The 57,671-nt window shown below is 61.6% G+C and carries 51 protein-coding genes (2 of these 51 cut by a window edge); 38 read left to right on the top strand and 13 right to left on the bottom strand.

Annotation, left to right across the window (positions count from 1 at the left end; translation table 11 throughout):
* Positions 1-271, top strand: partial view of a glycine--tRNA ligase subunit beta gene (glyS, locus tag LVD11_RS13375; RefSeq protein WP_237059835.1) — the final stretch only. The gene continues 1,811 nt to the left of window position 1, outside the view; only the last 271 of its 2,082 coding nucleotides appear in the window; its start codon lies off the left edge, out of view; its stop codon occupies positions 269-271.
* Positions 272-340: 69 nt separating this feature from the next.
* Entirely contained in the window at positions 341-889 is a 549-nt protein-coding gene (gmhB, locus tag LVD11_RS13370) for a D-glycero-beta-D-manno-heptose 1,7-bisphosphate 7-phosphatase (RefSeq protein ID WP_237059834.1), read from the top strand.
* Positions 890-2,066: 1,177 nt separating this feature from the next.
* Here gmhB and LVD11_RS13365 read toward each other — a convergent pair.
* Positions 2,067-2,411 (bottom strand): DUF8738 domain-containing protein, encoded by a 345-nt coding sequence (locus tag LVD11_RS13365; protein WP_237059833.1) that lies wholly within the window; start codon positions 2,409-2,411, stop codon positions 2,067-2,069.
* A 174-nt stretch (positions 2,412-2,585) separates the two neighbouring features.
* Positions 2,586-4,754: a TonB-dependent receptor family protein gene (locus tag LVD11_RS13360; protein WP_237059832.1), complete on the bottom strand. Its 2,169-nt coding sequence runs from the start codon at positions 4,752-4,754 to the stop codon at positions 2,586-2,588.
* A 209-nt stretch (positions 4,755-4,963) separates the two neighbouring features.
* On the opposite strand from LVD11_RS13360, the gene LVD11_RS13355 reads away from it, so the two are divergent.
* Entirely contained in the window at positions 4,964-5,425 is a 462-nt protein-coding gene (locus LVD11_RS13355) for a GNAT family N-acetyltransferase (protein ID WP_237059831.1), read from the top strand.
* A 134-nt stretch (positions 5,426-5,559) separates the two neighbouring features.
* On the top strand, positions 5,560-6,243 hold the full coding sequence (locus LVD11_RS13350) for a phosphoadenosine phosphosulfate reductase domain-containing protein (RefSeq protein ID WP_237059830.1): 684 nt from the start codon (positions 5,560-5,562) through the stop codon (positions 6,241-6,243).
* A 119-nt stretch (positions 6,244-6,362) separates the two neighbouring features.
* Here LVD11_RS13350 and gyrB read toward each other — a convergent pair whose 3' ends face one another.
* From gyrB to dnaA, 4 genes are all read right to left on the bottom strand, one after another.
* Positions 6,363-8,783 carry a DNA topoisomerase (ATP-hydrolyzing) subunit B gene (gyrB, locus tag LVD11_RS13345; RefSeq protein WP_237059829.1) on the bottom strand — a complete coding sequence of 807 codons (2,421 nt, stop codon included), beginning with the start codon at positions 8,781-8,783 and terminating at the stop codon, positions 6,363-6,365.
* A 13-nt stretch (positions 8,784-8,796) separates the two neighbouring features.
* Complete coding sequence (gene recF, locus LVD11_RS13340) at positions 8,797-9,909, bottom strand: DNA replication/repair protein RecF (RefSeq protein ID WP_237059827.1); 1,113 nt, start codon at positions 9,907-9,909, stop codon at positions 8,797-8,799.
* A 138-nt stretch (positions 9,910-10,047) separates the two neighbouring features.
* A complete protein-coding gene (gene dnaN, locus LVD11_RS13335) occupies positions 10,048-11,154 on the bottom strand; it encodes a DNA polymerase III subunit beta (protein ID WP_237059825.1) in 1,107 nt (368 codons plus the stop codon).
* Between the two features lie 33 nt (positions 11,155-11,187).
* On the bottom strand, positions 11,188-12,759 hold the full coding sequence (dnaA, locus tag LVD11_RS13330) for a chromosomal replication initiator protein DnaA (protein WP_237059823.1): 1,572 nt from the start codon (positions 12,757-12,759) through the stop codon (positions 11,188-11,190).
* A gap of 512 nt (positions 12,760-13,271) precedes the next feature.
* Here dnaA and rpmH point away from each other — a divergent pair.
* The 20 genes from rpmH to LVD11_RS13230 all read left to right on the top strand — a co-directional run bounded on the left by rpmH (position 13,272) and on the right by LVD11_RS13230 (position 33,343).
* Entirely contained in the window at positions 13,272-13,406 is a 135-nt protein-coding gene (rpmH, locus tag LVD11_RS13325; protein WP_091514029.1) for a 50S ribosomal protein L34, read from the top strand.
* A 35-nt stretch (positions 13,407-13,441) separates the two neighbouring features.
* Positions 13,442-13,837 (top strand): ribonuclease P protein component, encoded by a 396-nt coding sequence (gene rnpA / locus LVD11_RS13320; protein WP_237059821.1) that lies wholly within the window; start codon positions 13,442-13,444, stop codon positions 13,835-13,837.
* A complete protein-coding gene (gene yidD, locus LVD11_RS13315; RefSeq protein WP_237059819.1) occupies positions 13,834-14,067 on the top strand; it encodes a membrane protein insertion efficiency factor YidD in 234 nt (77 codons plus the stop codon). Before rnpA ends, yidD begins: the two co-directional genes overlap by 4 nt.
* 32 nt (positions 14,068-14,099) lie before the next feature.
* Entirely contained in the window at positions 14,100-15,746 is a 1,647-nt protein-coding gene (gene yidC / locus LVD11_RS13310; RefSeq protein WP_237059817.1) for a membrane protein insertase YidC, read from the top strand.
* Positions 15,747-15,843: 97 nt separating this feature from the next.
* The gene (gene mnmE / locus LVD11_RS13305; protein ID WP_237059815.1) at positions 15,844-17,220 is read left to right on the top strand and encodes a tRNA uridine-5-carboxymethylaminomethyl(34) synthesis GTPase MnmE; all 1,377 of its coding nucleotides are present in this window, start codon (positions 15,844-15,846) and stop codon (positions 17,218-17,220) included.
* A gap of 691 nt (positions 17,221-17,911) precedes the next feature.
* Positions 17,912-19,801 (top strand): tRNA uridine-5-carboxymethylaminomethyl(34) synthesis enzyme MnmG, encoded by a 1,890-nt coding sequence (gene mnmG / locus LVD11_RS13300; RefSeq protein ID WP_237059813.1) that lies wholly within the window; start codon positions 17,912-17,914, stop codon positions 19,799-19,801.
* A 92-nt stretch (positions 19,802-19,893) separates the two neighbouring features.
* Entirely contained in the window at positions 19,894-20,526 is a 633-nt protein-coding gene (gene rsmG / locus LVD11_RS13295) for a 16S rRNA (guanine(527)-N(7))-methyltransferase RsmG (RefSeq protein ID WP_237059811.1), read from the top strand.
* A gap of 169 nt (positions 20,527-20,695) precedes the next feature.
* Positions 20,696-21,490 carry a ParA family protein gene (locus LVD11_RS13290; protein ID WP_237059809.1) on the top strand — a complete coding sequence of 265 codons (795 nt, stop codon included), beginning with the start codon at positions 20,696-20,698 and terminating at the stop codon, positions 21,488-21,490.
* A gap of 17 nt (positions 21,491-21,507) precedes the next feature.
* On the top strand, positions 21,508-22,407 hold the full coding sequence (locus LVD11_RS13285) for a ParB/RepB/Spo0J family partition protein (RefSeq protein WP_237059807.1): 900 nt from the start codon (positions 21,508-21,510) through the stop codon (positions 22,405-22,407).
* 214 nt (positions 22,408-22,621) lie between these two features.
* The gene (locus LVD11_RS13280) at positions 22,622-22,984 is read left to right on the top strand and encodes an ATP synthase subunit I (RefSeq protein WP_237059806.1); all 363 of its coding nucleotides are present in this window, start codon (positions 22,622-22,624) and stop codon (positions 22,982-22,984) included.
* Positions 22,985-23,027: 43 nt separating this feature from the next.
* Positions 23,028-23,954: a F0F1 ATP synthase subunit A gene (atpB, locus tag LVD11_RS13275; protein ID WP_237059805.1), complete on the top strand. Its 927-nt coding sequence runs from the start codon at positions 23,028-23,030 to the stop codon at positions 23,952-23,954.
* Positions 23,955-24,025: 71 nt separating this feature from the next.
* Entirely contained in the window at positions 24,026-24,274 is a 249-nt protein-coding gene (atpE, locus tag LVD11_RS13270; RefSeq protein ID WP_067084854.1) for a F0F1 ATP synthase subunit C, read from the top strand.
* A gap of 69 nt (positions 24,275-24,343) precedes the next feature.
* The gene (locus LVD11_RS13265; protein ID WP_237059804.1) at positions 24,344-24,814 is read left to right on the top strand and encodes a F0F1 ATP synthase subunit B; all 471 of its coding nucleotides are present in this window, start codon (positions 24,344-24,346) and stop codon (positions 24,812-24,814) included.
* 12 nt (positions 24,815-24,826) lie between these two features.
* Complete coding sequence (locus LVD11_RS13260; RefSeq protein WP_237059803.1) at positions 24,827-25,363, top strand: F0F1 ATP synthase subunit delta; 537 nt, start codon at positions 24,827-24,829, stop codon at positions 25,361-25,363.
* A gap of 51 nt (positions 25,364-25,414) precedes the next feature.
* Complete coding sequence (gene atpA / locus LVD11_RS13255; RefSeq protein ID WP_237059802.1) at positions 25,415-26,959, top strand: F0F1 ATP synthase subunit alpha; 1,545 nt, start codon at positions 25,415-25,417, stop codon at positions 26,957-26,959.
* 83 nt (positions 26,960-27,042) lie between these two features.
* Complete coding sequence (atpG, locus tag LVD11_RS13250; RefSeq protein ID WP_237059801.1) at positions 27,043-27,903, top strand: F0F1 ATP synthase subunit gamma; 861 nt, start codon at positions 27,043-27,045, stop codon at positions 27,901-27,903.
* A gap of 34 nt (positions 27,904-27,937) precedes the next feature.
* Positions 27,938-29,350 carry a F0F1 ATP synthase subunit beta gene (gene atpD / locus LVD11_RS13245; RefSeq protein ID WP_237059800.1) on the top strand — a complete coding sequence of 471 codons (1,413 nt, stop codon included), beginning with the start codon at positions 27,938-27,940 and terminating at the stop codon, positions 29,348-29,350.
* A gap of 82 nt (positions 29,351-29,432) precedes the next feature.
* Positions 29,433-29,852, top strand: a complete 420-nt coding sequence (locus LVD11_RS13240) for a F0F1 ATP synthase subunit epsilon (protein WP_237059799.1) — start codon at positions 29,433-29,435, stop codon at positions 29,850-29,852.
* 159 nt (positions 29,853-30,011) lie between these two features.
* Positions 30,012-32,135, top strand: coding sequence for a hypothetical protein (locus LVD11_RS13235; protein ID WP_237059798.1), 2,124 nt, complete (start codon positions 30,012-30,014; stop codon positions 32,133-32,135).
* A gap of 221 nt (positions 32,136-32,356) precedes the next feature.
* Positions 32,357-33,343 carry a patatin-like phospholipase family protein gene (locus LVD11_RS13230; protein WP_237059797.1) on the top strand — a complete coding sequence of 329 codons (987 nt, stop codon included), beginning with the start codon at positions 32,357-32,359 and terminating at the stop codon, positions 33,341-33,343.
* A 110-nt stretch (positions 33,344-33,453) separates the two neighbouring features.
* Here LVD11_RS13230 and LVD11_RS13225 read toward each other — a convergent pair whose 3' ends face one another.
* The gene (locus tag LVD11_RS13225) at positions 33,454-35,013 is read right to left on the bottom strand and encodes a tetratricopeptide repeat protein (RefSeq protein WP_237059796.1); all 1,560 of its coding nucleotides are present in this window, start codon (positions 35,011-35,013) and stop codon (positions 33,454-33,456) included.
* A 268-nt stretch (positions 35,014-35,281) separates the two neighbouring features.
* Here LVD11_RS13225 and LVD11_RS13220 point away from each other — a divergent pair, with 268 nt between their 5' ends.
* The 8 genes from LVD11_RS13220 (at position 35,282) to glmS (ending at position 44,667) form a co-directional block, all read left to right on the top strand.
* Positions 35,282-35,911, top strand: a complete 630-nt coding sequence (locus LVD11_RS13220; protein WP_237059794.1) for a glutathione S-transferase family protein — start codon at positions 35,282-35,284, stop codon at positions 35,909-35,911.
* Between the two features lie 138 nt (positions 35,912-36,049).
* A complete protein-coding gene (locus tag LVD11_RS13215) occupies positions 36,050-36,898 on the top strand; it encodes a formate/nitrite transporter family protein (RefSeq protein ID WP_237059793.1) in 849 nt (282 codons plus the stop codon).
* 208 nt (positions 36,899-37,106) lie between these two features.
* Complete coding sequence (glmU, locus tag LVD11_RS13210) at positions 37,107-38,468, top strand: bifunctional UDP-N-acetylglucosamine diphosphorylase/glucosamine-1-phosphate N-acetyltransferase GlmU (protein ID WP_237059791.1); 1,362 nt, start codon at positions 37,107-37,109, stop codon at positions 38,466-38,468.
* Between the two features lie 126 nt (positions 38,469-38,594).
* Complete coding sequence (gene pdhA / locus LVD11_RS13205) at positions 38,595-39,704, top strand: pyruvate dehydrogenase (acetyl-transferring) E1 component subunit alpha (protein ID WP_237059789.1); 1,110 nt, start codon at positions 38,595-38,597, stop codon at positions 39,702-39,704.
* Entirely contained in the window at positions 39,704-40,687 is a 984-nt protein-coding gene (locus tag LVD11_RS13200) for an alpha-ketoacid dehydrogenase subunit beta (RefSeq protein WP_237059787.1), read from the top strand. Before pdhA ends, LVD11_RS13200 begins: the two co-directional genes overlap by 1 nt.
* A complete protein-coding gene (locus LVD11_RS13195) occupies positions 40,684-41,862 on the top strand; it encodes a dihydrolipoamide acetyltransferase family protein (protein ID WP_237059785.1) in 1,179 nt (392 codons plus the stop codon). The genes LVD11_RS13200 and LVD11_RS13195 overlap by 4 nt, the downstream gene beginning before the upstream one ends.
* 123 nt (positions 41,863-41,985) lie before the next feature.
* Positions 41,986-42,756 (top strand): DeoR/GlpR family DNA-binding transcription regulator, encoded by a 771-nt coding sequence (locus tag LVD11_RS13190; RefSeq protein WP_237059783.1) that lies wholly within the window; start codon positions 41,986-41,988, stop codon positions 42,754-42,756.
* 81 nt (positions 42,757-42,837) lie between these two features.
* The gene (gene glmS / locus LVD11_RS13185; protein WP_237059782.1) at positions 42,838-44,667 is read left to right on the top strand and encodes a glutamine--fructose-6-phosphate transaminase (isomerizing); all 1,830 of its coding nucleotides are present in this window, start codon (positions 42,838-42,840) and stop codon (positions 44,665-44,667) included.
* An 86-nt stretch (positions 44,668-44,753) separates the two neighbouring features.
* Here the strand turns inward: glmS and LVD11_RS13180 are convergent, their stop codons facing one another.
* The 3 genes from LVD11_RS13180 to LVD11_RS13170 all read right to left on the bottom strand — a co-directional run bounded on the left by LVD11_RS13180 (position 44,754) and on the right by LVD11_RS13170 (position 48,921).
* The gene (locus LVD11_RS13180; protein ID WP_237059780.1) at positions 44,754-46,613 is read right to left on the bottom strand and encodes a monovalent cation:proton antiporter-2 (CPA2) family protein; all 1,860 of its coding nucleotides are present in this window, start codon (positions 46,611-46,613) and stop codon (positions 44,754-44,756) included.
* A gap of 36 nt (positions 46,614-46,649) precedes the next feature.
* The gene (locus LVD11_RS13175; RefSeq protein ID WP_237059778.1) at positions 46,650-47,942 is read right to left on the bottom strand and encodes a cation:proton antiporter; all 1,293 of its coding nucleotides are present in this window, start codon (positions 47,940-47,942) and stop codon (positions 46,650-46,652) included.
* Positions 47,943-48,042: 100 nt separating this feature from the next.
* Entirely contained in the window at positions 48,043-48,921 is an 879-nt protein-coding gene (locus tag LVD11_RS13170; RefSeq protein WP_237059776.1) for a pirin family protein, read from the bottom strand.
* Positions 48,922-49,131: 210 nt separating this feature from the next.
* Between LVD11_RS13170 and LVD11_RS13165 the strand changes: the two genes are divergently transcribed.
* The 3 genes from LVD11_RS13165 (at position 49,132) to LVD11_RS13155 (ending at position 51,631) form a co-directional block, all read left to right on the top strand.
* A complete protein-coding gene (locus tag LVD11_RS13165) occupies positions 49,132-50,019 on the top strand; it encodes a LysR family transcriptional regulator (RefSeq protein ID WP_237059773.1) in 888 nt (295 codons plus the stop codon).
* A gap of 120 nt (positions 50,020-50,139) precedes the next feature.
* Entirely contained in the window at positions 50,140-50,541 is a 402-nt protein-coding gene (locus LVD11_RS13160) for a DoxX family protein (RefSeq protein ID WP_237059771.1), read from the top strand.
* A gap of 118 nt (positions 50,542-50,659) precedes the next feature.
* Positions 50,660-51,631, top strand: coding sequence for a glutathione S-transferase family protein (locus LVD11_RS13155; RefSeq protein ID WP_237059769.1), 972 nt, complete (start codon positions 50,660-50,662; stop codon positions 51,629-51,631).
* Between the two features lie 5 nt (positions 51,632-51,636).
* On the opposite strand, the gene LVD11_RS13150 is transcribed toward LVD11_RS13155, so the two are convergent.
* Positions 51,637-52,164 carry a hypothetical protein gene (locus LVD11_RS13150; RefSeq protein WP_237059767.1) on the bottom strand — a complete coding sequence of 176 codons (528 nt, stop codon included), beginning with the start codon at positions 52,162-52,164 and terminating at the stop codon, positions 51,637-51,639.
* Between the two features lie 87 nt (positions 52,165-52,251).
* Between LVD11_RS13150 and LVD11_RS13145 the strand changes: the two genes are divergently transcribed.
* Together LVD11_RS13145 and gstA are read left to right on the top strand one after the other, a co-directional pair.
* The gene (locus LVD11_RS13145; RefSeq protein ID WP_237059765.1) at positions 52,252-52,671 is read left to right on the top strand and encodes a secondary thiamine-phosphate synthase enzyme YjbQ; all 420 of its coding nucleotides are present in this window, start codon (positions 52,252-52,254) and stop codon (positions 52,669-52,671) included.
* 47 nt (positions 52,672-52,718) lie between these two features.
* Entirely contained in the window at positions 52,719-53,324 is a 606-nt protein-coding gene (gene gstA / locus LVD11_RS13140; protein ID WP_237059763.1) for a glutathione transferase GstA, read from the top strand.
* A 16-nt stretch (positions 53,325-53,340) separates the two neighbouring features.
* Here gstA and LVD11_RS13135 read toward each other — a convergent pair whose 3' ends face one another.
* Positions 53,341-54,600 (bottom strand): multidrug effflux MFS transporter, encoded by a 1,260-nt coding sequence (locus LVD11_RS13135; RefSeq protein WP_237059761.1) that lies wholly within the window; start codon positions 54,598-54,600, stop codon positions 53,341-53,343.
* Positions 54,601-54,732: 132 nt separating this feature from the next.
* A complete protein-coding gene (gene hexR, locus LVD11_RS13130) occupies positions 54,733-55,587 on the bottom strand; it encodes a transcriptional regulator HexR (RefSeq protein ID WP_237059759.1) in 855 nt (284 codons plus the stop codon).
* Between the two features lie 181 nt (positions 55,588-55,768).
* Between hexR and uvrD the strand changes: the two genes are divergently transcribed.
* On the top strand, positions 55,769-57,671 hold the 5' portion of the coding sequence (uvrD, locus tag LVD11_RS13125) for a DNA helicase II (protein WP_237059757.1). 311 nt of this gene lie beyond the right edge of the window; the window shows 1,903 of its 2,214 coding nt (coding positions 1-1,903); the start codon lies at positions 55,769-55,771; the stop codon falls past the right edge of the window.

Genomic DNA, 57,671 nt, shown 5'->3' with positions numbered 1-57,671 from the left:
AGAACTGCTGCAGGAAGACGCCGAAAAGGCGCTTCATGCCGCAATCACGGATGCGCAGCAACAGGTACAACCGCTGTACGCGGCGGCCATGTTTACTGACGGCCTGGCCGGCCTGTCTGGCCTGCGGGAAACCGTCGACAGCTTCTTCGATAACGTTATGGTGATGGCGGACGACGAGCAGCTGCGCAACAACCGCCTGGCGCTGCTGGCACAGTTGCGCGCACTGTTCCTGGAGGTTGCCGATATCTCCCTGCTGGCCCCGGCAAAATAACCCCACCCCATCCAGAGCGCAGGGGCCTGCTGGTACGGGCTCCTGCCATGGTGCAACCAGGCTCGGACTATGACCATTATCGTACTCGACCGGGACGGGGTGATTAACCGCGAAGTGGAAGGTGGCTGCCGCAGCGCCGACGACTGGGTGCCCCTGCCCGGCAGTATCGAGGCCATGGCCGGGCTGTCGCAGGCCGGCTACCAGCTCGCCATCGCCACCAACCAGCCTGGCTTGGCCCGCGGTTGGTTTGACCTCGACGACCTTGAGGCCATGCACGCCAAGATGCGTGCACTGGTGGAGGATGCCGGCGGTGAGGTGGCGGCCATCTTTTACTGCCCACACGACGATGCGGACAACTGCCGCTGCCGTAAGCCCGCCACCGGCCTGCTGGATGTGATCGAGGCGGAGTTCGATACCAGCCTTCACGATTGTTATTTCGTTGGCGATCGCCCGCGTGACCTGCAGGCCGCGGTGGCCAAGGGCTGTAAACCGGTACTGGTGCGCACTGGCCGGGGCGAGGAAACCCTACAGCAGCTGGTCAGCAATCCCGACGAGGCGCTGGTGCAGACCGCCCTGTTTGACGACCTGCTGCAATTCTCCCGGTTTGTATTGCAGTAGTGTTGCGCCGCCGGCAAGGCGTCCGATCTAGCCGCCATCCCTCCCCCGGTTGTCATCTCTTCTTCCAGTATTTTCTTACCAAGCAGAGCGGACCAGCAATCTTTGCCCCGGAGAGGCAGCGGGCCTCGAAAGGAAGATGTCACCGTGAAGTGATCTTTCGGGTTTTGCTTTCCGGTTCAATGAACTGTTTTGCGCATCGTCGCCAGTTTTTTGCATCGATACATTTTTGCATCGACACCAGAGCTTTCGCTAATTCTTTTGATCCTTTTTTGTTTGCATGACTAGCATTGTTGATATTCCCCGGGGAAGCAGCTTTGCCCAGGGCCAGCTTCCAGTGAGACCCAGGCACAGTTTCATCCCGGCGAGAATTTCGTTGTCAGGTTATGCAAGAAAGCCCCGACCAATTCCGGCAGGCAGGCGAATTTTTCCTTGTACAGGTAAGCAGGTCGGCCGTTCCTGTGGCGTTAGAATGGAGACAATGCCTGTGGCAGCTTCACTGTAAAACGACAGGGAATATTTGAGCGGATATTTTTTTCCGAAGCGTAGGACGCCCCTCGCCAGTGTTCATTGCTATAGGCTTTCTCTGGCATTACCCGGGCTTCACTAAATTGTGCGGCAACTGGTGCTTAGTCGAAATGGATTCTTTCCCGAAACCAGTTCGTTTACTCAATGAATCCGCGCGCTCACTGTGTCCTTTACCAGAACAGCCTGGTGGAGGATCCGGTTCCTTGAGGACACAGAGCATCGGGAGGTGCATGGTACTGCCAGGCCCGGCACTTAATAGACCGGTGCCATTGGGAATTACTTTGGCTTTGGTGCCCAGAAGCCCTACCGTCCCCGGCAGCGCGCGGTAAATAGTGCCCGGAGGCCTATGTCATTTTGTCATTTGGGTGCGATGTTCATAGCTGCTATGCAGGGATGCGCTAACGGAATTCAAGTAAGCTTGCACAAAGCGAGCAGCAAGGCCGCTTTCTCCGCTTCAGGTATACGTCCAGCATCGATTGACGCGTCCGGTGCCATGCACGCAGGCGGGCACTGTTATTCGCTACAGGAGAGACTGACGACGACCGGATTCCCGCCGTGCCATTCTCCGGCCTCGTATTGTTACATCGCCCTCCCGTCGTCGTAGCGCGCTATATTTTTACGTCTAGTCTCGGGCCATGTCCTTTGCCTGGCATCAGGCTCCCTCTCGCAAGACACCCTCGCAGACCAGCCCGCGGTTATCGCCCAGGTGCACGCGGTAATGTTCACTGCCGTGCGCGACGGTAGCGATATAGCCCTCGATAGTGGCAGGCAGGTAACGGCGGCCGGGTTTCGGGCAGCCGAGGCTGGAATCGGACCAGGTGCGGGGTTCAATGGCAATCACCGCCAGGCGGTCGGCACGCACGTCCAGGTAATCGGCTGCTACAGTGATCGCCTGTTGTTTCGCCTCTTCCGCGCCGACTTGCGGCTGCTCAGCCAGGACAAGTGCGCTTTGCAGGATCAGCGCGGCAACGCAGGCGGACACCAGCTTCTGTTTCATGCTCATTTGCTCCCGGGTCTCTGTTTTTCATCAATTCCCAGCCATTGGATATGGTAGTGCCTGGCCGTTGTTCAACCCAGCCGACCGACTTGCATGAAGTACCACCACCCGTGAACCAGGCAAAAAAAAGCCGCGACAATGTCGCGGCTTTTTTTCCGGGGCTTTGGTCCTGGATCAGAAGGCGTACTTCACACCCAGGATTGCAGTGCGCGGCTTGTTGGCGCGGGCACCGTCGGGGCTACGGCTGATGATCTCCTGCTCGTCCAGCAGGTTGTCGACTTTCAGGTAGCCGCTCAGGTCCTGGCTGAAGTCGTAATGAGCCGCTGCATCCAATACCCACAGGGAACCGGTGTAGTCGTACTGATCGGTACCACCGCGGTTGCAGTCGGTGTTTACGCACATCTCATCCTGGAACGCCGCACTCAGGTTGATCCGCCAGTTGGCGCCACTGTCGATTCCGGTGCTGAGGGCAAAGACGTTTTCCGGCACGTATGCCAGGTTGTCCCCGGCAAGGATGGCGCCATCGTCACTGTTCTCGGTGGTCTCGGCATCGGTGAAGGTATAGGTCGCGCGCAGGGGGATGATCCAGCCGTTTGCGAGTGCCCACTCACTGCCCAGCGCAGCTTCAAAGCCCTGGATCTCAGCCTCGCCCAGGCCAAAGGTGCCGCTGTCGGCGCCATCCGGGCAGGGTACGGCCACGGAGCAGTTCTGCACGGTATTTTCGTAATCGCTGTAGAAGGCGATCAGCTCACCATTCAGGTTACCGTTGTCGAAGCGTGCACCCCACTCGTAGTTGGTGGACAGCTCAGCACCTACGCCGTCCTTGGAACCGGCACCGGGAGGCGCAAAGCCGCGATGGACACCAGCCAGCAGGCTCCACTGGCCATTGATGTCGTAGACCAGCCCGACGCCCGGCAGCCACTCGTCTACCTGGTTGGAGCGGGAGCTTCCCGCCACATTGCGCTCCACATCGTCGTAGCGCTGCTGTTCCGTTTCAACGTCCTCGTAGCGCAGTGCCGCAGTGAGGGTCAGGTTGTCCGCCAGCGCGATATCGTCGTAAATAAAGAAGGATGTGGCATCCGCCTCTTCCACACGGTTGTTACCCCCGGTGGGAAGCTCCTTTTCAACGAAGGATAGCGATCCATCCACCTGGTCATAGATTTCCACTGGCTGGAAGCGGTCCACCTCATCCCAGTGGCGGCGCAGACCGAAATCAAGGTCATGGCCGATGGTGCCTGTAGTCAGCTGCCAGTTAGCACTTACTTGCAGTCCGCGGGCGTCGTATTTGCGGTTGTTGTGCTTCACTTCGAGGCCCTGGAAATCGGCATCGCCATCCAGGATCGCCTGCGCCAGGGTGTCGCCTTCATTGGCGGCATCGAGCAAGTCGCCGGCATTGTTGGCCTTGAACCAGTCACGCTTGAACTTGTTGTAGTAGGCCTGGGTGTGGATGGAGAAGCTGTCGCTCAGGGCAATGCTGTGGTTGAGCTGCACTGTGCTGTGGCGGTTCTGCATCTCGTCCAGCGCCGTAAGGCCGTAGCGGCGGTTCGGGTCGCTGTCGAAATCGCTATCGGTCAGGCCCACATAGCTCATGCCGGACAGCTCTTCAGAATACTGCAGCTTCACATCCAGCTGCTGCTGGTAGGTGGCACTCGCAGCGGACTTGAGGCGGCCCTTGATCAGGTAGTCTTCCTTCTGGATATCGGCACTGCCGGCGCGATCGATATCGCGGAAACCATCCGCATACTGCTTGTGGGTTTCCAGCAGGAAGCCGGTGGTATCCGTGCTGCTGCCGTAGTAGGTGTGCAGGCGATTCTCACCGTTTTGCCCGGCCTCAACCTTCACGGCGCCAGCGGTCGTCTCGGGAATCGGGGTGCTGAGCATGTTTACCGCGCCACCGACCGTAAAGGGCCCGTACTTCAGTGTTGCCGGCCCCTTGAGTACCTCGATACCGCTCAGGCGGCCGGCAGTGGGGAAGTAGTATGCGGAGGGGGCAGCATAGGGTGCCGGCGCAGCCAGGACACCGTCCTCCATCAGCGAGATCTTGCTGGAGCGGCCGCTGCCGGAGCCCCGGATACCCAGGTTCGGGCGCAGCCCATATCCGTCTTCCTCACGCAGGTAGACGCCGGGAACGCTGCGGACAATACGGTTGATGTCCACAAACTCGAATTTTGCGAGCTCTTCAGCATCCACCAGGTGGGCGGATCCGGGCAGCGTCTTTACCGACTCGCTATCACCGATCACCGACAGGGTTTCCAGTGCCGGAGTCTCCTCCTGGGCGATGGCGGGAACAGAAACGGCGCTAGCCAGGGCAATCGCCAGCGGCGAGAGAACAAAGCGGGTCATGCATCCTCCATGGACGGTACAGTGTTATTCAATTGAGCTTGTTAATGAGAATGATTCAATTTTACTATCAGGTTTACGGGGACGCTACTGTTAATTGCCCTTTACCACGCCTGCTTTGTGGAGGTGCCTCCCGCGCTTCGCTCTTCAGGTTCGGAAGCGTGCAGACGGCGGATTAAGATAGCTGGCGAGTGCTTACTTACGGGGTAGCAATGATTCGTCCTCTGGTACCAGCCGACAGGGAGCGCCTGGAGCGTCTCTGGATCGATACCTTTAGCGAGGCCCACCCCTCCCTGCCGCGCCGTTTCTGGGAGGCCCGACGACCGGTGTTTTATCGCGCACTTGCTGCGGAGACCGTCAGGGTTTTCTCCCGGTGCGGGCTTGTGCGGCCCGATGGACTGGTCTCCGTGTCCAGTGACGGTGAACTACAGTGCCTGTTCGTAGCGCGCGCGCTACAGGGAACGGGCGCCGGCAGCCTGCTGCTTGACCATGTAGTGGAAGAAAACCGCGTGCGGTCGGTGCGGGTGCTGGAGGAAAACCTCGGCGGGCGCTTCTTTCTGCAGCGCTATGGATTTATCGAAACCGGGCGCGAGGCCAATCCCGTTGCCGGGCAGCAGGAACTGGTGATGTACCGTGAGGAGCTGCGCACTGAATCTATGCGCCGGCGCGCCTGATGCTACAGACCGGGTCACCTCCTGCCCCATATAACTGATTGGTCTAGCCTGACTCTGTTTTATTATTTTTCAGCCTTGCCTCGACCAAGTAGCATGCAGTCTCGAATCCAGTAGTCCAACCGGGAAATCCTGACGTGGAAAGCAAATCGACCAGCGCGCTCGCCCAGCCCCTGCCCCAACAGCGTACCTTTCATCACGGTGCCGACCTGCAGGGGTTGAACGATCGCTTCCGAGCCGCGAAGCCCAGCGAGATCATGCGCTTTACCATGGAGCATGCGGAGAACCCGGTAGTTTTCACCAATTTCAGGCCGCTGGCGGTGGCATTCCTGCACCTGGTGACCCGCGCCAAGCCGGATATCCCTGTGATCTGGGTAGACCACGGCTACAATACGCCGGAGACCTACCGGCATATCGAGCGGCTGATCAAGCAGTTAGACCTCAACCTGCATACGTACTCGCCAAAGATGTCCGCGGCCCACTACAACGCGGTCTACGGGGGTATCCCGCAACTGGATACCCCGGAGCACGACTTCTTTTCCCGTACGGTAAAGCTTGAACCCTTCAACCGGGCCATGCAGGAATTGAAACCGGATGTGTGGCTGAACGGTATCCGTCACGACCAGAATGCCCACCGCCGGAACCTGGATATCTTTACCGAGGGCAATCATGGCACCATCCGGGTGGCACCCATGTTCCACCTCACCGAACTGGATGTTGAGGAGTACGTTTACGAGAACGAGCTGCCCGACAACGATATCTATTTCGACCCCACCAAGGGTGAGGAGCACCGCGAGTGTGGGCTGCTGCTGGAGAGGTAGCTAGGTAGAAAGGTAGCGGGGCTGGGCTTCGCCCAGTCAATGCAAAAACGGCCGCAGGAGCGGCCGTTTTTGTTTGTTCACCTTGTCGTGGTCAGGTTCGGGACACAACCCGGTAACCATCAGACATCCAGGTTCTCCACCGCCAGAGCATTGCTCTCGATAAAGTCGCGCCGGGGCTCCACCTGGTCGCCCATCAGTGTGGTGAAGATCTGGTCCGCAGCGATCGCATCCTCGACGGTTACCTGAAGCATGCGGCGGGTTTCCGGATTCATGGTGGTCTCCCACAGCTGCTCCGGGTTCATCTCGCCCAGCCCCTTGTAACGCTGGATGCTGTAGCCGCGGCGGCTCTCGTTCATCAGCCACTCCAGGGCCTCGGGGAAGCTGCTGACCGGTTGCTGCTTCTCTCCGCGCTGGACATAGGCGCCCTCTTCCATCAGCCCCACCATCTTCTCACCCAGGGCCCGAATCGAACGGTATTCAGCGGATTCAAAGAACTCGTGGTTGATCAGGTAATCACTGCTGACGCCGTGGGCCACTACATGGACATGCGGCAGGAAGAGTCCGCGTTCGGTATTTTCCTGCACAGTCAGCTCATGGCGGCGGCCGCCACCATTGGCCTCTTCCAGCAATTGCTCCTGCAGCTGTTTGCACCAGGCTTCCATCTTCTCCCGTGATTGCAGGTCTTCAGGTGAAAGGCTGGGCTGGTAGATCATGCTGCGCAGCACCTCCTCCGGATAGACCCGGGAAAGGCGGTCAATGGTGTTCAGCACGGTCCGGTATTCCCCCACCAGGGTTTCCAGTGATTCACCTGAGAGACCCGGCGCCTCGGGATTCACGTAGAGGGTGGCGCTGTCCAGTGCCGCGTTGGTGAGGAACTGGGTCAGTGCCGCCTCATCCTTCAGGTACTGCTCCTGCTTGCCCTTGGCGATTTTGTACAGGGGAGGCTGGGCGATGAAAATATGACCGCGCTCAATGAGTTCGGGCATCTGGCGGAAGAAGAACGTCAGTAACAGGGTGCGGATATGCGCACCGTCCACGTCGGCGTCCGTCATGATGATGATCGAGTGGTAGCGCAGCTTGTCCGGGTCGAACTCGCTCTTGCCGATGCCACAGCCCAGGGCAGTGATCAGGGTGCCCACCTCGGCGCTGGACAGCATCTTGTCGAAACGGGCCTTCTCCACGTTCAGGATCTTGCCCTTCAGCGGCAGGATGGCCTGGGTGCGGCGATCACGGCCCTGCTTGGCAGAACCACCGGCTGAGTCACCCTCCACCAGGTAGATTTCCGACAGCGCCGGATCCTTCTGCTGGCAGTCGGCCAGCTTGCCGGGCAGGCCGGCAATGTCCAGTGCGCCCTTGCGGCGGGTCATCTCCCGGGCCTTCCGGGCCGCTTCGCGGGCCTTGGCGGCGTCAATCATCTTGGTGACGACGGACTTGGCTTCCTGGGGGTTTTCCAGCAGGTAGTCGCTGAAGTGCTGTGCCATTTCCTGCTCGACTGCAGGCTTAACTTCAGACGACACCAGCTTGTCCTTGGTCTGGGAAGAGAACTTCGGGTCGGGGACCTTGACCGAGATGATGGCCGTCAGTCCCTCCCGCGCATCATCGCCGGTGGTATTGACCTTGTCCTTGCGGCCCATTCCCTCTTTCTCGATGTAGTTGTTCAGCCCGCGGGTCAGCGCGGCGCGGAAGCCGGCCAGGTGAGTCCCCCCATCCCGCTGGGGAATATTGTTGGTGTAGCAGAAGATGTTTTCCTGGAAGCTGTCATTCCACTGCAGGGCGACTTCAACACCAATGCCATCTTCCCGCTGGCTCTGGAAGTGCAGGACCTTGTTGATGGGGGTCTTGGCGTGATTCAGGAACTCTACAAAGGCCCGCAACCCGCCCTCGTATTCATAGACCTCCTCCTTGCCCGAGCGCTCATCCTTCAGGACGATGCGGACACCGGAGTTCAGGAACGACAGCTCACGCAGGCGCTTGGCCAGCTGGTCGAAGTGGAACTCGATATTACTGAAAGTCTCGGCGGAGGGCTTGAAGTGGACGGTAGTCCCCGAATGGTCGGAATCCCCCACGATGGTCAAAGGGGCCTGGGGTACACCATGGTGGTAGACCTGCTCATGAATCTTGCCGCCACGGCGAATGGTCAGTTTGAGCTCCTCCGACAGCGCGTTCACCACGGAAACCCCTACACCGTGAAGGCCGCCGGACACCTTGTAGGTATTGTCATCAAACTTACCGCCGGCATGGAGAACGGTCATGATGACTTCAGCGGCGGAAACCCCCTCTTCTTCGTGCATTTCAGTGGGTATACCACGGCCATTATCCGAGATGGACATGGATTCATCCGGGTGGATGGTGACCCGGATTTCATCGCAATGCCCCGCGAGCGCCTCGTCGATGGAGTTATCTACCACCTCAAACACCATGTGGTGGAGGCCGGTGCCGTCATCCGTATCACCGATATACATCCCCGGACGCTTGCGTACCGCATCCAGGCCCTTCAGTACCTTGATACTACTGGAGTCATAGCTGTTCTGCTCTGACATTGAATTACTCCATTCAACTATTATCGGCTGCCAACGGGACAGCTTTGATTGTTCCATGTTCCACGTGGAACATGGTCGGGGTATTCCATGGGTGGGCCAGCTGACGCCAGGGCCGGCTGGTCACCTCCGGCTCGATGCCGGTCACCAGGACCTGCCCAGCCACTCGGCTGACCCAGTGGGCAAACTGTACCTGGTTCTCAGGGTCCAGCTCAGAGGGCAGGTCATCCACCAGAAAAACCGGTTTATCGCCACGCTTGCGCACCACGGCCGCCATCGCAGCCCTGAGCGCACACACCAGCATCTTTTGCTGACCACGGGAGAGGATCTGGTGTGCAGGCTCACCACCGACACTGAAACGCAGGTCGGCGCGCTGGGGCCCGATTCGCGTATGCCCCTGCGCCACATCCACCTCCCTGGATGCGGCCAGAGCCTCCAGAAGGTCTGCATCCTTGCGCCAGCCGCGGCGGTAACTGAACTCCACGCGCCGCAACGGTGAATCCGGCATATCCTCCAGCAACCCGAAGAAAGCGGCCCGGAGGGGTTCGAGCGTGGCAGCGCGAAAACTGTCCACGGTGTTGCCCGCCGACGCCAGCCGCTGCTCCCAGATGGCGATGTCTTCTGCCTTGATTTTACCACGACGCAGCAGTGCATTTCGCTGCTTCAGGGCGATTTGGTAGGCCTTCCAGGCCTGGATATAGGAATGTTCCACGTGGAACACAGTCCAGTCCAGAAGCCTCCTCCGCACACCAGGGCCGCCGTCCAGGGCAGCGAAACTCTCGCTGTTGATCACCTGCAGCGGCAGCAGTGCTGCCAGCTGTGAGCTGGACGCCGCATTCTCCTGATTAATCCGAATCCTTCCCCCGCCTGAGCGTATCCGCTCTATACCCAGAGCGCTCGCCTCCTGCAGTTGGCCGAACACCGTCAACCCATCGCAACCTTCCCGAATGACAGACTGATGCTGGCGGGTTCGGAACGAGCGCCCACTGGAAAGCATGTGCACCGCCTCCAGGAGGGACGTCTTCCCGGATCCGTTCATGCCACAGAACAGGTTAACACTGGGCCCCAGGTCCAGATCCGCGTACCCGATATTCCTGAAATTGGTGAGAACAAGGCGCCTGAGCGTCACGACCACTGCTCCGGAGAAGCCAAAGCTACAACCCAGAATGAAGTGGAAGGCGTGCCTGAGGGGAGAGATGCCGGGGCGTATACAGCCCCGGCGCTGAAGAGGGCGAGAATATTAAAAATACCGATCACAAACAGGGAGTTACAGGCGCATCGGCATGATCACATAGAGGGCATCCCCCTCCTCCGGTTGCTGCAGCAGCGCACTGCTGTTGGCATCCGCCAGGCCAATACGAATCTGGTCGCTATGGATCGCCGCCGTCACATCCAGCAGGTAGCTGACATTGAAACCGATCTCCAGCGGCTCGCCGACGTAATCGACCACAACCTGCTCTTCAGCCTCTTCCTGCTCCGGGTTATTCGCGACAATCTGCAGCAACCCTTCAGAGATTTGCAGGCGTACGCCCCGATACTTCTCATTGGAGAGGATCGCTGCACGGGAAAACGCCTGGCGCAGCGCCTGGCGGTCAGCATAGATCTCATTGCCCGTGGCCCGGGGCAGGACGCGCTCATAATCAGGGAACTTGCCGTCAACAAGCTTTGAAGTGAAAGTGAACTGCCCACTGATGACGCGGATATGGTTATTGCCCAGCACCACCTCCGCTGGCGCATCGGTATCCTCCAGCAGCCGGCCCAGTTCCAGCACCCCCTTGCGGGGCAGGATAGCCTGCAACGGCCCCTCAACATTCAGGCCCGGTGCATCGCGGTCGCAGAGTGCCAGCCGGTGGCCATCGGTCGCCACTGCGCGCAGCTGCTGCGGGCGACACTCCAGCAGCAGGCCGTTGAGGTAGTAGCGGACATCCTGCTGGGCCATGGCGAAACCGGTAGCCTCGATCAGGCGCCGTATCTCCCGCTGGGAAATGGAGAATCGCGTCTGGGCACTGGTCTCCTCCTGATTCGGGAAATCGGTCGCCGGCAAGGTGGATAGCTGGAAGCGGCTGCGGCCACTGCGCAGGATCAGCCGCTCACCATCGCGCTCGAACTTGAGTTCGGCACCATCCGGGAGGGAGCGGCAGAGGTCGAGCAGCTTGCGTGCCGGGACAGTCACCTCGCCTTCGAGCTCTACGGCATCGACCGGCAGCCGCCCGACAATTTCCACCTCCAGGTCGGTACCAGTGAGGGACAACTCCTGCCCCCGCAGTTGCATCAGCACATTGGCCAGTACCGGCAGGGTCTGGCGCTTTTCTACCACGCCGGCAACCAGTTGTAGCGGTTTCAGCAGGGCGTCCCGGCTCACATTGAATTTCATGGGTCTTATCGCCTTGTGTTGTCGTTTATTGGGTCAGGTAGTCAGCGAGCGAGTCAGCAGCTTCACGTCCTCGCGAATATCTGCATCGGATTCCTGTAGCTCCCGGATTTTACGGCACGCGTGTAGCACCGTCGTGTGATCACGACCACCAAATGCGTCACCAATCTCGGGCAGGCTGTGGTTGGTCAGCTCCTTGGCCAGGGACATCGCAACCTGGCGGGGCCGGGCCACCGAGCGGCTGCGGCGCTTCGACAGCAGGTCCGCCACCTTGATCTTGTAGTACTCAGCCACCACACGCTGGATATTATCGATACTTACCAGCCGGTCCTGCAGCGCCAGCAGGTCCTTCAATGCTTCGCGCACCAGCACGTCATCGATCGGGCGACCTGTGAACTGGGCGTTGGCAACAACCCGCCGCAGCGCCCCTTCCAGCTCCCGTACATTGCTGCGAATACGCTGCGCGATAAAGAATGCGGAATCATGAGGCAGGTCCACCCCTACCTGCTCCGCCTTTTTCATCAGGATAGCCACCCGCGTCTCAAGTTCCGGGGGCTCAACCGCAACCGTCAGCCCCCATCCGAAGCGGGACTTTAGTCGCTCCTCGAGGCCGTCGATCTCCTTCGGGTAGCGATCACAGGTCAGGATGATCTGCTGGCCACCCTCGAGCAGGGCATTGAAGGTATGGAAGAACTCTTCCTGGGAGCGCTCCTTGCCGGCAAAAAACTGGATATCGTCAATCAGGAGAGCATCAACTGACCGATAGTATCGCTTGAAATCACTGATCGCGTTCAACTGGAGCGCTTTAACCATATCGGCCACAAATCGCTCCGAGTGCAGGTAAACCACTTTGGCGTTGGGGTTGCGCTCCAGCAATGCATTACCCACCGCGTGCATCAGGTGGGTCTTGCCCAGCCCCACACCACCATAAATAAAGAGGGGGTTGTAGGCACCGCCTGGATTGTCCGCAATCTGTTGCGCCGCCGCCAGGCCCAGCTGGTTCGACTTCCCCTCGACAAAAGACGTGAAGGTAAAATTACGATTGAGGGAGCTGCCGTGCTTGATCGCCCCTTCAACCTCTACATTCCGACCGCCCTCAGACGCCGCTCGCCCGGTAGGGTTACCCCCCACCGGCGTCGGAGAGGGCGCTGCAGGCGCTGGACGCGCCGGGCCCCGGACATCAGTGAGCGCTAACTCACCACTGCTGACCTGCTCGGCGGTGGCCTCCTCCGCGGCAACCGCATGGGGCGCTGCGGCCTCCTCCGAAACCGGTGCCACCGGACGCCCGTGCCCCTGGGGCGCCGGGGCACGGCCAGTATCTGCTGCCGCGCGACGGCCCCGCGAAAACCGTGGGGCCGTGCCCCGAGCGGCAGATTCGAGCACGATCTCCAGCGGCTCACCGCCGCTGTAATGGGCCACCAGCTCGCGGATACGGTTGAGGAACTTGCCGTTTACCCAGTCGAGCACGAACCGGTTCGGAGCCTGCAGGCGCAATTCGCCGGCAGTCGCGGACGTTACCCGCAGGGGCCGTATCCAGGTATTGAACTGCTGTGACGGCAATTCGTCCTGCAAACAGGCCGCGCACTGCTTCCATACGGACTCAGACAAAGAACCCCCCACAAACCCAGGAAATGAAAATAAATAAAGAGTGTCACGGCAAAGCTACCGGCCCCTCTCAGGGGACCTGCGGGGCCGCGCGAAAGACCCCGGATTATAACCTTCCCCGCGCCCGGTTATCCACAACAGGAACCTCTTTTATTAATAATCACAGGTAAAAAAACGCCCTAGATTCAAAGGCTTGAACAATATATGACCAACTCCAGACAACCTCCCGTCAGACTTATCCACATCAGGCTGTGGGTATCTTGGGGTAAAGCGGTGGGCATTCAGGAAGACACCGTGCGCCACCTTGCCCACCCCCGCCCAGGGCTAGAATAAAAGGGAAACTGATAGCCCTGCCCGTGATTTCTCCGCCCAACTCCGTTGATTTCACTGGTGCCTTTCTATACAATCCGCCGCCTTCGCAGCGCACAGTTCCGCCCCAAACGGGCCGGGAGCAGAGCCAGCGGCCGGGGTCCGCCCCATGAATATCCGAATACAAAGTCTCAGGTAGCAAGACCATGAAACGTACATTCCAGCCCAGCAACTTGAAGCGCAAGCGCAACCACGGCTTCCGTGCCCGCATGGCCACCAAAAACGGTCGCAAGGTACTGGCCCGTCGCCGCGCCAAGGGTCGCAAGGTCCTGTCTGCATAAGTTCGCCCCGCCCTGCGGGACGTCCTTCCTTATATATGCAACAGGAACGCAGCGACTTCGGATTTGCCAAGCCGCTGCGCCTGCTTAACGCGGCACAGTACCGGACCGTTTTCTCCGGGACCCAGGTACGTGCCGCGCACCCCAACCTCCTGATCCTCGCCGTTCCAAACGAGCTCGGGCATCCCCGCCTGGGACTGGTTGTGGCCAAAAAGCATGTCCGCAACGCCACCGACCGCAATCGCATCAAACGTATCGCCCGCGAGTCCTTCCGCCTGCGCCAGCACGCGCTGCCGGCTGTAGACGCCGTGGTCATCGCCCGCCCGGGTGTCGGTGAGCTGGACAACGAAGCGCTGGCAAAGCTGTTCGACAAGCAGTGGCGCAAACTGACCCGGCGCATGAACGATCCACAAGAGAGGGGCAAACGGCGATGACCTGGCTGGCGATCAGGCTGATCCACGGTTATCGCTACCTGCTCAGTCCCTGGGTCGGCAACCAGTGCCGCTTCTACCCCACCTGCTCCCATTATGCGGAGGAGGCATTAAAAGCACACGGATTCCTTAAGGGGGGTTATTTAACCGGACGCCGCCTTATAAAATGCCACCCTTGGCATCCCGGTGGCCTGGATCCGGTTCCACCCGCTTCCGGCGAACAAGACCACTAGCAAACCTCAAAGCAGACACCCCAGGATATAAGATGGATTGGCAACGTTACGCGCTGCTGGGCGGAATCGCCGCAGTTTTACTGGCCCTGATTTTCCAGTGGAACGCTTTCCAGGAACGGCGCGCCCCGGAAATCGACCGAGAGATCGTCAACACCGGGCAGGCCGGCACTGTGCCGACCCCGGGAGAGGAAGGCGACGTCCCGCAGCTCCAGCAACCAGGCAGCACGGGCCCGGACCTGGCTGACGACGGCAAGCTGATCAGTGTTACCACCGACGAGTTTGAGCTACTGATCAACCCCCGCGGCGGCGATATCGTCAAGGTAGCCCTGCGCCAGCACGCGCAGGAGCGTGAAACACCAGACCAGCCTCTCCTGTTGCTTAAGCAGACCCGGGACTCCACTTATATCTCCCAGAGCGGGCTGATCGGCGACAACGGCACCGATAGCGCCAAGGGCCGCCCGCTCTTCCACGCCGAGAAAAACTCTTATGCACTGGAAGAGGGACAGGATACCCTCACCGTGGACCTGAAGCTCCAGCAAGGCGATGCGGAGATCACCAAAAGCTTCACTTTCCACCGCGGCGACTACCTGATCGATGTCAACTACAAGGTGCAGAACAGCGGATCCACCCCCTGGTCTGCCGCACTGTACGGCCAGATCAAGCGGGACGCCCACGTACCAGCCAGTGATGCCGGGCTTGGCATGTCACCGTTCCTCGGCGGCGCATTGCGCACTCCGGACGAGAACTACTACAAGCGGGATTTCGAGGAAATGGCCGAGGAACCCACCACCGTCAAGATCGAGGGCGGATGGGTGGCCATGGTCCAGCACTACTTCCTGAGTGCCTGGATTCCGGAGCAGGAGGTCCGCAACACCTTCGAGATGCGCCAGCTCAAAAGCGGCCTGTATGTCATGCGCTTCGTCTCGCCGCCGGTGCAGGTTGCGCCGGGTGGTGAGGGTGAACTGCACGCCTCATTTTACGCCGGTCCCAAGGACGTCTACCGCCTGGAGGAGATCTCTCCCTACCTGGACCTGACCGTGGACTACGGCTGGCTGTGGTGGATCGCCAAGCCCCTGTTCCGGGTGCTGAACTTTATCCACGAGCATATCGTCGACAACTGGGGCTGGGCCATCATCCTGCTGACGGTGTTCATCAAGGCTCTGCTCTACCCGCTGAGTTCCGCCGGTATCAAGTCCATGGCGCGCATGCGGAAGTTTGCCCCGCAGATGAAGAAACTGCAGGAGCAGTATAAGGACAATCGCCAGAAGCTCGCCGAGGAGACGATGAAGCTCTACCGGCGCGAGAAGATCAACCCCATGGGGGGGTGTTTCCCGATCCTGCTGCAGATGCCGGTCTTTATCGGCCTCTACTGGATGCTGATGGAAACCGTGGAGCTACGGCACGCCCCGTGGATCCTGTGGATTAACGACCTGTCCGTGAAGGACCCATACTTCATCCTGCCAGTGATCATGGGCGCCAGCATGTGGCTGATGCAGAAGCTCCAGCCGCAGCCCTCAGACCCGACGCAGGCGCGCATCATGCAACTGATGCCGGTGATGATGACCTTCTTCTTCCTGTGGTTCCCGGCGGGGCTGGTGATCTACTGGATCGCGAACAACCTGATCACCATCAGCCAGACCTGGTACCTCAACAAGCAGATCGAGACAGCGGGCAACTGACCAGGGCTCCGTTCTCACAGTCATCCGAAACAGGGCCGCACTATGCGGCCCTGTTTCGTAGTAACGCAGAAACTTCCCTTTCGGATAAACTTTTCCCATGTCAGAGCTTAATCTCAACCGGGATACCATTGCAGCAGTTGCCACGGCGCCAGGACGCGGCGGTATCGGCGTGATCCGCCTGTCCGGACCCCGGGCCGCAGATATTGCCGCCGTTATCGCCGGTGACTCCCCCTTGCAACCACGCCGGGCCCATTACCGGGATTTTCGCCATCAGGGGGAGCTCCTGGACCAGGGCATCGCCCTCTTCTTTCCCGGCCCCCATTCCTTTACCGGTGAGGATGTGGTGGAACTGCAGGGGCATGGCGGCCCGGTCATTCTCGACCAGCTCCTGGAGGCCTGCATCAGCGAGGGTGCGCGGCAGGCTCGACCGGGGGAGTTTTCCGAGCGCGCTTTCCTCAATGACAAGATTGACCTGGCCCAGGCCGAGGCCATCGCGGACCTGATCGAGGCCGGCAGCACCCAGGCGGCACGCAACGCTATGCGCTCTCTGCAAGGCGCTTTCTCCGAAAAAATCGAAGACTTATCCCAATCTTTGACGAATTTACGTATTTACGTCGAAGCATCAATCGATTTTCCGGAAGAAGAAATCGATTTCCTTGCCGACGGGAAGGTTGCAGCGGACCTTGAACAACTTTTACAGCACCTGGGATCGGTCGAAGTCCAGGCGCGTCAGGGCAGCATCATGCGCGAGGGCATGCAGGTGGCCATCGCCGGCCGTCCGAATGCCGGTAAGTCGAGCCTGCTCAACGCCCTGGCCGGCCGGGACGCGGCCATCGTCACCGATATCGCCGGGACCACCCGGGATATCCTGCGGGAGTATGTGGATATCGATGGCATGCCACTGCAGTTCGCCGACACCGCCGGCCTGCGTGACTCACCCGACCAGGTTGAGCAGATCGGGATCCAGCGGGCCTGGGAGGAGATCAGCCATGCGGACCGCGTACTCCTGATGGTCGACGCAGAGCAGGCACACTCGCTCGACCCGGACGCTGTCTGGCCCGAGTTTACCGCCCGCCTGCCAGACCCGGACAAGCTGACCCTCGTCTTGAACAAGATCGACCTGACCGACTACAGCGCCGGACTGCAGGCTCATACCGACGGCGTCCCGGTTATCGCCATTAGCGCGAAAACCGGTGCCGGCCTCGATGCCCTCCGCCAGCACCTGAAACAGTGCATGGGATTCAGCGGCGCGGCAGAGGGAAATTTCAGCGCCCGCCGCCGCCACCTGGACGCCCTTGCCCGCGCCCGCGCCTTTATCGAAGCCGGGGCAAGCCAGTTGCATTCCAGTGGTGCCGGAGAGCTGCTGGCCGAGGACCTGCGCCAGGCCCAGCAGGCACTCGGCGAGATCACCGGCGCCATGACCGCGGACGAACTACTCGGCAAGATATTTGGCAGCTTCTGTATCGGCAAATAACCCACCTGTCGCCTACTCGGGGCCGGTTCCGGGAGTGGCCGGCCCCTTCATTTCCGCCAAGCCTTTGGCTTCCGCACCGTGACCACTCCGGGAGGATCCAGATTTCACCCAGTGGAAATCAACCGCCTGGACACAGAAGTTGCGCACACCTGACCACAGGGTTATCCAGAGCCCGCCTTCCAGTCACAGGCTTGGGACAGTTTTTACCAGCTGTTACCCACAGGCAGCGGAAGCGGAACGCCCCCTGTGCATAAAAAAGAGGATAAAACCGCCGTAACCTGCGGAGGAACCCGGGCATAAATTCCACTGCCGCGATAAACGTCAAAAGTTATCCCGTCTGTCCACAGCGACGTACCGGGCTTACCCCTGCTCTGGCAAACGGGTTATGGTCAGGCTAGCAGCCAATATAACTGATTGATTTTGTGAACATTTTTAGTTTTATACAGAAAACCGGGCGCCCCAATAGTTACAACAAATACAGAACAAACTCTCTACATAGACATGTATAACTTTAATTATTCTGAGAAAGGCATCGGCAACTTGGAGAAAGTCATCCCCGCTTGGGGATTATCCCTGGCGGACTGACCCTACAATGCCGTTGAGAGCCCCCGAAGGTGGGAAAGATCGATTTGCTGTGAACCCGCACTGGCTATAAAATGTGCGCCCTTTTCAACTCCCCCTGGTCGAGGTTATGGAATACCCCAAACACTTTGATGTGATTGTGATCGGCGGCGGTCACGCAGGCACCGAGGCGTCCCTCGCCGCGGCGCGCATGGGCGCGTCCACACTGCTGCTGACACACAACATCGAGACACTCGGCCAGATGTCCTGTAACCCGGCGATTGGCGGCATTGGCAAGAGCCACCTGGTCAAGGAGGTGGACGCCCTGGGCGGTGCCATGGCAGAAGCCACCGATCGCGCAGGCATCCAGTTCCGGGTCCTCAACGCCCGCAAGGGACCGGCCGTCCGGGCCACGCGCGCCCAGGCTGACCGGGCCCTGTACCGGAGTGCCATCCGCGAGGTGCTCGAGTCACAGCCCAACCTGGCGATCTTCCAGCAGGCCGCGGACGACCTGATCGTCGAGGGCGACCGGGTGGTTGGCGTGGTCACGAACGCCGGCTTGCGATTCCGGGCAACGAACGTGGTGATCACGGCCGGTACCTTCCTCGGCGGCCGCATCCACATCGGCATGGACAGCCTTTCCGGTGGCCGCGCCGGTGATCCGCCGTCGATTGCCCTCGCCGAGCGCCTGCGGGACCTGCCCTTCCGGGTGGAGCGCCTGAAAACCGGAACCCCGCCGCGCATTGACGCCCGCTCGGTGGACTTCTCCGTGATGGAGGAGCAGTGGGGGGACACCCCGACCCCGGTGATGTCTTACCTCGGCAGCCGTGCCCAGCACCCGCGCCAGGCCTGTTGCTGGATCACCCACACCAACACCCGCACCCACGATGTGATCCGCGGCGGCCTGGACCGTTCGCCGATGTTCTCCGGGGTCATCGAGGGCGTCGGGCCGCGCTACTGCCCGTCGATCGAGGACAAGGTGCACCGCTTTGCCGACAAGGACAGCCACCAGATTTTCGTGGAGCCGGAGGGGCTGACCACCAATGAGCTCTACCCCAACGGCATCTCCACCAGCCTGCCTTTCGATGTGCAGCTGGAACTGGTGCATTCCATCCGCGGGTTTGAGCGGGCCCATATCACCCGCCCCGGCTATGCCATCGAGTACGATTTCTTTGATCCGCGCGACCTGAAGCCGTCACTGGAAACCAAGTTCATCGAGGGGCTTTTCTTCGCCGGACAGATCAACGGCACCACCGGCTACGAGGAGGCCGCCGCCCAGGGGCTGTTGGCGGGCGCCAATGCCGCCCTGCGCGCCAGTGGCCGAGAGGCCTGGTGCCCGCGCCGCGACGAGGCCTATCTGGGCGTGCTGGTGGACGACCTGATTACCAGCGGCACCAAGGAACCGTACCGCATGTTTACCAGCCGCGCCGAGTACCGGCTGATGCTGCGCGAGGACAATGCCGACCTGCGCCTGACCGAGACCGGCCGTGAGCTGGGCCTGGTCCCGGATGCGCGCTGGCAGGCCTTTTGCGAGAAGCGCGAGGCCATCGAGCAGGAAACCCAGCGGCTGCGCGATACCTGGGTGCACCCGAAGACCCCCCAGGCGGAAGCGGTGGAGAAGCGCCTGCCGCAGCCGTTGGCGCGGGAATACAGCCTGATGGACCTGCTGCGCCGCCCGGAGTTGGGCTATGCCGAGGTGGCCGGGCTCAAGGGCCAGGCGGTCGCGGACGAGCGCGTCGCCGAGCAGGTGGAAATCTCGGCCAAGTACGCCGGTTACATCGACCGCCAGCGAGAGGAAATCGAGCGGTTGCAGGCCTATGAAGATACGCCGTTGCCTGCGGACTTTGACTACGGTGGGGTGTCCGGACTCTCCAGCGAGGTAAAGCAGAAGCTCGAGGAGACCCGCCCCGATACCCTGGCACGGGCATCGCGAATACCCGGCGTGACACCGGCGGCGGTATCGCTGCTGCTGATCCAGTTGAAAAAGCGCGGCCTGTTGGTCCGCAAAAAGGCCGGTTGACTGGCCGCGAATACCCGGGGGCGGTGCCCGCCCCCGCTTACGAGGTTGTGCCCCTCGGGGTAAACAGGGGAGATCCGACAATTTCTCTGCAAATGGAAGAGTTCCGCCCGCGCCTCACCCAGGCCGCGGAATCGATGGGGCTGAATCTGACCCGGGAGCAGCAGGACAAGCTGCTGGAGTATCTGGCACTGTTCGCGCGCTGGAATGCCGCCTACAACCTGTCGGCGGTCCGTGATCCCGCGCAGATGCTCGAGCGCCACATCATCGACAGTCTCAGTGTAGTGAAGCTCTGCGGCGCTGCCGATTCACCCCTGATCGACGTGGGCAGTGGCGGTGGCCTGCCTGGCATCCCGCTGGCAATCATGTACCCGGACCGACCGATTACGTTGCTCGACAGCAACGGCAAGAAGACCCGTTTCCTGTTCCAGGTGGCAAGCCAGCTGCCGCTGCCCAATGTCACGGTGGTCAACGACCGGGTGGAGGCCTACCGTCCGGAGCGGCGGTTTGCCGGAGTGGTCTCCCGGGCATTTGCCTCGGTGACCGATATGGTGCATTGGTGTGAGCACTTGCTAACTGATGGTGGCAGGTTTTACGCTATGAAAGGCAAGTGGCCGGAAGATGAGTTGAGCACGCTCCCAAAAGCGATTAAGGTCGAGCAGGTGCATCCCCTGTCGGTACCGGGTTGCGATGCGGATCGCCACCTCATCGTCCTCCGCCGTGACTGAAACGGCGGCCTGGCGACTTTCCCGCGCTGAAAAGAACCAGTTTGAATAACAGAATTCCGAGACCTGCGCGCGCCCCCAGATCGGGCCGTGCCTGCTGACGCCGGCCGTTGCCGTGCGACCCGGGCGACTTCAGGGAGGGCGTCCCCGGGGAGAATAAAGGACAAGAACCTTGAGCAAGATATTTGCCGTAGCCAACCAGAAAGGCGGTGTGGGCAAGACCACCACCTGTGTCAACCTGGCCGCCTCCCTTGTCGCCAGTCGTCGCCGGGTCCTGCTGATCGACCTGGATCCCCAGGGTAATGCCACCATGGGCAGCGGCGTGGACAAGAGCCAGCTATCACTTTCCTCCTACGACGTACTGGCCGGGGACGCGGCCGCCCGGGACGGGGTGGTCCGGACCGAGAGTGGTTTCGACTTGTTGCCGGCCAACGGCGATCTCTCCGCCGCGGAAGTGGAGTTGCTGGATATGGACGGCCGTGAGTCGCGCCTGCGCCGGGCCCTGCGCCCGATCGCGGAGGATTACGACTACATCGTGGTGGATTGCCCCCCCTCCCTGAACATGCTTACGGTGAACGCGCTCTGTGCCGCCAACGGTGTTTTGATCCCGATGCAGTGTGAGTACTACGCGCTGGAGGGGCTGTCAGCCCTGATCGATACCATCACCCAGATCCAGCGCGCCGCCAACCCGGAGTTGAGGATCGAGGGCATCCTGCGCACCATGTACGACCCGCGCAACAGCCTGACCAGCGACGTTTCCGAGCAGCTGTCCGAGTATTTCGGCGAGCGCCTCTACCGCACCTGTATCCCGCGCAACGTGCGCCTGGCCGAGGCGCCAAGTTACGGCAAGCCGGCACTGGATTACGACAAGCACTCCAAGGGAGCGATTGCCTACCTGGCGCTGGCCGGTGAAATGACCCGTCGCCACGCCACCAACCCGAACCGCCCGGTGGCGGAAGCCGTTTAACTTGAGGTAAGAACCATATGGCCACCAGGCGCAAGGGGCTGGGCAAGAACCTGTCCCACCTGATCAGTGGCGAGGCCAGCCAGGCCATCGCCATGGCAACCGGCAGTGAGAGCAAGAACGCCGTCGATGGCGAGCTGCGCGAGCTGCCGATTGAATTCCTGCAGCGCGGCCGCTACCAGCCGCGCCGCGATTTCCCGCAGGAGTCCCTGCAGGAGCTGGCGGACTCCATCCGCGCCCAGGGCATCATGCAGCCGATCGTGGTACGGCCCGTGGGCGAGCAGGCCTACGAGATTATTGCCGGGGAGCGCCGCTGGCGGGCCGCCCAGCTGGCTGAGCTGGACCGGGTGCCGGCGCTGGTGCGTGACGTGCCCGACGAAGCCGCCATCGCCATGGCGCTGATCGAGAATATCCAGCGCGAGGACCTGAACCCGGTCGAGGAAGCGCTGGCCCTGAAGCGACTGCAGGACGAATTCGAGCTGACCCAGCAGCAGGTGGCCGAAGCGGTGGGCAAGTCCCGCACCGCCGTCACCAACCTGTTGCGCCTGCTCAGTCTGACCGAGGATGTACGCACCTTCCTTGAGCGCGGCGACCTGGAGCTGGGCCACGCCAAGACCCTGCTGGGGCTGGCGGGTGAGGCCCAGCGCGCCGCGGCACGCCAGGTGGTGGACAAGGGCCTGACGGTCCGCCAGACCGAGGCGCTGGTGCGCCGGATTGTGCACCAGGCCCAGCATCCCGCGCCGGCCAAGCCGAAGCAGGATCCGAACATCCGCCGGCTTAGCGAGCGGCTGTCGGAAAAGGTGGGAGTGCCGGTCAATATCGATCACAACGAGAAAGGTGTGGGCAAGCTGGTGCTGAAATACAACAGCCTCGATGAGCTGGACGGTATCCTCGCCCACCTGGGGTACCGCGAGGATTGATCTGGTGGTTTCGTGCGCCCCAAAACGGCGCACAATGCCTTTAGGGATAAAAGTTGGTGAATACTCACTGCCTGGGCAATCTGCAACGAAAAAACGCCGAAAATTAAATAAGTTGGCCAGATTTTGCAGTTGAACCGGGAATGGGGTTACTCCTATAATTCGCACGCCCAAATTTTGGGCGGAAAGCGCTAACCTGGTCGGCCAAGTCCCGCCTATGTATAGACCCCCGGTGTTGTTGGTCGCTGCGGTACAGCTGGTGCTGGTATCGCTGGCGGGATCGGTATTGCATTTTTACGGGCGGCCGGTAACGGCGCTGTCGGTTTTTATCGGTGGCGCGCTGTGTGCGCTGCCCAATGCCTATTTTGGCTTCCGCGCCTTCCGCCATCGCGGCGCGCGCGACGCCGACCGGGTGGTAGCTTCGTTCTACCGCGCGGAAACGGGCAAGTTCATCCTGACCCTGGCGGGGTTCGCGGCAGTGTTTGCCGTGGTAAGGCCGCTCGACGCGGCCGCGCTGTTTATCAGCTACAGCTGCTGCATCATTCTGCAGTGGCTGTTGGTGGCGCGTCTGGTCCGCTGACCGGCGCAGAAGACAAATTCAATTGATTGAGTGCTGAGGAACTATGGCAGGCGAAGCTCAAACCGCGACGGATTATATCCAACACCACCTGCAGAACATGGCCTACGGCAAGTTGCCGGCGGGTTACACCCGTGCTGACGGCACCGTTCTGAGCGAGAGCACCTGGACCATGGCTCACTCCTCCCAGGAGGCTGCCGACATGGGCTTCTGGGCCATTCACCTCGACAGCCTGGGTTGGGCAATCGGCCTCGGCCTGCTGTTCAGCTTCCTGTTTGCCCGGGCCGCCAAGAAGGCGACCAGCGGTGTGCCGAGCGGTTTCCAGAGCTTTGTGGAGCTCACCATCGACTTCGTCGACAAGCTGGTAAAAGACACTTTTCAGCACCGCAACAGCATGGTGGCGCCCATGGCGCTGACCATCTTTGTCTGGGTCTTCCTGATGAACCTGATGGACCTGGTGCCGGTAGACTGGCTGCCCATGGCTGCGGCGAAGGCTGCCGGCAATGACCACTTGTTCTTCAAGGTCGTCCCCACTACCGACCTGAACGTTACCCTGGGCATGGCGCTGGCGGTATTTGCGCTGATGATCTTCTTCAGCATCCGGGAGAAAGGCACTGTCGGCTTTATCAAGGAACTGACACTGCACCCCTTCCACTCTGGCAAGTGGTACGTGGATATCTTCCTGATCCCGTTCAACCTGCTGCTGGAACTGGTTTCCCTGATTGCGAAGCCCGTCTCCCTCGGCCTGCGTCTGTTCGGTAACCTGTATGCCGGTGAAATGATCTTTATCCTGATTGCCATCGTCTTCGGTGTCGGGGTACTCGGGTTTATCGGTGCTGCATTCCTGCAGCTGGGCTGGGCGATCTTCCACATTCTGGTGATCACCCTGCAGGCATTCGTATTTATGGTCCTGACCACGGTCTACATGTCCATGGCCCATGACCGCGAGGACGAGCACGCGAACGATCACTGATCGGTTCGCTGTTCGGGCTCGGAGAACTTTTTTCCACAACTCTTAAACTCTCAACTTTGATGGAGAATACAATGGAAGCACTTGGTCTGGTTTACATCGCGAGCGCACTGCTGATTGGTCTGGGCGCACTGGGCACTGCAATTGGTTTCGGTACCCTGGGCGGTAAGCTGCTGGAAGGTTCTGCGCGTCAGCCGGAACAGGCTCCGGCTCTGCAGGGCAAAATGTTCCTGATGGCGGGTCTGCTCGACGCCGTACCGATGATCGGTGTTGGTATCGCCATGTACCTGATCTTCGCTGTCGCTCCTGGTCTGGCTGGTTAATTCCATCGTTCCAATTGCCCTTAACCCCCCCGTTCTTTTTATAAAGAGCAAAGAGCAAGAGGTGTCGGTGTGAATATCAACCTGACTCTAATAGGCCAGTCGATTACATTCCTGGTCTTCGTATGGTTCTGCTGGAAGTATGTATGGCCTGCCCTGCTCGGCGTCATGCAGGAACGCGAGCAGAAGATCGCCACCGGTCTCGAAGAGGCCGAGCGCGCCGGTAAGGATCTGGAGCTGGCTCAGCGCAAGGCCGCTGAACAGCTGAAGGAAGCCAAAGAGCAGGCTGCGGAAATCATCGAAGGTGCCAACAAGCGTGCCAACCAGATCCTCGACGAGGCCAAGCAGGCCGCAGTCGAGGAAGGGGATCGCCTGAAAGCCGCGGCCAAGGCCGAGATCGACCAGGAAGTGAACCGTGCCAAGGAGCAGCTACGCAGCCGCGTTGCCGCCCTGTCTGTGGCCGGTGCGGAGAAGATTCTCTCGGTTAATATCGATGCCAAGGCGCATGACGATCTGATCGACAAACTGGCAGCCGAGCTGTAAGCGAGGAACCCCATGGCGGAACTCAGCACACTGGCCCGGCCTTATGCCAAAGCGGCGTTTGCCTACGCGCAGGAAGCCTCCGATCTCGGTGGGTGGAGTACTGCGCTGGCGACGGCGGCCGCGGTCAGCCAAAGCGAGAAAGTTGGTGAGATGCTGGAAAACCCGCAGCTCACCAGCGAACAACGCGCAGAAAAATTCCTGTCCATCTGTTCAGATGACCTCAGTGACTCCGGCAAGAACTTTATCCGGCTGCTGGCGGAAAACCACCGCCTGCCGCTGTTGCCGGAAATCCACGAGCTGTTTGAAGAGCTCAAGGCACAGGCCGAAGCCTCCCTGGAGGTTGAAGTTGTCTCCGCGCGCCCGCTGAGCGAGGCGCAGGCGCAGCAGCTGACCCAGGCGCTCAGCAAGAAGTTCGGGCGCGAAGTGCATCTGCACGGCTCCGTGGACGAGAGCCTTCTGGGCGGCGCAATCGTGCGCGCCGGCGATACGGTCATCGATGGCACAGTGCGCGGCCGGTTGGCCAAACTCGCCGAGGCGATGAACTCCTAAACAACTTTCCCGGACGTCGTTTCCGGCATTTGGGAACTTGAGGAACAGAGCATGCAGCAACTGAATCCCTCTGAGATCAGTGAAATTATCAAGAGCCGCATCGAGAGTCTCGATGTGGACACACAGGCCCGCACCGAGGGCACCATCGTTTCCGTGTCCGACGGTATTGTCCGTATCCACGGCCTCGCCGACGTGATGTTCGGTGAGATGATCGAATTCGATGGTGGCATTTACGGTATGGCCCTGAACCTGGAGCGCGACTCCGTCGGTGCCGTGATCCTGGGCGACTACAAGTCCCTGGCCGAAGGCCAGAAATGTCGTTGCACCGGCCGCATTCTGGAGACCCCGGTGGGTCCGGAACTGCTGGGCCGCGTGGTCGACGCCCTGGGTAACCCGATCGATGGCAAGGGTCCGCTGAACACCAGCCTGACCGACGCCGTGGAAAAGGTAGCGCCGGGCGTTATCGCCCGCCAGTCCGTTGACCAGCCGGTACAGACTGGCCTGAAGGCGATCGATACCATGATCCCGATCGGCCGCGGCCAGCGCGAGCTGATCATTGGTGACCGTCAGATCGGTAAGACCGCTGTTGCGATCGACACCATCATCAACCAGAAAGGCACCGGCATTAAGTGTATCTATGTTGCCGTGGGCCAGAAGCAGTCCTCTATTGCCAACGTGGTCCGCAAGCTGGAAGAGCACGGTGCCATGGACCACACCATCGTGGTTGCCGCCGGCGCTGCCGATCCGGCCTCGATGCAGTTCCTGGCACCGTACGTGGGCTGCACCATGGGCGAGTACTTCCGTGACCGCGGTGAAGACGCCCTGATCATTTACGACGACCTCACCAAGCAGGCCTGGGCTTACCGCCAGATCTCCCTGCTGCTGAAGCGTCCCCCGGGCCGTGAAGCCTACCCCGGTGACGTTTTCTACCTGCACTCCCGCCTGCTGGAGCGCGCCGCGCGTGTAAACGCCGACTACGTAGAGAAGTTCACCAACGGCGACGTGAAAGGCAAGACCGGCTCTCTGACCGCGCTGCCAATCATCGAGACCCAGGCCGGCGACGTCTCCGCGTTCGTACCGACCAACGTGATCTCCATTACCGACGGCCAGATCTTCCTCGAGGCGGATCTGTTCAACGCCGGTGTCCGCCCCGCCATCAACCCGGGTATCTCCGTATCCCGTGTCGGTGGCTCCGCGCAGACCAAGGTGATCAAGAAACTGTCCGGCGGCATCCGTACCGCACTGGCCCAGTACCGTGAGCTGGCGGCTTTCTCCCAGTTCGCTTCCGACCTGGACGAGGCGACCAAGGCACAGCTGGACCACGGTGAGCGCGTCACCGAGCTGATGAAGCAGAAGCAGTACAGCCCGCTGTCCATCGCGGAAATGGCCGTTTCTGTTTACGCTGCCGACAAGGGTTATCTGAACGACGTTGAAGTCAATAAAGTGCTGGACTTCGAATCCGCCCTGCTCGCTTACATGAACAGCGAACACGCAGAGCTGATGCAGCAAGTGAACAGCACCGGTAAGTACGACGACGAAATCGATGCAGCCTTCAAGGCCGCAATCGAGAAGTTTGTCGCCACCGGTAGCTGGTAAGCACCCTGGAGGCCTGCAGGGGCCGGCCCGGTGAGGGCCCGCTCCTGCGGTTCTGAGAAATCCAGCGAACAAGGTAAATCACTATGGCAGGCGGAAAAGAAGTACGCACAAAAATTGCCAGCATCAAGAGCACGCAGAAAATTACCTCCGCGATGGAAATGGTCGCGGCGAGTAAGATGCGCAAGGCTCAGGATCGCATGGCTCTGGGGCGTCCCTACGCCCAGCGCATACGCGCGGTGATCGGCCACGTCGCCAACGCCTCGGCCGAATACCAGCATATCTACCTGCAGGAGCGCGAGGCCAAGCGGGTGGGTTTTATCCTGGTATCCACTGACCGCGGTCTCTGCGGTGGCCTGAACATCAACATGTTCAAGGCGGCCATCCGCGATATGCAGGCCTGGTCGGAGCGCGGCGTCGACGTCGAGATCTGCGCGGTGGGCAACAAGGCGGCCAGCTTCTTCAACACCATCGGTGGCAAGGTGGTGGCGGCCCTGCGCGATGTGGGTGACAACCCGCAGGCGAACAAGCTGATCGGTTCGGTAAAGGTCATGATGGACCGCTTCGCGGAAGGCGAAATCGACCGTCTGTTCCTCGTGTCCAACGAGTTCGTCAACACCATGTCGCAGAAGCCGCGCGTGGAACAGTTGCTGCCGCTGCCGAAAGAGGATAACGACCAGCTCAAGCATAACTGGGATTACCTGTACGAGCCGGAGCCGGTGGAACTGCTCGACGGACTGCTGGCTCGCTACATCGAGTCACAGGTGTACCAGGCCGTGGTCGAAAACAAGGCCTGCGAGCAGGCGGCGCGCATGATTGCCATGAAGAGCGCCACCGACAACGCCGGCGAGCTGATCGATGCGCTGCAACTTGTTTACAACAAGGCGCGCCAGGCAGCGATTACCCAGGAGCTGTCCGAAATCGTGGGCGGCGCCGCAGCGGTTTAAGCGGCTGAACGAATTTTGATTTGAGGATCCGGAAATGAGTAACGGGCAAATTGTGCAAGTTATCGGAGCGGTAATCGACGTGGAATTCCCGCGCGACTCCGTACCGAAGGTATACGACGCACTCGTGGTAGAGGAAAAGAACCTCACCATGGAAGTGCAGCAGCAGCTGGGCGACGGCGTAGTACGCGCTATCGCCATGGGTTCATCCGAGGGTATTTCCCGCGGCCTGGCCGTGAAGAACACCGGTGCGCCGGTTTCCGTGCCGGTTGGTACCGAAACCCTGGGCCGTATCATGGACGTGCTGGGCAACCCGATCGACGAGTGTGGCCCGATCGGTGGCGAGGGCGCCGATGTGGAGCGTGCTTCCATTCACCGCGCTGCCCCCACTTACGAGGAGCAGTCCAGCTCCACCGACCTGCTGGAAACCGGCATCAAGGTGATCGACCTGGTATGCCCCTTCGCCAAGGGCGGTAAGGTCGGCCTGTTCGGCGGCGCCGGCGTGGGCAAGACCGTGAACATGATGGAGCTCATCAACAACATCGCCACCGAGCACAGCGGCCTGTCCGTATTTGCCGGTGTGGGTGAGCGGACCCGTGAAGGTAACGACTTCTACTACGAGATGCAGGAAGCCGGCGTTGTAAACGTCGAGAACTTCTCTGAGTCCAAGGTAGCGATGGTTTACGGCCAGATGAATGAGCCGCCCGGAAACCGCCTGCGTGTGGCCCTGACCGGCCTGACCATGGCGGAGAAATTCCGTGACGAGGGCCGCGACGTACTGCTGTTCGTCGACAACATCTACCGTTACACCCTGGCCGGTACCGAAGTATCCGCCCTGCTCGGCCGTATGCCGTCTGCGGTAGGTTACCAGCCGACCCTGGCGGAAGAGATGGGCGTTCTGCAGGAGCGTATTACCTCCACCAAGACCGGCTCCATTACTTCCATCCAGGCGGTATACGTACCGGCGGACGACCTTACCGACCCGTCCCCGGCCACTACCTTCGCCCACCTGGACTCCACCGTGGTACTGAGCCGCGATATCGCCGCCAAGGGTATCTACCCGGCAGTGGATCCGCTGGACTCCACCTCCCGCCAGCTGGACCCGCTGGTTATCGGCCAGGAGCACTACGAAGTGGCCCGCGGCGTGCAGTCTGTACTGCAGCGCTACAAGGAGCTGAAGGACATCATCGCCATCCTGGGTATGGACGAGCTGTCTGAAGAGGACAAGCAGACTGTGGCACGCGCCCGTAAGATCGAGCGTTTCCTGTCCCAGCCGTTCCACGTGGCCGAGGTGTTTACCGGTGCGCCGGGTAAATACGTGTCCCTGAAAGAAACCATCCGTGGCTTCCAGGGCATCCTCGACGGCGAGTACGACAACCTGCCGGAACAGGCCTTCTACATGGTCGGCACCATCGACGAAGCGGTCGAGAAAGCCAACAAGGCCAAGTAAGCGCGGAACCCCCACCGCCCTGCCCTATCCGGGCACGGCGGCGGGAATTCGCAAGGCAAACTGCAGAGAATGAGGTAGCCTTATGGCTATGACTGTACATTGCGATATCGTAAGCGCTGAGGAATCCCTGTTCTCCGGACTGGTGGAGATGGTTGTCGTCACCGGTGTCGAGGGCGAACTGGGAATTTCCTATGGTCACGCCCAGCTGCTTACGGCGTTGAAGCCGGGCCCGGTGCGGATCATCAAGCAGGGTGGTGAAGAGGAAGTGCTGTTCGTAAGTGGCGGTTACGCCGAGGTGCAGCCGAACATGATCACCATTCTCGCCGATATCGCCGAGCGGGAAATCGACGAGGAAGCCGCGCAGAAGGCCCGCGAGGAAGCGGCCCACGCCCTGCACCAGGCGCCCTCCGAGGTGGACTATGCCCGCATCTCCGCCCAGCTGGCCGAGGCCGAGGCGCGCCTGCGCACCATGCAGGCCATCCGCAAGGCGGCCGGTAAGTAAAACCAACTTACCGATCAGCCTGTGCAAAAAAGCAGCTTCGGCTGCTTTTTTTGTGCCTTCTGAACGCCCTTGTAACGTGTTCCCAAAACCAAGGGCCCCGCTGTGGTAACTTGGATACGTGGCACATTAAGGAACTCTGCCGTGGGGGCGGCTACCACTATGGACTTTTACAGAATCTCCTTATTCTCACTGATTCTGGTATTGGGAGCTTGTTCTGGCGGGGGAGGATCGTCCTCGGACAACGGCAACGAGGACGTGGCGGATACCGAGGCGCCGACAGCACAAATAGAATTCCCACCGAAGCCCGGCTTATGGAGCGACCAGGAGATCCTGATTATCCGGGGAACATCCGCGGATAACGCTGGAATTGCCAAGGTAGTCGTCAATGGTGTGGAAGCCGAGACTACTGACGGCTTTTTGAACTGGACTGCACCCGTCAGCCTCAAGGCGGGCGGGGCGACGAATATTGAGGTGGTGGTTACCGACACCAGCGGAAACGTCACTTCGAACGCAGCTGAAACCACGGTGAATGCATACGACCGCTTCGACAGTTACCGGTTTTGCGGGCCGGTTGCCTACGACTCCACAGCCAATACAGCCTACACGTTCAGCCCACCATCGGCACTGGATCTCGAAACCGGAATTGAGCAAGCGTTACCGGTGGAACTCGACGATGTCGATGGCGCGACTTTTGATCCAGCCAGTGGCCGTTTCCTCCTGATCCAGAACGATATCCTGTATTCATACGATTCTGGTTTCCATGGGCCCACTGTCGTTTCGCCCGCTCAATCCCCCTCTTTCGGCAGCAATCCGCAGATATCTATTGACGAAGCCACGGGCACTATTTATGTGCTCGAGTGGTGGGCGTCCTACGTTGTCGCTGTGGATCCCGCGACAGGGGCCAGAACCCATATCGGCGGGTGGAAATACGCAGACGGAACCCCTCCCCTTGATGCAAACCCGGGCTTCCGCGTGGTCGGCGGTAGATTCTTTTTTGTAACAGTGGACGCACTTCTTGAGCTCGACCCGTCAACCAGCACAGTCAAGGAATTGTCTGGCCCAAATGTTGGCAGCGGCCCGGAACTGATCCGTGCTGCGGGCCTGGCAGTCGACCTCGTCCAGGGAAGGGCCTATGTGGGGGACGAGTACAACAGGTTACTTGAAATCAACCTTGCCACCGGTGACCGGGAGGTGGCTTCTACCCGGCTGGGCGGCGGCGAGCTAAACAGGGTTTTTGACTGGCTGCGCTATGGCTTCGCTGATACCGGCAGCTCTGTGCTGGTAAATTCCTGCAGTACCGGTCACAGTTTCCTGATTGACAAGGCAACCGGGCAGCGGAAACAGTTAGGTCGCATTATCCGCGGGCAAGGGCCCTCGCCCACCTACCTCAAGGAGCTGGCATACAACAGCGTCACTGGCAACTTGATCGCAATTAACGACATATATGACGAATACAGCCAGTTGATTGCGATACACCGGGATACCGGCGATCGGAAATTCCTGAGCGGCTCCGCCGCAGAACCAGCCCCCGCATCGGACTTTCTGGAGTCCGTCGAGGTAAACCCCGTCGATGGTGCTGTTTTTGCCGTCAGATGGAGTTATACCCAACCGAGTGCAATACTGGCTTTATCCCCGGGACAGGCTGTGTGGGAAGAGTTAACCGACGGCAAAGCCGGCAGCGGCCCGGAGCTCGGATCCTTTACCGCAATCGCGTTCGATTCCCGACGCAATACCCTTCTGGCTACCGGCTTCGTCGTCGATCAAGGGGGCTGTCTGCTAAGGGTTGACCCCACTTCCGGCGATCGTGAAATACTCACGTGTTCAGCAAGCTATGGGACAGAGGGATACTGGGGACACGTCAGCGACCTGGTTGTAGATAGTGCGAATGATCGTGCCTATCTGGCGAATGCGGAAGGTGGCATACTCGCCATCGATCTTGAAACGGGCGGGAAACAACTGCTATCGGGGGACGGCGTCGGCGCGGGTCCTGACTTTATAGAATTGGGACAAATGGCCCTGGATTCCGCTACGGGCTTCCTGCTGGTGGAAAACTACATTGGTAAAAACCCGGACACAGGAAAATCAGACGTCGTCCTGGTTGAAGTTGACCTAATGACCGGCGACCGCACTGACCTGCTCAAGTTAACCCAATTAGAAAATGAGCATGTCACATTCCTCCCCGCCATCGATCGGGATACGGGCACCATCTATCTTGCTTTACCAAATCGTAGTATTGCGGTGCTGGACCGAGAGACACGGCAATACCTCATACTTTCCCAGTAAAAGGTTCACCAGCGAAACCGAGGGGCTGCCCTGCCCCTTGGCTCGTAAGCGGTGACTTCCCTTTGGAAAAAATCAGCAAAGGTTGTTGTTTGGTGATACGACTCGGCTTGCCTGTAAAGACCTGTTTGGGGAGACCAGACGATGGAGAATATATTCCCCCGACACTTATTACGCTGCCCGGCATTGGCGTGGTGGTATGCAATTGACTAAAGGAGTCCGCAATGACCGATTCTTCGAAGCCCTGCGTCGGCATCGCCCTCGGCAGCGGCGCTGCCAAGGGCTTTGCCCATATCGGTGTGCTGAGTGCGCTGGAAGAGATGGGAATTCGCCCCCAGGTGATCGCCGGTTCTTCCATGGGAGCGTTTGTCGGGGCCGCCTGTGCCGCGGGGTGCCTGGATAGACTTGAGAAGTGGGTGAACATGCTGGATAACTGGCGGGTGTTCTCCCTGCTGGATATCAACTGGACATTCAGTGGCGGCCTGATCGGCGGCAAGAAACCCTTCCAGGCCTTCTTCGAGAACTTCGCCTACCAGAATATCGAGGATCTTCCTGTACCTTTTACCGCAGTGGCAACTGACCTGAACAGCGGCCAGGAAATCTGGTTACAGGAAGGCAACCTCAGCGACGCGGTGAGTGCGTCCAGCTCCATTCCCGGGTTGCTGTCCCCGAAACAGGTTGCCGGGCGCTGGCTGGTCGACGGGGCTGTGGTCAACCCCGTGCCGATCGATGTCTGTCGGGCGATGGGAGCAACCTGTGTGATTGCGGTCGATGTGACCGAGGATGGCGCATCTCCGAGGGAACACCGACAGGGTGACGTGGAAACGCTGGCGAGTGACGGGAACGATGGGGAAAGCCCGGAGGGGGAAGTTCTCCAGGAGGAAACCGATGCGGGGGCTACAGGGGGCAAGTCACTTGAAAAGCTGCTGACCCAGGGCCGCGAACAGCTGTCCCAGATCGGTGACCGCTTTACCAGAGGCGCGCCCTATGCCCCGGGCATGCTGGAGACCATGTCGACAGCCATGGAGATCCTGGAGCGGCGTCACAAGCGCTCGCGGCTAGTGGGGTCACCCCCGGACATCATGATTATGCCCAAGGTCGGTGGAATAGGCAGTATGGAGTTTTCCCGTGCCGCCGAGGCTGTCGCAGCAGGCAGGGCGGAAGTGGAGCGCGTCAAAACCTGGATTGAGGATGTAGTGCCGTCAACCTGACGAGCACTGCCCCAGAGCGTTATCAACCCTGTCACGGCAATAACCGGGCCTGCCCTGGCAGGCTCGGTAATCCCGGGAATTGGTCCAGCAGACATAGCGGCCGTGCCTTGTCACGGCCGCTTGCCCACAAACTTCCGTGCCTCGGCAAGCTCCTCCCTGCTGCCGCCATGTTCACCGGCTTGCTCGAGCAGCTCGCGGTAGAATTTTTCCGCCACGGGGGGATCACCGGATTCCGCGGCCGCACTGGCTGCGCCATAGAGACTGTTGAACCGCCCGGCGTTAACCTCCAGTGTTTTTCGGTAGGCCTCGAGCGCCTCTTTTGGTTTACCGGACGCCAGCAGCATATCACCCAGCAATTCCCGTGCAGGAAGCACCGGCCCGGGTGTCACCGGATGTTTGTCCATGGAATCTTCCATGTTCGCCGCTTTGCGCATCAACACCAGCGCTTGACGCTCCTTGCCTGCAGATAGTGCAGACCATGCCTCTACCGCCAGGCGCTGCACCTCCACTTGCTGGGCCCAGTATTTCTCGCCCGCGGCTGCCGTCTGCTCTTGAAGCTCAGCCAGCCTCTTGGCCGACCTCACGGCAGCAGGGGTATCACCACTGCGAGCGGCGCCGATACCCCGGGCAAACTCCACTATGGCTTCGGTCCACGGGTAGTTATCCCAGGGGAAATCCGCGGGCAAGCGGGGATCAAGGGATGCGGCACCCTGCCAGTCGCGCTTTTCCAGCCGATAGCGTGCACGGGCTGCCGAGATACCGTAAGCGGAGGCAAATTCATCCTGGGGAACCGCTGCGGCCCGCACCTCTGCCAGGGTGGCCTTAGCATCATCGTCTCGTCCCTGCTGCAGGTAGGCATAGAGCAGGTAATCGAGTGCATGGTAAAAATGCAGCGAGATCTTACCGTCCGCGGGCTGGCGCCTGGCCGCTGCCGCGGAGCGCTTGTTCCACTCAATGGTGTCGGGCCAGATGCCCAATCGTACAAAAATATGCGAAGGCATGTGCAGTGCATGCGGCACTTCGGGGGCGATCTTGTCATACTCTCGTGCAACATCCAGTGCGCGGTCGGCAAGGGCGGGATTGTCGTAGGCGTGTATCAGGTAGTGATACATGGCCGGGTGGCGGGGCGCCTCGACGCGCAGGCGCTCGAGAAGCTTGCCCGCTTCTTTCTGGCGCATGTATTCCCGGTCCCCCTTTGGCGCAGTGGCCACCAGGGAGAGCGCATACAGTGCACCGGCGTCGACATCATCCGGGTAGCGCTCGAAGAGCTGTTGTTGGGCTTTGCGCCAGGCCTCAAGGTTTTCCCGGTGCCGGTCCTTGTCCCAGTCCCGGTAAAAAGCACTGGCGGCATCAATATATCCCTTCTCCCTTGCTGTACCCGGAGAGAGCGCACCGGCTTTGCGCAAAGCCTCCTGACCACGTGCCAGAGCCTCTGCCGGCGGCGGCGCCCAGAGGGGATGGAAGGCTGTCATAGCGACACCCCAGTATGCCATGGCGCAATCCGGGTCCCTCCGCGCAATATCGGCAAAGAGTTCTTGCGACTGCACGTACATCATGTGGTGCAGTAGGGCCACCGCGCGGTTGAAGTCTGTCTGCACTGACGTTGAGCAGGAGGTCGAAAAACTGACTGTGCCGATGTCCTGCCGCTCGCCCGTGGGTACTGCTGCCATCGCCGAACTCGTTATCACTGAAAGCATGAGGGTGACGGTAAGCAAGAGGGATAAACACTTGCTGTCGAAATGGTTTGCGATCTTCATTTTGGCCAGGCCCCGGTTTTCTTCTCACACAAGTCTAGCCATTTGCTTGAGGCCGATGCCTGGCGCCGGATTAGCTGCGGTGCTGCAAACCTGTCCTCAATACGGCAAGGATCCAATGGAACCGGATCGCCACTGGGGTAAAGTTGGAAACTGAAAAATTGGATCACCAGGGATGAGGGCCATGGCAGCAGCTATCACTTTCTATACCACACCACAATCACGCGGCCGGATTGTTCGCTGGATGCTGGAGGAGATCGGGCAACCCTATACAGTCGAGGTGGTCGATTATGGCGCCGCCATGAAATCTCCCGAATTCCTTGCCATTAACCCCATGGGCAAGGTTCCGACCATCCAGCATGGTGAACATATTGTCACTGAGACCGCGGCGATCTGCGCTTACCTGGCGGAGGCTTTTCCCGCAGCCGGACTGGCGCCGACGGCAGGTGAGCGTGCAAATTATTATCGATGGCTGTTTTTTACTGCGGGCCCACTTGAAGCGGCGCTGACCAATCGCAGCATTTTTGGTGGCGATCCTGCCCCCGAAAAACAGCGCATGGTTGGTTACGGTAACTACAAAATGACACTGGATGCCCTATCTCATGCGGTAAAGGAGAACCCCTTTATCGCCGGGCAGCGGTTTACCGCAGCGGATGTGTATGTCGGTGCCCAGGTGGGCTGGGGGCTGCAGTTCGGGACTATCGAAAAAAGGCAGGAGTTTATCGATTACTTTGCCCGCGTCAGTGATCGCGATGCTTTCCGCCGGGCCACCGAACTGGATGACGCCCTGGCGGCAGAGCCCAGTGGTGCCTGAGCATGCCGGCGCTGTGCCCTGATCGGCACAGCGCCGGCACCTTCCTCTGCGCCAGCCGGCTTGATCTAAGCTATTGGCACCGGTAACCCTTTTGCGCCCCGGACCGGAGGGCAATCCACGGGGGGAATTGCGCCAAGGATGGCCGCAGCCAAAGACGAAACCCGCCCCAAAAGCGACCGCCAGATCCTGCAGGAGCAAATGGATGCGAGCCTGCACGAGTACCGGCGCAATACTTCATCACTTTTCATGTCTGCCACCGCCGCTGGGCTGGAGATCGGCTTCAGTTTCTTCCTGATGGCGGTGTTTTATACGCTATTCAGCGACGAGCTGGGAAAGCACCAGCTGCACATGCTGATGGCCGCCAGCTATCCCATCGGTTTCGTGATGGTGATAATGGGGCGTGCCGATCTCTTCACCGAACACACCACGCTCGCGATCCTGCCGGTGCTGGACCGTCGCGAGAGCGTGCTGGCACTGGGCAGGGTTTGGGGGGTGATATACAGCGGCAACCTGTTGGGAGCAATGATGTTCAGCCTGCTGCTGGTCCAGTATGAGGCGGTGAGCCCCTATATCGACCCGAAAGCACTCTCGTATTACGGCGAAAAAAGCCTGATGCAGTCGGGATTGGGCGTCTTTCTCGGTGCGGTACTGGCGGGTTGGCTGATGGGGCTGCTGGGCTGGGTGGCCACATCATCGACCGACACCATCGGCCGGATCGTGCTGATTATACTGACTACCTTTGTCATTGGTGCCGGTGGTCTTGCCCACTGCATCGCGGGATCCGTGGCCATGTTCAGTGGTTGGCTGGGCAGTCCCACTGCTATCGATACCAGTGAGATGCTGGGGTATATCGCCCGTGCCACGGTGGGTAACGCCGTTGGCGGTAGTGTATTCGTGGGAATGCTCAAGTACGGTTATATCAGTAGCGACAAGGCACCACGAAGCACTGAGGAACCGAAACGCTGGCCCCGCCGGCCCCTGAAATAGCCTGCATCCGGGACGCATGGGTCACCATTGAGCTGCGGCCGGGTACGGGCAGCCGCAAGTCACCAGGTTCCCCGTCCCGGCTCTTGTCCGGCCGGATCCCGATTCCGGTTCGATTCTCGGTGGCCCCGCCATTCCTCGTCCTTGTGATCGCCTGCGGAACTGGCCACAATTGCCGCCCGAGTTTTCCCTTTGAATTAGAAGAGGTTCCATGGCCACCGATATCGTTATTCTCGCCGCTGGTAAGGGCACCCGCATGCGCTCCGACCTCCCGAAGGTCCTGCATCCGATTGGCGGTATGCCCATGCTGGGGCGGGTGATCGAAACCGCGCAGCAGCTGGGTGATGTGGAGATTACCGTGGTGGTGGGGCACGGGGCCCAGCTGGTGCGGGACCAGTATGCCGGCTGTGGGGTGAAGTTTGTGGAGCAGACCGAGCAGCTGGGTACCGGCCATGCGGTGGCCCAGGCCATCCCGAACTTCCGCCCCGGCGCCACAGTGCTGGTACTCTACGGCGATGTACCACTGGTCAAGGCGGGTACCCTGCAGTCGCTGCTGTCGTCCTCGGACAAGGGGCCGGCGCTACTGTCAGTGGAGATGGCGAACCCGGCAGGCTATGGGCGAATTGTGCGCGACGACAGCGGGCGGGTGCAGGCCATCGTTGAGGAAAAGGACGCTGATGCCGATACCCTGGCAATCCGCGAGGTAAATACCGGCATCCTGGCGGCACCGGCCGACCTGCTGAAACAGTGGTTGCCGGAACTCTCCAGTGACAATGCCCAGGGCGAGTACTACCTGACCGATGTGATCGCCCGCTCCGTGAGTGAGGATATTGCCGTTACCGGCGTACGTGCCAGCGACCCCCTGGAAGTCGCCGGCGTCAACAGCCGGGCCCAGCAGGCACAGATGGAGCGCGCCCTGCAGCACGGCCGCGCCCTGGCCCTGATGAATGCCGGTGTTACCCTGCTGGATCCGGCGCGCTTCGACCTGCGCGGTAACCTGGAGTGCGGTACCGACGTCTCCATCGACATCAATTGTATTTTCGAAGGCGAGGTAGTGCTGGGCGATGGTGTACAGGTGGGGCCCAACTGCACCCTGAAAAACTGCCGCCTGGCTGCCGGTACCCGTGTGGAGGCCAATTCCATGATCGAGGATGCCCAGGTGGGCGAGAGTTGTACCATCGGTCCCTTCGCGCGCCTGCGTCCCGGTACCGCGTTGGCGGATGGTGCCAAGGTGGGTAATTTCGTCGAGACCAAGAAAGCCCGGATCGGCCGTGGCAGCAAGGTCAACCACCTTTCCTATGTGGGTGATGCCGAGGTGGGCGATCAGGTGAATATCGGTGCCGGCACCATCACCTGCAACTACGACGGCGTCAACAAGTCCCTGACGGAAATCGGCGATGGCGCCTTTATCGGTTCCAATACAGCGCTGGTGGCCCCGGTCAAGGTGGGTGCGGGCGCGACGGTAGGGGCGGGATCCACCATTACCCGGGAAGTACCGGGTGATGAGCTGGCTGTGGCCCGTGGCAAGCAGCGCAATATCAGCGGCTGGCAGCGACCCGCCAGGAAGTCCTGACCCGGCGGAATCGCCATTCCGCCAGCGGGATGGCGATGAAAATCCGGCGGCTAAGCCCTCCCCGGATGCCAGCCCCGGCTGGCTGATCCATTACACTTGCGCATCGGGAATAAAGGGAATTACCCGATGCACAAACCCCGATTGCACCTGGTGGCCTCATTCGATATTGCGCACCTGCGGTATCTCGATGAGCAGGGGCATGCCACCCAGGCACTGCCCGACTTCGCCACACCCGATACCCTGCTGTCACTTTATCGACAGATGGCGCTCGCGCGGCTGGTCGACGACCGGGCGGTAAAGCTGCAGCGCACCGGCCAGCTGGGCACCTACCCCTCCAGCCTGGGCCAGGAGGCCATCGGTGTTGGCACCGGCAATGCCCTGCGCAAAGACGACGTTTATTGCCCCTATTACCGGGAAACCGGTGCCCTGCTGGAGCGTGGCGTCAGTATTGCCGAGATCCTGGCAATATGGGGCGGTGATGAACGCGGCCAGTGCTTTACCCATGCCGCAGCGGATTTCCCGCTCTGTGTGCCCATCGCCACGCAGTTGCTGCATGCTGCCGGGGTGGCCTTTGCCCTCGCCTACCAACAACGAGAAATGGGGGCGAAAGCCCGCGTCGCGGTGACCAGTGCCGGTGACGGCGCCACTTCAAAAGGGGATTTTTACGAGGCGATTAACCTGGCCGGGGTCTGGAAACTGCCGGTGGTATTTGTGATCAACAACAACCAGTGGGCAATTTCGGTGCCTCTTAAGGCCCAGACCGCTGCCTGCACCATCGCCCAGAAAGCGGTGGCCGCCGGCATCAACTGCCTGCAGGTGGATGGAAACGATGTGGTCGCGGTGCGCGCCGCGGTGGCAGATGCGGTGGAGCGAGCGCGCACAGGTGGTGGCCCGATGCTGATCGAGGCGGTCAGCTACCGGCTCAGTGACCACACAACCGCCGATGACGCGTCGCGTTACTGTCCCCGGGAGGAGCTGGAACAGGCCCGTACCCGTGAGCCCCTGCGGCGCCTGCGTCTGTACCTCGAACACGCCGGGCTGTGGGATGACGGCCGCGAGGAGGAGCTGCAGCGGGAACTGGCGGAAATCATGGAGCGCGAACTGCATGCCTATCGTGAGTGGGAGACGGATGCACCGACCGCCATGTTTGATCACCTCTATGCCCGACTGCCCGAGGCGCTACTGGAACAGTATGACGAGGTCGCGACTGTGCGCCCGGCCGGGGATGAAGCCTGATGACGGCGATTACCATGGTGGAGGCGGTAACCCAGGCCCTGGCCCATGAGCTCCGGGAAGACAATCGGGTCGTGGTGTTTGGCCAGGATATCGGCGTCAACGGTGGTGTTTTCCGCGCCACCGACGGGCTGCAGGCCGAGTTCGGCAGTGGTCGCGTCATGGACACACCGCTGGCGGAAAACATGATTGCGGGCATCGCCATCGGTATGGCGGCGCAGGGGCTGCGGCCGGTGGCCGAATTCCAGTTTATGGGGTTTATCTACCCGGTGATCGACCAGGTCCTGAATCACGCCGGCCGCTTGCGGAACCGGACCCGGGGCCGCCTGTCATGCCCGCTGGTCTACCGCGCCCCCTACGGCGGCGGGATCCATGCCCCGGAGCACCACTCAGAGAGCACCGAGGCGCTGTTCACCCATATGCCCGGGCTGCGAGTGGTCGTGCCCTCCTCCCCTGCCCGCGCTTACGGCCTGTTGCTGGCAGCGATACGTGACCCGGACCCGGTACTGTTCCTGGAACCCAAACGCATCTACCGCGCCGCCCGCCAGGAGGTCCCCGACAACGGAGAAGCCCTGCCCCTGGACCAGGCTTTCCGTCTGCGGGAAGGTTCCGATATCACCCTGGTGGCCTGGGGTGCCGCATTGAAAGAGACATTGGCTGCGGCGGAGGCCCTGTCCGCTGAAGGAGTTGAGGCCGAAGTCATCGACCCGGCAACCCTCAAGCCGCTGGATATCCATACCATCATCGACTCACTGGAGAAGACCCGTCGCTGTGTGGTTGTCCACGAGGCTGCACGCTTCGGTGGCCTGGGTGCCGAAATCATCGCCCAGGTTAATGAATATGCCTTCGACCTGCTCGACGCGCCGGTATACCGGGTCACCGGATATGACACGGTGATGCCGTATTACCGGCTGGAGAATCACTACCTGCCCGACGTCGACCGCATCCTGGCCGGGATCCGCCGCACCCTGGAGTACCCGGCATGAACATATTCAAGCTGCCGGACCTGGGCGAGGGGCTGCCGGACGCGGTGATCCGCGAGTGGCATGTGGCCGAAGGCGACAGCATCGGTGCCCATGACAGCCTGGTCACCGTTGAGACGGCCAAGGCCCTGGTGGAGGTGCCCGCACCCCGGGGCGGCATCGTGGAAAAGCTGTACGCCGCCGAAGGTGACACGGTCGAGGTGGGCCAGCCGTTGGTTGGCTTTGCCGACGGCGGGGCCGAAGCACGACAGGAAGCCGGCGAGAAAACAGCACCGCCGGAAAAGGGGGTACAGGCGGGTGATGCCGGCACCGTCGTTGGCCGAATCCAGGGCGGGAGCGAGTTGCTGGGCAGTGAGCAGGCTCCGGGAGAACGGGCGGCGCGCCGGGCCACCCCGGGCGTACGCGCCCTGGCACGGCGGCTGGGGATCGACCTGGCGCGACACCAGCCCCGGGAGGTGCGGTTTACTGAGGCCGAGGTGCGGCGGCTGGCCGGGGATGGCGGGAAAGAGCCGGCCCTCGCGCCATCCCCGGACAGGGGCGAGCCCGAGCAGGCAGTGACAGGTCCTGCGGATTCCCCGGCCCGTCGGGCAATGGCCCTTGCCATGACCCGGTCCCGGGACCAGGTGACGCCGATGACCCTGAGTGATGAGGTGGATATTTCCGCCTGGTGGGGCCGTGAGAGTGCAACCTTACGGCTGGTCCGCGCGGTGCAGCAGGCCTGCGGGGAAGAACCAAACCTCAATGCCACCTATGAGGACGGGCAACTCCGGCCTGCCCGTGTGATCAATATCGGCCTGGCCGTGGATTCCCCGCGGGGACTGTTCGTGCCGGTACTCAGGGATGTGGTGAATTGTACCGACAACGATCTCCTGCGCCGGATCGAGGACTACAAGGAGCAGGCCCGTGACACCGGTATCGCCCGGGAGGATCTGCAGGGAAGCACCATCCTGCTGTCGAATTTCGGCGCCCTGGGTGGCCGTTATGCGACACCGGTGGTGATGCCGCCGACGGTGGCCATTGTCGGGGCCGGGCGCACCCATGAAGGCGTGGTGGCCGTGGGGGGCAAGGCCGCGGTGCGACCGCTGCTGCCCCTCTCCGTCAGCGCCGACCACCGGGCCGTTACCGGGGGGGAGCTGGCCCGCTTCCTACAGGCGCTGGTCAGGGCACTGGCCCGCTGATATGGGCCTGCACAGCAGTATCCACTGAAGCCGATCCATCCCCGGGCCTCACGCCCTGTCCGGCTGTGGGCATTTTAGTTTCGTTTTGCTATGCTTAAGTTTCAAATCGAAACTTGTTGAGCCATGTCGAAACGGAATACACAGCAACGCCGCCACCAGATAATGGCGCTCCTGAACGAGGTGGGCGAGGCCAGCGTGGAACAGCTCGCGCGGGAATTCGAAACCTCTGAGGTTACGATTCGCAAGGATCTCACCACCATGGAGAACCACGGCCTGCTGCTGCGTCGCCATGGCGGCGCCATCCCGGTGCCAAGGGAGCTGGTGGTGGAAGAGGCCCCCTCTGAGGTCAAGCGCGCCATCGGGCGCGCCGCCGCGGCCCTGATCCCCGACCACCACCGCATCGTGATCGACTACGGTCGCACCACGGCGGCCATGATCCCCGAGCTGGACCACAAGCGCGGGCTGGTGGTGATGACCAATTCCCTGCATGTGGCCAATGCCCTGCGGGAGCTGGAGAACGAGCCGACCCTGTTGATGACCGGCGGCACCTGGGATCCCCACTTCGAGGGCTTCCAGGGGCGTGTCGCCGAGCAGGTATTGCGCGGTTACGACTTCGACCAGGCCTTTATCGGTGCCGACGGTATCGACCTGGAGCGTGGTACCTGCACTTTCAACGAGCAGATCGGCCTGTCCCGGGTGATGGCCGAAGTGGCCCGTGAGGTGGTGGTGCTGGCGGAGTCGAGCAAGGTGGGGCGGCGGATCCCCAACCTGGAACTGCCCTGGGAGCAGGTCAATACGCTCGTGAGTGACGCCGGGCTGGCCGACTCGGCGCGGGCCGCCCTGGAGCAGCTTGGGGTGCGGGTAATCTGCGCCGAAGTGAGTACTTACGCCTGATGCAGGCAAAATAATGCGGGTGCCCTGCCCATCGGCGCAGCTGGGGGTAACGGCCCGTGAAAGAGATAGATCGAGGTTTTTATGTGTGGCATTGTCGGCGCGCTGGCCCAGCGCAATGTAAATGAAATCCTGCTGGAAGGCCTGCGGCGGCTGGAGTACCGTGGTTACGACTCTGCCGGCGTGTGCCTGGTGGACGGGGAGCAGCAGCTGCAGCTGCGCAAGAGTGAGGGCAAGGTGGCCGACCTGGAGTCGAGGCTTGCTGCCTGCCCCGCCGCCGGCCAGCTGGGTATTGCCCATACCCGCTGGGCCACCCACGGCGCGCCATCCGACCTAAATTCCCATCCGCACGTTTCCGGTGATATCGCCCTGGTCCACAACGGCATTATCGAGAACTACCGCGACCTGCGCGCCCGGTTACAGGGACTGGGGTATGAGTTCCTTTCTGACACCGATACCGAGGTGGTAGTGCACCTGGTCCACTCCCTCACCAGCGAGGGCCTGGGCCTGCTGGAAGCGGTGACCGCAGCCACCCACGAGCTGGAGGGCGCCTATGCGCTGGGTGTGATCAGCGCCCGGGAGCCGCAAACCCTGGTCTGTGCCCGCGCCGGCAGCCCGCTGGTGATCGGTGTGGGAATCGAGGAAAACTTTATCGCCTCCGATCCCATGGCCCTGCGCCAGGTCACCGACCGCTTTGTCTTCCTGGAAGAGGGGGATGTGGCGCAAGTGACCCTGGATGGCATTGCTGTCTTCGATCGCGCAGGCGAGGAAGTCAGCCGCCCGGTACAGAAACTTGATGGCGGCCATGACGCCGCAGACAAGGGCCGCTACCGCCACTTCATGCAGAAGGAGATCTTCGAGCAGCCGGAAGTGGTCCGGGCCACGCTCGCCGGCCGCATCGGCACTGAGTCGGTCCTGGCGGAAGCGCTGGGTGCCCGCGCCAACGAAATCCTGCCGGAGGTCAGGCAGGTACAGATTGTCGCCTGCGGGACCAGCTACCACGCCGGCCTGGTGGCCAGGTACTGGCTGGAGGACTGGGCCGGCATTCCCTGCTCGGTTGAGGTGGCCAGTGAGATTCGCTATCGCCGTACGGCAGTGCGTCCCGGTACCCTGTTTGTCACCATCTCCCAGTCTGGCGAAACGGCCGACACGCTGGCGGCGCTGCGGCAGGCGAAGGAGCTGGGTTACCTGGCCTCCATGACCATTTGCAACGTCCCCAACAGTTCGCTGGTGCGGGAGTCGGAACTCTCGCTGATGACCGAGGCGGGTCCCGAGATCGGCGTGGCCTCCACCAAGGCGTTCACCACCCAGCTGGTGGCGCTGCAGCTGTTCTGCATCGCACTGGCCAAGGTCAATGGCCTGCCCGCCGAACGGGAAGCGGAACTGGTACAGGCGCTGCACCGGTTGCCGGGCCTGATGGAAGAATTCACCGGGCTGGACAAGCTGGTGCAGGCCACCAGCGAGGCATTCGCCGAGAAGCACCATACACTGTTCCTCGGTCGCGGCGTGGAGTACCCGATTGCGCTCGAGGGTGCCCTCAAGCTGAAGGAGATTTCCTATATCCACGCCGAGGCCTACCCCGCCGGCGAGCTGAAGCACGGCCCCCTGGCCCTGGTGGATGCGGATATGCCGGTAGTGGTGGTGGCGCCCAACAACGAACTGTTGGAGAAGCTCAAGTCCAACCTGCAGGAGGTCCGCGCCCGCGGCGGTGAACTGTTTGTGTTTGCCAGCCCGCAAGCGGGTTTTGCCAGTGAGCCCGGTGTGACGGTGGTAGAGGTACCCGATGCACCGGAGAGCCTGGCCCCCATCCTCTACACGGTGCCCCTGCAGCTGCTCTCCTACCACGTGGCACTGCTCAAGGGCACCGATGTGGACCAGCCGCGTAACCTGGCCAAGTCGGTAACGGTGGAATAATTCCACCGGAGCAAGCGGGACCGTCCGGGAAACCGGGCCTGCCCCGCTGCTGCTTTTACCGGCGCTGGGGGCGACGCGGTGGAAAGCTAGTTCCCGGGCTTGCCGTTCGGTTCCTGCGTGTCCCAGTGATGGTCGAGGTGCAGGTCGCGATCACGTCGATCCTCACGCAGGGCCTGCAGCAGCTGTTCGCGGTAAATCCTGGTCTGGGCGATCTGCTGTGACTCATCGCGCCAGTAGGGGAAGAGGGCCTCCAGCATACGCTGGTCATGCTGCTTGAACTTACGCGCTGCCCGGCGTGCCTGCAACGGGCTCAGGCCCAGCAGCTCCAGCGCCTTTTCACCGATGGAAAGCGCCGAATCCACGGTTTCGCGGAAGATATATTTCACTCCCGCTTCCATCAGCGCGTAGTGGTGCATCCGATTGCGTGCCCGCGCCAGGATGGTCAGGTGCGGGAAGTGCTTCTGCAGCTGGGTGACAATTTCCAGTGACGCGGCCTGGTCGCTGAGGGTCAGGATCACCAGTTTCGCGTTCCTGGCCCCTGCGGATCGCAGCAGGTCTTCCCGCGACGCATCGCCATAGTAAGCCTTGATGCCGTAACGGCGCACCATATCCAGCTGGGCCGCGTTGCGCTCCAGCAGCGTGGTCTCAAAGCCACAGGCATTCAGCATTCGCCCGGCGATCTGGCCGAAGCGGCCGTAACCGACAATGATGACCGGTGAGCCCTCATCCTGTGGGGGTTCTTCCTCCCCTTCGCGCTTGGTGCCGGCACCGCGGCGGTAGCGGGGCTGGATCCACTGTTCATAGATCAGCAGTAGTACCGGGGTGAGAGCCATGGACAATGCGATCAGGGCGATCAGCAGGTTGCCGGTGACGCTGTCCAGTACCCGGTTCTGCGCCGCGAAGGATACCAACACAAAGCCGAACTCCCCCGCCTGCGCCAGGGACAGGGCAAATAGCCAGTCCTCGCCGCGGGACATGCCGGTCACCCGCGCCAGCGAGAACAGCACCACGAACTTGACCGTGACCAGGAGTACCAGCAGGCCCAGCAACAACAGCGGGTTATCTGCCACCAGGTTGAAATTCAGGTTGGCGCCCACGGCGATAAAGAACAGCCCCAGCAGCAGCCCCTTGAAGGGCTCGATATCCGCCTCCAGCTCGTGCCGGAATTCACTCTCCGCCAGGATCACGCCGGCCAGGAAGGTGCCCAGCGCGGGCGAGAGCTCGAGCCAGCTCATGACCGCCGCCGACGCCATCACGATCAGCAGCGAGGTCACGGTAAACATTTCCCGTAACTGGCTGCCCGCCACCAGCCGCAGCAGCGGGCCGAGGACGTAACGGCCCACCAGCCCGAATGCCACCATGGTGCCGATTACCGCAGCGCCGTAACGCCATCCGGACAGGCCGTCCTGGTCCGGTTCGGGCGGGCTGCCCGACAGCAGTGGCAGCAGCGCCAGAATGGGGATTACTGCCAGGTCCTGCAGCAGCAGTACCGCAAAGGCCCCGCGGCCGCCCTCGGTACGCAGCAACTTCTTCTCGGTGAGCGACTGCAGGACGATGGCGGTGGAGGACAGTCCCAGGATCAGGCCGATCGCCAGCGCCTCGCGCCAGCTCTCCTGGTACATCAGCATGGCGATCAGGCCCACGGCAATCGCCGTCAACGCCAGCTGGGCGCTGCCGGTGCCAAAAATGGCCCCACGCATCTGCCACAGCTTGCGCGGTTGCAGCTCCAGGCCAATCAGGAACAGCATCAGGGCCACGCCGAACTCGGCGATATGCAGCTCTTCCGTGGTGTCGCCCACCAGGCCCAGGGCATGGGGGCCGATGGCGACGCCCGCCAGCAGGTAGCCGAGCACCGAGCCCAGTCCCAGCCGGGTGGCCAGCGGCACCGCGACAACCGCCGCTGCCAGGTAGATGACCGCCTCTACTAGAAATCCGCCATGTTCCATGAATATGTTTCTGTGTTGCCGTTATCGGGAGCTGTCTCAGGTATTCCCATGTGCCAGCGCCTCGGGCTCGCGGATATCGCGGCTGCGCCGGATCAGCGGGGCAATGGTGGAGCCCTGCACCACAATGGAAAAGACTACCACGCCGTACGTCATCACCACCCACAGGTGGCGCAGGTCCTCCCCCTGCACCAGCAGGTGGCCGGCGGGAATCGACATGGCCAGTGCCAGCGCGAGTCCGCCGCGCAACCCGCCCCAGATCAGGATGCGCTCACTGTAGGGGTGGTAGCGGCGGAACCCCTTGAGTACGGTGAATGGCACCGTGACCGCCGCTACCCTGGCCAGCAGCACGATAACGATCGTCGCCCCCATCAACATGAACTCGAACGGTCCCAGGTCGATGGTGATCAGGAACAGGCCCACCAGCAGGAACAGGATACCGTTGAGGAATTCCTCGGTGATATTCCAGAAATTGTCCAGCTCGTGCTGGCTCACCCGCGAGAAGCCCCGCTCGCGGGTGAAGTTGCCGATGATGATGCCGCTCACCACCATGGTGAGGGCCCCGGACACACCGACGATATTGGCAAAGGCGAAGCCGGCGGTGGGGATGCACAGGGTCAGCAGCAGCTCCAGGCTGTGATCGTTGGTGGCGCAGATCAGCCAGTGGAACAGGCCGCCGATGAACAGTCCCATGGCGATACCGCCGAAAGCCTCCACCGCGAACAGTTCCGATACTGCCGAGACGGTGGGTTCGCCGCCCTCAAAGGCCACCGCAAAAATCACTGTGAACAGGACGATACCGAAACCGTCGTTGAACAGGGACTCCCCTTCCACCTGGATGGAAACCTGTTCCGGGGCATGCAGGCTCTTGATAATGGCGAGCACCGCAATGGGGTCGGTGGGGGAAATCAGTGCGCCGAACAGGAGGCAGTAGACGAAGGCAACCTGCATCCCCAGGAAGGGCAGGAACCAGTACAGGAGACCAGCCACCACAAGGGTGGATATCAACGTGCCCACAATGGCGAGCAGCGCGATTTCGATCCGCTGGTTGCGTAGGGACAGCAGGTCGATATGCAGGCTGCCCGCGAACAGCAGGAAGCCCAGCATGCCCTTGAGCAACAGGTCTTCAAGGTTCAGCAGCGGCAGCAGCTGGTCGGCCCAGTGGCGCAACTCCAGCACGCCCAGCTTGCCCAGTCCGATTACCAACAGTGACAGGGCCAGGGCGCCTGCGGTAATGGCAATCGTGCTCTGCGCCCGCAGGACATACTGGTTGAGGAATCCCAGGAAGACCGACACCGCGGCGAGGAAACAAAAGGTGTAATAGATTTCCATGCCGCCGGGGGCTCTCCATTGCCTGCAGGTACTGGTTCGGGGATAAGGTCATTACCGTCCACGCTGAGACGGCGGCCGCCGGGCGCGCCCGTGCCGGTGATCAACCGGCCAGGGTGCCGTTATTGTAGTCCCGCAGCGCCTGCTCGATCTCCTCGCGGCTGTTCATCACGAAGGGACCGTAATGCACCACTGGCTCATTGAGTGGCAGGCCGTGCAGGCACAGCACCCCGGCACCGTGCTCTTCGGCGCGCAATTGTAGCGACTCACCGTCACCATACAACAACAGATTGCCGCGACCGATACTGCCACGCTCGGTAAGCAGCGCTCCACGGTAGATGTAGACCAGCACGCTGTGTTCCGGTGGCAGCGGCAGGTCCACCCCGGCATCCCCGGCCAGGCGGAGGTCTGCGACGGAAGCGGCGGCGGCTGCCTCCGTGAGGGGACCATCCATGGCAGTGCCATGGATGGTCCAGCGACCGGCAATCAGCCGGATCGAGGAACCGCTGTCGTCCAGTGCCGGCTCGGGCATTTCCCCGGCCTGAATATCGCGCCAGGTGGGGGCGTCCATCTTGTTGGCGGCGGCCATGTTGATCCACAACTGGAAGCCGTGCATACCGGTATCGCCGCCCTCGGGTTGTGCAGGCATTTCCGAGTGGATGATGCCGCGACCGGCACGCATCCACTGGGCGCCACCGGAAGACACGGCGCCGCTGTTACCCAGGTGGTCCCGATGCTCGAACTCGCCATCCAGCATATAGGTGAGTGTTTCGATGCCCCGGTGCGGGTGGGGGGGGAAGCCGGCGATATAGTCGTCCTTATTTTCCGAGTGGATTTCGTCCAGCATCAGGAAAGGGCTGAAGTCCGGGCTCTGGAAGCCCGCCACCCGCTGGATTTTCACACCGGCGCCATCGGCGGACGCCTGGCCGGCAACCCCGCGGACCAGCGGCCGGGCCCCGGGGCGGCGTTCGAATGTACTCATGGGCACCTCCTGTGGAATCTGTCTGCCTAATGATGATGGTTGGAGTATAAGCCGACGAATTCGGAGAAAAATGGCAAATAATTGCGTGTTGTGTTCGAATAAATCGGCAGGAATCGTCAGGGGGTGAGTGGTCCCCACCTCCCCCGGCGACTCGATTAACCTTTTCAGGCGCGACCCCGGGCTGTTGCGCCCCATGCGAGGAAGAAGTGGATGGCCAAGGTAACCCTCGAACAGTGGCGTATGTTCCAGGCGGTGGTCGAGCACGGCGGTTTTTCCCAGGCCGCGCAGGCAGTGCACAAGAGCCAGTCTTCCATCAATCACGCGGTGCACAAGCTACAGGAGAGTCTCGGGGTGGATCTGCTGGAGGTGCGCGGGCGCAAGGCCGAGCTCACCGACGCCGGCCGCATCCTGCTGGCCCGTGCCGGTGGCCTGCTCAACGAGGCCGAGGCGCTGGAGGCGGTGGCCGGGAGCCTGGCCAGCGGCGAGGAAGCCGTGCTGACCCTGGCGGTGGATGTCATCTTTGATTACGACTGCCTGTTCCATGCCATCGAACAGTTTGCCGCGCGCTTTCCCCACACCCGGCTGGAGTTGCGGGAGACGGTGCTCTCCGGCGCTGAGGAACTGCTGCTGCAGCAGGAAGCAGACTTCATCCTGTCGGCCCGGGTGCCGCAGGGCTTTGTCGGCGAGCCCGTTGCCAGGGTGCGGTTTATTCCCGTGGCGCACCCGGATCATCCCCTGCACCACCTGGGGCGCCCGGTAGCGCGCAAGGACCTGAAGGCCTGCCGCCAGGTGGTACTGCGCGACTCCGCCGTGCGCAACCGCCAGGATTCGGGCTGGCTGGGTTCCGACCAGCGCATCACCGTAAGCAATGTGCAGACGTCGCTCGAATTGATCGAGCGGGGTCTGGGTTTCGCCTGGTTGCCGGAGACCCGCCTGCGCGAATCGCTGTTGGCGGACCGGCTGTTGCCGCTGACCATGGAGGAACCCTGGGAGCGGGAGGTGACCGTATACCTGGTCTATGCAGACAGCGACAAGACAGGCCCGGCGGCGGCCTTCCTGATTGGCGCCCTGCGGGACGGACTGGCGCCCATGGACTGATTTCTTGAAATTCGAAAGGTTTTCGCGATTTTTTGCGGTTTTATTCGCGATTCTTGGAACTAGACTGAACCCATAGCAAGCCAAGCGGCAACTGGAGCCAGGAAAAGCGAGGAAACCCCGATGACCAACCCGATTCTCTGTGACAGCGCCAAGCTGGTGGGCCGGGCGCTGATGTCGTGGATGTTTATAGCCGCCGGCTGGAGCAAGATCGGCGGCTACGAGGGTACCCAGGCCTATATGGAAGCGGCCGGTGTGCCCGGCGCCCTCCTGCCGCTGGTAATAGTGGCGGAGCTCGGTGGCGGCCTGGCCATCCTGTTCGGCTTCCTGACCCGCTGGGCCGCACTGGGACTGGCGGTATTCTGTTTCGCCAGTGCCCTGCTGTTCCACTACGTCCCGGGCGACCAGGCACAGATGATCTCCTTTATGAAGAACATCACCATCGCCGGTGGCTTCATCATCCTGTCCTGTGCCGGTGCCGGGCGCTTCAGCGTGGACCATATCTTCAGCCGCACCCGCAGCTGACCCCGGCGGACTGCCGGATTATTTCCCCACCGGGCCGGGCGCCATGGGCATTCCCGGCCAGGCAAGGCTTTGTCCTTAAAAGCCGACAACCGATAAAGACCCATTTCAGGAGGTGACCATGGGATTGCTGGTCAACGGCCAGTGGCAGGATCGCTGGTATGACACCGACAAGAGCGAGGGCGAGTTCGTACGCGAGCAGGCCCAGCTGCGCAACTGGATCACTGCCGACGGCAGTGCCGGCCCCAGTGGCGAGGGGGGCTTCAAGGCGGAGCCGGGCCGCTACCACCTTTACGTATCCCTCGCCTGTCCCTGGGCGCACAGAACCCTGATCTTTCGCAAGCTGAAGGGGCTCGAGGACCTGGTTGATGTGTCTGTAGTGAGTCCTTATATGCGTGAGCACGGCTGGACCTTCAACGAGAAAGAAGGCAGCACCGGTGACCCGCTGTATGGGGTCGACTACCTCTACCAGCTCTACACCCGCAACCGCGCCGATTACAGCGGCCGGGTCACCGTGCCCCTGCTGTGGGACAAGCAGCGCGAATGTGTGGTGAGTAATGAATCGGCGGAGATCATCCGCATGTTCAACAGTGCGTTTGACGAAATTACGGGTAACCGCGAGGACTTCTACCCCGTGGAGCTACGCGGGGATATAGAGGCTACTAACGATATCGTCTACGAAACTGTAAATAACGGTGTCTATCGTGCGGGCTTCGCCACAACCCAGGAGGCCTACGAAAAAGCCTACGACCCCCTGTTCAGTACACTCGACCAGCTGGAACAGCGGCTCGCCAATCATCGTTACCTGTGTGGGGACCGCATCACCGAGGCGGACTGGCGCCTGTTCACCACCCTGGTGCGCTTTGACCCGGTCTACCACGGGCACTTCAAGTGCAACAAGCAGCGCCTGGCGGATTACCCGAACCTGTGGGGTTATGTGCGCGAGCTCTACCAGTGGCCGGGAGTGGCGGAGACGGTGGATTTCCACCATATCAAGACCCACTACTACGCCAGCCACGACACCATCAACCCCACCGGCATTGTGCCCAAGGGGCCGGCGCTGGACTACTCGGCCCCTCATGGGCGCGCTTAGGCGGTTTATTTACCGGCGAGCATGATCCTGCGAATTGCTTCGAAACGTTGCTGTTCCTCCTGCGCCTCGCCCTCGAGCCGCCGCAAGCGGAAGTCGAACGCCCCCGCCTGGCCGGCTGCGGGGCGCTGTTGCAGGGCGCGCCGGGTGGCCCGGACTTCCTGGTGCAACTGGTTCAGGCTGGGGCCGAAACAATAGCGCGCGATCACCCTGGGGCCCTGCTCGCTGTAACGCCCGATAAAGTCCTGCAAGATCCCCCGGGCGCGGGCATTGTCCGGGTTCCGGGCCAGGGACGAGCAGCTCCCCTGCAGCTTGCGGCGGTCGCCGGCTGGAAGCAGCTGCCCGAAGGCGCGTGCAGCGTCGGCGGGGTCTTTCAACGCGTTTACCAGTTTCTCCTCCAGCTGCAGCTGCTCATCGAGCAATGCCCGCTGCGCGTCCGCGCCGGGTGCATCGGTGGGGTTCTGGCCGGCGGCGGCCCCGGCAAGGCAGGATAAAGTGGCGGCGATCAGCCAGCGGTTCAGTAATTTTGGCAACATGTCATCCTCCGTGACTTGCGACAGTTGGTTGGTACAAATACAACAGCGTTACGGGTCTCAGCATATTGGAATCGGGAGGAAGAAAAATTGAACAGTTACCGCCGCGAACTGTGGTTTGATACAAAAAAACGCACGGAGTTCATCAATATCACGCCGCAGGTGGCGCAAGCACTGCAGGAGAGCGGTATCCGCGAGGGCCTGTGCCTGGTCAATGCCATGCATATTTCCGCGTCGGTGTTTATCAACGACGATGAGCCCGGGTTGCACCGGGATTTCACCCGTTTCCTTGACGAACTGGTGCCCTACGGCCCCATTGACCAGTACCGCCATAACGATACCGGTGAGGACAACGCGGACTCCCATATCAAGCGGCAGTTGTTCGGCCGCGAGGTGGTGGTGGCGGTGACCGGGGGCGTACTGGACTTCGGTCCGTGGGAGCAGATTTTCTACGGTGAGTTCGATGGTCGCCGGCGCAAGCGGGTGCTGGTGAAAATCATCGGCGAATAGTGGAATTCCTATACTCCACCCCATCATCCGGCAAATCAGGAGCGACCATGAAGCTTTACTACTCCCCCGGCGCCTGTTCCCTCGCGCCACACATTGTCGCCTGCGAGGCGGGTATTGACCTGGACCTGTGCCGGGTGGACCTGCGCAAGAAGAAAACCGAGGACGGCGATGACTTCTACGACATCAATCCCAAGGGTTATGTACCGGCCCTGCGGATCGACGACGGCGAGGTGCTGACCGAGGTTCCGGCGGTGGTGCAATACCTGGCCGACCAGGCGCCGGATACCGGCCTGGCGCCTCCCGCTGGCAGCCGCGAGCGCTACCACATGCAGGAATGGCTTAACTTTATTTCCACCGAGGTGCACAAGTGCTTTGTGCCGCTGTTCTGGAATGGTACCGATGCGGAAAAGGAGACGGCGCGGGAGAAAATCCAACAGCGCTTCGACTATATCGAGGAAAAGCTGCGGCAGGACTACCTGATGGGGGATCGGTTCACCGCCGCCGATGCCTACCTCTTTACCATCGCCAACTGGCTGGACCGGCAGGACATGGACACCTCAGCCTGGCCGCGGCTTCAGGCTTTCCAGGAGCGGGTGCGCAACCGTCCCGGCGCCCGCAAGGCGCTGCGGCAGGAGGGGCTGCTGGGCGACTGAACCGGTGTTGCCCGGGTCAGCCGGCAGCGAAACGCCTGGGTACCGGTCGCTGAATCTCGATGGGCTGCCGTGCCCGGGCCACAAACAGGGCCAGCAGCAGGGCAGTAACCGCGCAGGCGAGCATAGTGCCGGCGATGGGCACCAGGGTGCCGGTGTGCAGCCCGTTGACGATGCCCCCCAGCACCCCGCCACTGATAAACAGGCTGGCACCGTAGAAGGCGTTGGCACTGCCACTGATACGCGGGAAGAATTCCAGGTAGCAGGCCGCCGCATTGGGCCCGGTGATACCGATACAGGACATGGTCAGCACCAGCGGCACCATCCACAGGGCCAGCTCCCGCACTCCGGTCAGCGTGCCCAGCAGCAACAGGCCACAGCCGGCGATCTGCAGGCTGATCCCCGCCAGCAGGATCCGCCGGGGCTCGAAGAAGTTCAGCAGGCGGATATTCACCTGCACCATCACGATCAGGCCCGCCACACAGCTGCCAAAAAACAGCGGGAAGCGGCTGGCGGGCACACTGAAGTACTCCATGAACACAAACGGCGCGGTAGTGATGTAAATAAACATCGAGCCGCTCACGAAGGCCTGGGCGCCCAGGAAGCCCAGTGCGCGGGGATTACCCAGCACCTCCAGATAGTTGCGCGCCAGCATGCGCTTGGGTGCCAGGCTGCGGCGGGCGCGGGTAAAGCGGGACACCGTCTCCGGCAGCAGCAGGCGTACCAGCATCATCATCGCACCGCCATAGGCCAGCAGGAACACGAAGATGCCCTGCCAGCCACCGGCCGCGAGTAGCGCGGAACCGATCACCGGCGCCATCAGCGGTGCCACCAGCATCATGGTGCTGATCATCGAGATCACCTTGGCTGCGGCCCTGCCGCTGTAGAGATCGCGCACGATCGCCGCGCAGATCACCGTGGCAAAGCCCCCGCCGAAGGCCTGCAGCAGGCGCAGGCCGATCAGCTGCTCCACATCGGTGACAAACAGGATCAGGAAAGTACAGGCGAGGTAAACCGCCAGCCCGATGGTGCCCACAGTGCGTCGTCCCCAGCGGTCGGACAGGGGGCCACCGGTCAGCTGTCCCAGTGCAAAGCCGAGCAGGAAACTGGAGACGGAGTGCTGTACCTGTGCCACGCCGGTGCCCAGGGCTTCGGCCATGGCCGGGATCGCCGGCAGGTAGGTATCGAGGGAAAACGGTGTCAGTGCCACCAGCGCCGCCAGCCACAGGGCCAGAGAACGCGACGGGGCCGATTCCTCACCGGCGGGGGTTGGATGCATAAGTTGCCCGGTACGCCAGAGGCGTCAATGTCGATTCAATTGGAGAGCGACCGCCAGGCGCGGTGCCCGGGACCCGCGCGCGCATGTTAGCGGCGCCGCCGCGCCAGTGCCAGGGTGGCCGCCGACAGTGGGTCAGCGCTGGTCCTCGCGCAGGGTGTAAAGCCCCTTCTTGAGTTTCAGCAGGTGCTCCTGCAGCTGCGGCCCCTTGCGCTGGGCCACGCCGATGGCGAGTACATCGATCACCACCAGGTGGGCGATGCGCGAGGACAGTGGGGTGTAGATCTCGATGTCCTCCTCCACGTCCACTTCCAGCGGGATGGTGGAACGCTGGGCCACCGGCGAGCCACTCGGCGCCAGACCGATGACGGTGCCGCCCTGCTCTTTCACCATTTCCATGGAGTGCAGCAGCGCCTTGGTGCGGCCGCTCTGGGAGATGGCCACCACCACGTCCCCCGGCTCCATCGACATGGCCGACATGTTCTGCATGTGGTGGTCGGAGTGCGCCGCCGTGGCCAGCTGCAGGCGGAAGAACTTGTGCTGGGCGTCACTGGCCACTGCCCCCGAGGCGCCGAAACCGAAGAACTCCACACGCTTGGCGGCGGCGATGGCGGACACTGCCGCCTCCAGCGCCCGAGCGTCGATCTTGTCGCGCACGTTGAGCAGGGTGTCCACGGTGGAGTCGAACACCTTGCGCTTGTACTCGGCGATGGTATCGGTTTCGGTGACCGCGATCTGGCCGAAGCTGGGGCTGGAGGCCAGCTGCTGGGCCAGGTTCAGCTTGAATTCCTGGAAGCCGGAGCAGCCCACGGCGCGGCAGAAGCGCACCACGGTCGGCTCGCTGACCTGGGCCTCGGTGGCCAGGTCGACGATGCGCATATGGATGATTTCATCCGGGTTGGCGAGGATATACTCCGCCACCTTGCGCTCGGACTTGCGCATGGACGATAGTTGCTCGCTGATTCTCTGCGTGACTTCCGCCGGCTTCACGGGACTTCCTTCCTTATTACAGACGCGCAGTTTAGCGGTTGCTCACGGTTGTGGCGAGCGAATGCGCGGGTTGGGCTGTTGCGGCCCTGAGGGCCCCGGGCCCTGCCGCGGCTTCCGGGGGCTCCAAAAACCTGTTTATTTACACAGGGTTCCGGCGCCAGCTCTGGTACAATGCCGCCCCATGGACGTATCCCAGATTCTAGACCCCCTCAACGACGCCCAGCGCGAGGCTGTGGCGGCTCCTCCCGGCAACCAGTTGGTACTGGCCGGCGCCGGCTCCGGCAAAACCCGTGTGCTGGTGCATCGCATCGCCTGGCTGATGCAGGTGGAGGGGGCCTCGCCCTACTCCATCCTTGCCGTGACTTTTACCAACAAGGCCGCCCGCGAAATGCGCGCGCGCATCGAGGAACTGCTGGGGGTGAATACCTTCGGCATGTGGGTGGGCACCTTCCATGGCCTGGCCCACCGGCTGCTCAAGGCCCACTACAAAGAGGCCAACCTGCCGCAGAACTTCCAGATCCTCGACAGCGACGACCAGCTGCGCCTGATCAAGCGGGTGCAGAACGACCTGGGGCTGGACGAGGCCAAGTGGCCGCCGCGGGAGACCCAGTGGTGGATCGGTGGCCAGAAGGACGAGGGCCTGCGGCCGCAGTATATCCAGGCCGGTGGCGACCCATGGCTGCAGACCATGGTGCGCATCTATTTCGCCTACGAGGAGGCCTGCCAGCGCGGCGGCCTGGTGGATTTCGGCGAATTGCTGCTGCGGGCCCACGAGCTGTGGCTGAACAACGACGGCGTACTGGCCCACTACCGCCAGCGCTTCCCCCACATCCTGGTGGACGAGTTCCAGGACACCAACACCATCCAGTACGCCTGGCTGCGCCTGCTGGCCGGGGACCAGTGCCATATCACCGCGGTGGGCGACGACGACCAGTCCATCTACGGCTGGCGTGGTGCCAAGATCGAGAATATCCAGCATTTCGCCAATGATATGCGCGACGTGCAGACGGTCCGGCTGGAGCAGAACTACCGCTCCACCGGCACCATCCTCAAGGCCGCCAACGCGGTGATCGAGCACAATGCCGGGCGCCTGGGCAAGGAACTGTGGACCAAGGGCGACGATGGCGAGCCCATCTCCCTCTATTCCGCCTATAACGAGCAGGACGAGGCGCGCTTTATCGTCGAGCGCATCGAACAGTGGGTGCGCGATGGCAACCCGCGCGACTCGGTTGCCATCCTGTACCGTTCCAATGCCCAGTCGCGGGTACTGGAAGAGGCCCTGTTGCGGGAAGGGGTGCCCTACCGCATTTACGGCGGCCAGCGTTTCTACGAACGCCTGGAGATCAAGAACGCGCTGGCCTACATGCGCATGATCAGTAACCCCCACGATGACACCGCCTTCGAGCGGGTGGTGAATACCCCCACCCGCGGTATCGGTGCACGCAGTGTCGACGCCGTGCGCGGTTTCGCCCGCGAGCATGGCTGTTCCCTGTGGGCCGCCGCGCAGCAGATGCTGGCCCAGCGGGTACTGGCCGCCCGCGCCTCCAACGCCCTGCAGGGCTTCCTGGAGCTGGTCAACCGGCTGGCCGCCGATGCGGTGGACCGGGAGCTGGATGCCATCGCCGAGGACGTGATCGAGACCAGTGGCCTGCTGGAATTCCATGGCAAGGAAAAGGGTGAGAAGGGCCAGACCCGGGTGGAGAACCTCAAGGAACTGGTCAGTGCCTGCCGGAGCTTCGACGGCATCGAGGTGCCACCGGACGAGTCCGGGGCGGAGGTGGAAGAGCCCTCCCTGCTCGACCAGTTCCTCGACAGCGCCGCGCTGGACGCCGGTGAGGGCCAGGCGGACGAGTTCGAGGAGGCGGTGCAGCTGATGACCCTGCATTCGGCCAAGGGCCTGGAGTTCCCGCTGGTGTTTATGGCCGGGGTGGAGGAAAACCTGTTCCCGCACAAGATGTCGGCACAGGAACCCGGTCGCATGGAGGAGGAGCGGCGCCTGTGCTACGTCGGTATCACCCGCGCGATGCGCAAACTCTATATCACCTATGCCGAGAACCGGCGCCTGTTCGGCAGCGAGACCTTCA

The organism is Microbulbifer sediminum, assembly GCF_021729035.1.
Taxonomy (GTDB): Bacteria; Pseudomonadota; Gammaproteobacteria; order Pseudomonadales; family Cellvibrionaceae; genus Microbulbifer; species Microbulbifer sediminum.
Note: the sequence above shows the minus strand (reverse complement) of the source record. Positions and strands in the feature narration are given on the sequence as shown.

Bases quoted from the DNA above. Each gene is read 5' to 3' on its own strand.
- pdhA (WP_237059789.1), top strand. From the start codon at position 38,595: ATGCACAAACCCCGATTGCACCTGGTGGCCTCATTCGATATTGCGCAC.
- LVD11_RS13285 (WP_237059807.1), top strand. From the start codon at position 21,508: ATGGCCACCAGGCGCAAGGGGCTGGGCAAGAACCTGTCCCACCTGATC.
- LVD11_RS13190 (WP_237059783.1), top strand. From the start codon at position 41,986: ATGTCGAAACGGAATACACAGCAACGCCGCCACCAGATAATGGCGCTC.
- LVD11_RS13200 (WP_237059787.1), top strand. From the start codon at position 39,704: ATGACGGCGATTACCATGGTGGAGGCGGTAACCCAGGCCCTGGCCCAT.
- LVD11_RS13155 (WP_237059769.1), top strand. From the start codon at position 50,660: ATGGGATTGCTGGTCAACGGCCAGTGGCAGGATCGCTGGTATGACACC.
- LVD11_RS13355 (WP_237059831.1), top strand. From the start codon at position 4,964: ATGATTCGTCCTCTGGTACCAGCCGACAGGGAGCGCCTGGAGCGTCTC.
- atpG (WP_237059801.1), top strand. From the start codon at position 27,043: ATGGCAGGCGGAAAAGAAGTACGCACAAAAATTGCCAGCATCAAGAGC.
- LVD11_RS13180 (WP_237059780.1), bottom strand. From the start codon at position 46,613: ATGGAACATGGCGGATTTCTAGTAGAGGCGGTCATCTACCTGGCAGCG.
- LVD11_RS13280 (WP_237059806.1), top strand. From the start codon at position 22,622: ATGTATAGACCCCCGGTGTTGTTGGTCGCTGCGGTACAGCTGGTGCTG.
- LVD11_RS13235 (WP_237059798.1), top strand. From the start codon at position 30,012: ATGGACTTTTACAGAATCTCCTTATTCTCACTGATTCTGGTATTGGGA.
- atpE (WP_067084854.1), top strand. From the start codon at position 24,026: ATGGAAGCACTTGGTCTGGTTTACATCGCGAGCGCACTGCTGATTGGT.
- mnmG (WP_237059813.1), top strand. From the start codon at position 17,912: ATGGAATACCCCAAACACTTTGATGTGATTGTGATCGGCGGCGGTCAC.
- LVD11_RS13170 (WP_237059776.1), bottom strand. From the start codon at position 48,921: ATGAGTACATTCGAACGCCGCCCCGGGGCCCGGCCGCTGGTCCGCGGG.
- LVD11_RS13240 (WP_237059799.1), top strand. From the start codon at position 29,433: ATGGCTATGACTGTACATTGCGATATCGTAAGCGCTGAGGAATCCCTG.
- LVD11_RS13365 (WP_237059833.1), bottom strand. From the start codon at position 2,411: ATGAAACAGAAGCTGGTGTCCGCCTGCGTTGCCGCGCTGATCCTGCAA.
- LVD11_RS13220 (WP_237059794.1), top strand. From the start codon at position 35,282: ATGGCAGCAGCTATCACTTTCTATACCACACCACAATCACGCGGCCGG.
- mnmE (WP_237059815.1), top strand. From the start codon at position 15,844: ATGTCAGAGCTTAATCTCAACCGGGATACCATTGCAGCAGTTGCCACG.
- rpmH (WP_091514029.1), top strand. From the start codon at position 13,272: ATGAAACGTACATTCCAGCCCAGCAACTTGAAGCGCAAGCGCAACCAC.
- LVD11_RS13195 (WP_237059785.1), top strand. From the start codon at position 40,684: ATGAACATATTCAAGCTGCCGGACCTGGGCGAGGGGCTGCCGGACGCG.
- LVD11_RS13150 (WP_237059767.1), bottom strand. From the start codon at position 52,164: ATGTTGCCAAAATTACTGAACCGCTGGCTGATCGCCGCCACTTTATCC.
- LVD11_RS13225 (WP_237059796.1), bottom strand. From the start codon at position 35,013: ATGGCAGCAGTACCCACGGGCGAGCGGCAGGACATCGGCACAGTCAGT.
- atpD (WP_237059800.1), top strand. From the start codon at position 27,938: ATGAGTAACGGGCAAATTGTGCAAGTTATCGGAGCGGTAATCGACGTG.
- glmS (WP_237059782.1), top strand. From the start codon at position 42,838: ATGTGTGGCATTGTCGGCGCGCTGGCCCAGCGCAATGTAAATGAAATC.
- atpB (WP_237059805.1), top strand. From the start codon at position 23,028: ATGGCAGGCGAAGCTCAAACCGCGACGGATTATATCCAACACCACCTG.
- LVD11_RS13260 (WP_237059803.1), top strand. From the start codon at position 24,827: ATGGCGGAACTCAGCACACTGGCCCGGCCTTATGCCAAAGCGGCGTTT.
- LVD11_RS13360 (WP_237059832.1), bottom strand. From the start codon at position 4,754: ATGACCCGCTTTGTTCTCTCGCCGCTGGCGATTGCCCTGGCTAGCGCC.
- LVD11_RS13175 (WP_237059778.1), bottom strand. From the start codon at position 47,942: ATGGAAATCTATTACACCTTTTGTTTCCTCGCCGCGGTGTCGGTCTTC.
- gmhB (WP_237059834.1), top strand. From the start codon at position 341: ATGACCATTATCGTACTCGACCGGGACGGGGTGATTAACCGCGAAGTG.
- yidC (WP_237059817.1), top strand. From the start codon at position 14,100: ATGGATTGGCAACGTTACGCGCTGCTGGGCGGAATCGCCGCAGTTTTA.
- gyrB (WP_237059829.1), bottom strand. From the start codon at position 8,783: ATGTCAGAGCAGAACAGCTATGACTCCAGTAGTATCAAGGTACTGAAG.
- glmU (WP_237059791.1), top strand. From the start codon at position 37,107: ATGGCCACCGATATCGTTATTCTCGCCGCTGGTAAGGGCACCCGCATG.
- dnaN (WP_237059825.1), bottom strand. From the start codon at position 11,154: ATGAAATTCAATGTGAGCCGGGACGCCCTGCTGAAACCGCTACAACTG.
- rnpA (WP_237059821.1), top strand. From the start codon at position 13,442: ATGCAACAGGAACGCAGCGACTTCGGATTTGCCAAGCCGCTGCGCCTG.
- yidD (WP_237059819.1), top strand. From the start codon at position 13,834: ATGACCTGGCTGGCGATCAGGCTGATCCACGGTTATCGCTACCTGCTC.
- LVD11_RS13165 (WP_237059773.1), top strand. From the start codon at position 49,132: ATGGCCAAGGTAACCCTCGAACAGTGGCGTATGTTCCAGGCGGTGGTC.
- rsmG (WP_237059811.1), top strand. From the start codon at position 19,894: ATGGAAGAGTTCCGCCCGCGCCTCACCCAGGCCGCGGAATCGATGGGG.
- LVD11_RS13135 (WP_237059761.1), bottom strand. From the start codon at position 54,600: ATGCATCCAACCCCCGCCGGTGAGGAATCGGCCCCGTCGCGTTCTCTG.
- atpA (WP_237059802.1), top strand. From the start codon at position 25,415: ATGCAGCAACTGAATCCCTCTGAGATCAGTGAAATTATCAAGAGCCGC.
- LVD11_RS13215 (WP_237059793.1), top strand. From the start codon at position 36,050: ATGGCCGCAGCCAAAGACGAAACCCGCCCCAAAAGCGACCGCCAGATC.
- LVD11_RS13160 (WP_237059771.1), top strand. From the start codon at position 50,140: ATGACCAACCCGATTCTCTGTGACAGCGCCAAGCTGGTGGGCCGGGCG.
- LVD11_RS13230 (WP_237059797.1), top strand. From the start codon at position 32,357: ATGACCGATTCTTCGAAGCCCTGCGTCGGCATCGCCCTCGGCAGCGGC.
- gstA (WP_237059763.1), top strand. From the start codon at position 52,719: ATGAAGCTTTACTACTCCCCCGGCGCCTGTTCCCTCGCGCCACACATT.